At 43.4% G+C, this 43,452-nt stretch carries 38 protein-coding genes and 2 pseudogenes; 13 read left to right on the top strand and 27 right to left on the bottom strand.

Features of this window, described 5'->3' with window-relative positions; translation table 11 throughout:
• The first annotated feature begins 224 nt into the window (after positions 1 to 224).
• The 3 genes from BT142_RS16920 (at position 225) to BT142_RS16910 (ending at position 4,184) form a co-directional block, all read left to right on the top strand.
• Complete coding sequence (locus BT142_RS16920; RefSeq protein ID WP_072419356.1) at positions 225 to 413, top strand: flavodoxin family protein; 189 nt, start codon at positions 225 to 227, stop codon at positions 411 to 413.
• A gap of 208 nt (positions 414 to 621) precedes the next feature.
• On the top strand, positions 622 to 1,947 hold the full coding sequence (locus tag BT142_RS16915; protein ID WP_072419355.1) for a serine hydrolase domain-containing protein: 1,326 nt from the start codon (positions 622 to 624) through the stop codon (positions 1,945 to 1,947).
• 794 nt (positions 1,948 to 2,741) lie between these two features.
• Positions 2,742 to 4,184 (top strand): hypothetical protein, encoded by a 1,443-nt coding sequence (locus tag BT142_RS16910; protein ID WP_072419354.1) that lies wholly within the window; start codon positions 2,742 to 2,744, stop codon positions 4,182 to 4,184.
• Positions 4,185 to 4,300: 116 nt separating this feature from the next.
• Here the strand turns inward: BT142_RS16910 and BT142_RS18560 are convergent, their stop codons facing one another.
• From BT142_RS18560 to BT142_RS16875, 6 genes are all read right to left on the bottom strand, one after another.
• Positions 4,301 to 5,239, bottom strand: coding sequence for an AlbA family DNA-binding domain-containing protein (locus BT142_RS18560; RefSeq protein ID WP_084659539.1), 939 nt, complete (start codon positions 5,237 to 5,239; stop codon positions 4,301 to 4,303).
• Between the two features lie 35 nt (positions 5,240 to 5,274).
• Positions 5,275 to 5,655 carry an immunity protein YezG family protein gene (locus tag BT142_RS16895; protein ID WP_072419353.1) on the bottom strand — a complete coding sequence of 127 codons (381 nt, stop codon included), beginning with the start codon at positions 5,653 to 5,655 and terminating at the stop codon, positions 5,275 to 5,277.
• A complete protein-coding gene (locus tag BT142_RS16890) occupies positions 5,652 to 6,362 on the bottom strand; it encodes a DNA/RNA non-specific endonuclease (RefSeq protein WP_072419352.1) in 711 nt (236 codons plus the stop codon). Before BT142_RS16890 ends, BT142_RS16895 begins: the two co-directional genes overlap by 4 nt.
• Positions 6,362 to 10,015, bottom strand: a complete 3,654-nt coding sequence (locus BT142_RS19770) for a helicase HerA domain-containing protein (protein ID WP_072419351.1) — start codon at positions 10,013 to 10,015, stop codon at positions 6,362 to 6,364. The genes BT142_RS16890 and BT142_RS19770 overlap by 1 nt, the downstream gene beginning before the upstream one ends.
• A gap of 26 nt (positions 10,016 to 10,041) precedes the next feature.
• A complete protein-coding gene (locus tag BT142_RS16880) occupies positions 10,042 to 12,417 on the bottom strand; it encodes a dynamin family protein (RefSeq protein ID WP_072419350.1) in 2,376 nt (791 codons plus the stop codon).
• Positions 12,418 to 12,599: 182 nt separating this feature from the next.
• Positions 12,600 to 13,073: a hypothetical protein gene (locus BT142_RS16875; RefSeq protein ID WP_072419349.1), complete on the bottom strand. Its 474-nt coding sequence runs from the start codon at positions 13,071 to 13,073 to the stop codon at positions 12,600 to 12,602.
• Between the two features lie 174 nt (positions 13,074 to 13,247).
• Here BT142_RS16875 and BT142_RS16870 point away from each other — a divergent pair, with 174 nt between their 5' ends.
• Both BT142_RS16870 and BT142_RS16865 read left to right on the top strand, forming a co-directional pair.
• A complete protein-coding gene (locus BT142_RS16870) occupies positions 13,248 to 13,559 on the top strand; it encodes a helix-turn-helix domain-containing protein (RefSeq protein WP_072419348.1) in 312 nt (103 codons plus the stop codon).
• Positions 13,560 to 13,636: 77 nt separating this feature from the next.
• A complete protein-coding gene (locus tag BT142_RS16865; protein WP_072419347.1) occupies positions 13,637 to 15,142 on the top strand; it encodes a hypothetical protein in 1,506 nt (501 codons plus the stop codon).
• A 50-nt stretch (positions 15,143 to 15,192) separates the two neighbouring features.
• Here BT142_RS16865 and BT142_RS16860 read toward each other — a convergent pair whose 3' ends face one another.
• Positions 15,193 to 15,405: a hypothetical protein gene (locus BT142_RS16860; RefSeq protein ID WP_072419346.1), complete on the bottom strand. Its 213-nt coding sequence runs from the start codon at positions 15,403 to 15,405 to the stop codon at positions 15,193 to 15,195.
• A 190-nt stretch (positions 15,406 to 15,595) separates the two neighbouring features.
• Complete coding sequence (mobC, locus tag BT142_RS16855; protein ID WP_072419345.1) at positions 15,596 to 15,940, bottom strand: plasmid mobilization protein; 345 nt, start codon at positions 15,938 to 15,940, stop codon at positions 15,596 to 15,598.
• Positions 15,941 to 16,465: 525 nt separating this feature from the next.
• On the opposite strand from mobC, the gene BT142_RS16845 reads away from it, so the two are divergent.
• From BT142_RS16845 to BT142_RS16835, 3 genes and pseudogenes are all read left to right on the top strand, one after another.
• Complete coding sequence (locus tag BT142_RS16845; protein ID WP_072419343.1) at positions 16,466 to 16,819, top strand: hypothetical protein; 354 nt, start codon at positions 16,466 to 16,468, stop codon at positions 16,817 to 16,819.
• Between the two features lie 152 nt (positions 16,820 to 16,971).
• Positions 16,972 to 17,160, top strand: coding sequence for a transposon-encoded TnpW family protein (locus tag BT142_RS16840; protein ID WP_072419342.1), 189 nt, complete (start codon positions 16,972 to 16,974; stop codon positions 17,158 to 17,160).
• Between the two features lie 89 nt (positions 17,161 to 17,249).
• Positions 17,250 to 17,495 (top strand): annotated as a pseudogene (locus BT142_RS16835) (recombinase family protein); the annotation flags it as partial.
• 143 nt (positions 17,496 to 17,638) lie between these two features.
• Here BT142_RS16835 and BT142_RS16830 read toward each other — a convergent pair.
• The 15 genes from BT142_RS16830 to BT142_RS16775 form a co-directional block, all read right to left on the bottom strand.
• Positions 17,639 to 19,252: a recombinase family protein gene (locus BT142_RS16830; RefSeq protein ID WP_072419341.1), complete on the bottom strand. Its 1,614-nt coding sequence runs from the start codon at positions 19,250 to 19,252 to the stop codon at positions 17,639 to 17,641.
• On the bottom strand, positions 19,245 to 20,084 hold the full coding sequence (locus tag BT142_RS16825; RefSeq protein ID WP_207647531.1) for a recombinase family protein: 840 nt from the start codon (positions 20,082 to 20,084) through the stop codon (positions 19,245 to 19,247). Before BT142_RS16825 ends, BT142_RS16830 begins: the two co-directional genes overlap by 8 nt.
• 28 nt (positions 20,085 to 20,112) lie before the next feature.
• On the bottom strand, positions 20,113 to 21,660 hold the full coding sequence (locus tag BT142_RS16820; RefSeq protein WP_072419339.1) for a recombinase family protein: 1,548 nt from the start codon (positions 21,658 to 21,660) through the stop codon (positions 20,113 to 20,115).
• A 143-nt stretch (positions 21,661 to 21,803) separates the two neighbouring features.
• A complete protein-coding gene (locus BT142_RS16815) occupies positions 21,804 to 21,908 on the bottom strand; it encodes a DUF3789 domain-containing protein (RefSeq protein WP_072419338.1) in 105 nt (34 codons plus the stop codon).
• A complete protein-coding gene (locus BT142_RS16810) occupies positions 21,902 to 22,084 on the bottom strand; it encodes a hypothetical protein (protein WP_072419337.1) in 183 nt (60 codons plus the stop codon). The genes BT142_RS16815 and BT142_RS16810 overlap by 7 nt, the downstream gene beginning before the upstream one ends.
• Positions 22,084 to 24,039 carry an ATP-dependent DNA helicase gene (locus BT142_RS16805; protein WP_072419336.1) on the bottom strand — a complete coding sequence of 652 codons (1,956 nt, stop codon included), beginning with the start codon at positions 24,037 to 24,039 and terminating at the stop codon, positions 22,084 to 22,086. The genes BT142_RS16810 and BT142_RS16805 overlap by 1 nt, the downstream gene beginning before the upstream one ends.
• Positions 24,040 to 24,042: 3 nt before the next feature.
• Positions 24,043 to 24,405 carry a type II toxin-antitoxin system PemK/MazF family toxin gene (locus BT142_RS16800; RefSeq protein WP_072419335.1) on the bottom strand — a complete coding sequence of 121 codons (363 nt, stop codon included), beginning with the start codon at positions 24,403 to 24,405 and terminating at the stop codon, positions 24,043 to 24,045.
• On the bottom strand, positions 24,393 to 24,536 hold the full coding sequence (locus BT142_RS19290) for a hypothetical protein (RefSeq protein ID WP_175444980.1): 144 nt from the start codon (positions 24,534 to 24,536) through the stop codon (positions 24,393 to 24,395). The genes BT142_RS16800 and BT142_RS19290 overlap by 13 nt, the downstream gene beginning before the upstream one ends.
• 311 nt (positions 24,537 to 24,847) lie before the next feature.
• Positions 24,848 to 24,982 carry a hypothetical protein gene (locus BT142_RS19950; RefSeq protein WP_278277580.1) on the bottom strand — a complete coding sequence of 45 codons (135 nt, stop codon included), beginning with the start codon at positions 24,980 to 24,982 and terminating at the stop codon, positions 24,848 to 24,850.
• Positions 24,983 to 25,084: 102 nt separating this feature from the next.
• Positions 25,085 to 25,522, bottom strand: coding sequence for a sigma factor-like helix-turn-helix DNA-binding protein (locus BT142_RS16795; RefSeq protein ID WP_072419334.1), 438 nt, complete (start codon positions 25,520 to 25,522; stop codon positions 25,085 to 25,087).
• 467 nt (positions 25,523 to 25,989) lie between these two features.
• Positions 25,990 to 26,574, bottom strand: coding sequence for a hypothetical protein (locus tag BT142_RS16790; protein ID WP_072419333.1), 585 nt, complete (start codon positions 26,572 to 26,574; stop codon positions 25,990 to 25,992).
• A gap of 25 nt (positions 26,575 to 26,599) precedes the next feature.
• Positions 26,600 to 26,704, bottom strand: coding sequence for a hypothetical protein (locus BT142_RS19765; protein ID WP_242872026.1), 105 nt, complete (start codon positions 26,702 to 26,704; stop codon positions 26,600 to 26,602).
• Between the two features lie 38 nt (positions 26,705 to 26,742).
• A complete protein-coding gene (locus tag BT142_RS16785) occupies positions 26,743 to 27,636 on the bottom strand; it encodes a recombinase family protein (RefSeq protein WP_072419332.1) in 894 nt (297 codons plus the stop codon).
• Between the two features lie 115 nt (positions 27,637 to 27,751).
• A complete protein-coding gene (locus tag BT142_RS16780; protein ID WP_139182286.1) occupies positions 27,752 to 27,934 on the bottom strand; it encodes a hypothetical protein in 183 nt (60 codons plus the stop codon).
• 154 nt (positions 27,935 to 28,088) lie between these two features.
• Complete coding sequence (locus BT142_RS16775) at positions 28,089 to 28,472, bottom strand: hypothetical protein (RefSeq protein WP_072419330.1); 384 nt, start codon at positions 28,470 to 28,472, stop codon at positions 28,089 to 28,091.
• A gap of 380 nt (positions 28,473 to 28,852) precedes the next feature.
• On the opposite strand from BT142_RS16775, the gene BT142_RS16770 reads away from it, so the two are divergent.
• Both BT142_RS16770 and BT142_RS16765 read left to right on the top strand, forming a co-directional pair.
• Positions 28,853 to 29,746, top strand: a complete 894-nt coding sequence (locus BT142_RS16770) for an SUKH-3 domain-containing protein (protein WP_072419329.1) — start codon at positions 28,853 to 28,855, stop codon at positions 29,744 to 29,746.
• 269 nt (positions 29,747 to 30,015) lie between these two features.
• Complete coding sequence (locus tag BT142_RS16765) at positions 30,016 to 32,223, top strand: family 43 glycosylhydrolase (RefSeq protein WP_072419328.1); 2,208 nt, start codon at positions 30,016 to 30,018, stop codon at positions 32,221 to 32,223.
• Positions 32,224 to 32,265: 42 nt separating this feature from the next.
• Here BT142_RS16765 and BT142_RS16760 read toward each other — a convergent pair whose 3' ends face one another.
• Positions 32,266 to 33,066: a helix-turn-helix domain-containing protein gene (locus tag BT142_RS16760; RefSeq protein WP_072419327.1), complete on the bottom strand. Its 801-nt coding sequence runs from the start codon at positions 33,064 to 33,066 to the stop codon at positions 32,266 to 32,268.
• 157 nt (positions 33,067 to 33,223) lie between these two features.
• Between BT142_RS16760 and BT142_RS16755 the strand changes: the two genes are divergently transcribed.
• The 3 genes from BT142_RS16755 (at position 33,224) to BT142_RS16745 (ending at position 41,745) form a co-directional block, all read left to right on the top strand.
• Positions 33,224 to 35,428 (top strand): substrate-binding domain-containing protein, encoded by a 2,205-nt coding sequence (locus BT142_RS16755; RefSeq protein ID WP_072419326.1) that lies wholly within the window; start codon positions 33,224 to 33,226, stop codon positions 35,426 to 35,428.
• Positions 35,429 to 35,543: 115 nt separating this feature from the next.
• Entirely contained in the window at positions 35,544 to 38,657 is a 3,114-nt protein-coding gene (locus tag BT142_RS16750; RefSeq protein ID WP_072419325.1) for a pectate lyase family protein, read from the top strand.
• Positions 38,658 to 39,075: 418 nt separating this feature from the next.
• Positions 39,076 to 41,745 carry a family 43 glycosylhydrolase gene (locus tag BT142_RS16745; RefSeq protein WP_242872025.1) on the top strand — a complete coding sequence of 890 codons (2,670 nt, stop codon included), beginning with the start codon at positions 39,076 to 39,078 and terminating at the stop codon, positions 41,743 to 41,745.
• A 188-nt stretch (positions 41,746 to 41,933) separates the two neighbouring features.
• Here the strand turns inward: BT142_RS16745 and BT142_RS19760 are convergent.
• The 3 genes and pseudogenes from BT142_RS19760 to BT142_RS16730 all read right to left on the bottom strand — a co-directional run.
• Positions 41,934 to 42,113 (bottom strand): annotated as a pseudogene (locus BT142_RS19760) (transposase); the annotation flags it as partial.
• A 749-nt stretch (positions 42,114 to 42,862) separates the two neighbouring features.
• Positions 42,863 to 43,060: a hypothetical protein gene (locus BT142_RS16735; RefSeq protein ID WP_072419324.1), complete on the bottom strand. Its 198-nt coding sequence runs from the start codon at positions 43,058 to 43,060 to the stop codon at positions 42,863 to 42,865.
• Positions 43,061 to 43,074: 14 nt separating this feature from the next.
• The gene (locus BT142_RS16730; RefSeq protein ID WP_072419073.1) at positions 43,075 to 43,413 is read right to left on the bottom strand and encodes a hypothetical protein; all 339 of its coding nucleotides are present in this window, start codon (positions 43,411 to 43,413) and stop codon (positions 43,075 to 43,077) included.
• Positions 43,414 to 43,452: the final 39 nt, after the last annotated feature.

Genomic DNA, 43,452 nt, shown 5'->3' with positions numbered 1-43,452 from the left:
TACATGAGCTACTGGGCTAACCGGAGAATATGCACCGCTAACGGCGGACTGCCGCCTGCTGTCAAGAGAGCTCTCTACTATGACAGCTTAAGCCTTGCTGCTTAAAACTGTTCGAATAAAATGTGTCAAGTGGGATTGACAAGTTCAGTTGACGGTATGCAGGAGGCGGTTCATAAGGCTATGTCATCTGTGACCGTGTGACGGAAGGCTCAACAAGTATTCTTATGGACAGCTTCAAAAAAGGTGCAGAGGAAAGCGGTCACAATGTCGAAATCATAGATGTCTGTCATGCAAATATTCACCCCTGCACGGGCTGTGTTTCCTGCGGTTATGAGGGTAACTGCGTACAGCGTGACGATATGCTGAATATCAGACAGAAACTCCTAAACGGCGTGCCGAACGCAACACCTTAACAACGATTATTTGGTAAAGCTTGGACGGTTGGTTATACAATAACAGCCGAAAATATAAGGACTTGTCTCTGTTTACTCGGAGATAAGTCCTTATGATTATGCACCTGCAATAATTTAATGTTCGGGTAATACAATTCAATTCTTCATGTAAGGCAGCTATCGTATCATGTATTCATACGATAAACCACTGCCCAAAGGAGAAATCAATATGAAAAGAATTATATCGGCATTATCAGCATTTATTCTTGCAGCAACATCATTCGGAACGGGTGTTACTGCTTCGGCAGAAAACGCGGAAAAAGCTACTCCATCGGGAATCGCTTATAGTGACATCGGCAGCAGGATCGACAGCTACATAAAAGAACGTGAGGCAGGGCTTGCTTCGTGTGCAGTAAGCGTATTTGATGCGGACGGAGTTGTTTATGACGGATATTACGGCTATGCGGACATTGAGAACGATATTGCCGCAAATTCGGATACAGTCTACGAGTGGGGAAGCACCTCAAAAATGCTTGTATGGACTTCGGTCATGCAGCAGTGGGAACGAGGAAATATCGATCTTGAAGCAGACATCCGCGATTATCTCCCCGACGGTTTTCTCACCAAATTGCAGTACCCCGACGAAAAGATAACCATGATAAACCTGATGAGCCACAATGCGGGCTTTCAGGAGAGCTTTTACGAAAATCAGGAAGCAGCGCCCGATGATGTTTATGATACTCTTGAAGACGCTGTAAAAGCCTGCGAATGCTGGCAGGCGTTCCATGTGGGCGAATACACGGTGTATTCCAACTGGAGTACGGCACTGGCGGCTTACATCGTTGAGCAGACAAACGGCGAGGACTATGTTTCCTACGTTCACGAGAACATTTTTGAGCCGCTGGGTATGGAGCATTCCTCGATTGACCCTCAGCAGAAAGACAACGAATGGGTAGCTGAAAAGCGCCCTGAACTGAAATGCTATGGACGCTATGAAGACGAAAAATTCAACGAGGATTACGGCGAGTGCCGCTATGCAGTCCAGCTTTTTCCCGCAGGTTCGTGTATGAGTACGCTTGGAGACCTTTCAAAATTCGGTCAGGCATTTGTGGCAGAGGACTGTCCGCTGTTTGAGAATGACAGCACCCGTGATGAGATGTTCAAAGCCACATCATACTACGGCGATACCGATGTTGAAAAGAACTGCCACGGTCTATGGACGGAACAGCGCAAGGTGCAGACTTTAGGACACGGCGGAAATACGGGCGGATGTACGGCTGCGCTTGAATTTGACCCGATCAGCGGTCTGGGGATCGCGGTGCTTACCAACGAACCGGGTGAAACTGCATTTTGCAGCGGCATTCCCGTTCTGCTCTATATCGAGAGCCTTCACCAGCGTGATTATGTGGAATACTATCTCGATAAGCTGCTGTTTGGCAGTAAGGAAGAAAAGTATGCTCTATACGATTCGGACCGTGACTATCCTTTGAGCATAAAAAATCGGCTGGACAGCCTTGATGCTGTCAGCCGAAAAGCGTATAGGAAGGTCATATGAATAATAGGAGGATAAGAGGATGATAAAGTTTGTTATAGGAATGATGATCGGCGGAATTGTCGGTTTCTTCACCGCTGCGCTGCTCGCAGCTGCCAAGAGGGGTGACACCTAAACGTGAATGTTAAATATGAAACTGGAGTTCGATCAGATTGTATGACTATTATCTATTCTGCAAGAGCGATTAATAACTAGTATCTTGTTCAATTAAATCTCTGTCAAAGAATAGAATAATTTAGAACAATTATAGAATGGATTAACGGAACACGCCATCATCTTGGTACTTATTTGGTCTTTATTGGTCTTTAAAACCCACATAAAGTTAGTTAAAAACGATTGTTCTAAGTTACTATAAAAGCGCGGTATATCGTGCTTTTGCGACAGTTACTGAAGCTTGTTGGAAACAAGAATAACAATTCGAGTCCAACAGGGGGAGCCAATCAATCATAATCCGAACACCTTCATAACCGACAAGGTGTTCGGATTTGTTGTTTATTACTGACCTATCACCCGGCAGTTTCTTTACGAAACTGCCGGTTTTCTGTTGTGTAAAGCCCTCCGAAAACGTTTATAAATTATGTCCGTCTCCGATTTGCTTAACCAATTTTGTTAAAAGAATAAAATATATTGCAAAAGTATTGACAAATTATGTCACGGTATATTATGACAAATTTGTCGAAAAGATTTGAACAAAATGTAATCTTTTTAGTAATATTGTAAGTACTGCGCATCCCGAAAAAAATAATATGCTTTTCGGGGTGTGCTTGAATTTTATTATAAAAAAGGAGGATCATATCATGAGGAGTTCTTGGAAACGAGCAGCAGCCGGTATCATGGCGCTCTCGATGGTGACAGGCTCGGTGCCTTTTGAGCCTATTTCGCAGGCGGTAACGAGCTGGACGGCTTTAGTGGCGAGTGCGGATAATGATGAAAGTACAACGTCGGAGACTATTTCTTTGACTTCAAACTCAAATGTCGGTGACAAAGCAACGATTTCAGGCAATTTTGGCAGCATATCTCAGGCGTCTGGAGTTAAAATCAATGAGGGATATGATAACAGAATTACTATATCTGTTACTGATCCAAGCGTAAAAATCAAACGAATTGAATTTAACGCTATTTGGGCATATGGTTATATTACTCCGAGTAATATCAGGATATATTCGGGCAATGGTACTGTATCCTCTGATACCAGTGCGAGCAACCGAAAGATAGTTATAGAAGATATCACGTCAGAGTGCGTTATAACTGCTGATAACGTAGAATCGGGTAGCATTATTGTCAATTCCGCAGTTATCACTTATGAAGAGGTATCGACCAAAACCACCCTCACCGCCGAAAACACCACCGTCACAATGGCGACCAACAGCGCTGACGTTGCATCGGTAGTTGTCGGCGAGACCACGCTTTCGGCGACCACAGACTACACCGTTTCCTACAAGCAGGGCGATACCCCGCTTGAAGATCCTCCTGCCGAACCCGGCACTTACACCGCCGTTATCACGGGTCAGGGCAATTATGAGGGCGAGGTTCAGCAGACATTCACGCTGGAACCGTATGAAGCTTTCGACACATTTTCTACCACAAATAAAAAAACTACCCAGACCTATTCCGGCACAATTTGTACAGTAGTAGGCTTCATGTTTGATGAAGACGGATTGCGTGTCGGCAAATTGGGAGATAAAGAGGTGGTCGTCAGAGTCGCATCGGGTTACACGATAACCAGGGTCGAATATACAATAGGATATAAACGCGATGGTATAGACAATATAGACTCTTTTGATATCTCTAACGGAAAGCTGTCGTGTGATAATTTTGCAGCCGGCGGTATAATAGTTGCTGACGATATTGAGTATGACGTTGATGAGCTTGTATTATACGATGATATGGAAACAATTACGCAGATCAAAAACGTCAAGGTGTATTATGAAAAAATTGACCAGGATGCTCAGTATGACCTTTCAGACGCTGTTGTTGAGCTGAATGAAAACAATATGGTCTCTTCTGTCACGTTAGAAGGTATTGGAAAAATTAATCTGTCAAAACTGAATATAACCTACGGAACTGATGATGACCATACCTTTACAGCCGCTCCGGATGAACCCGGAAAATGCCATGCTTATGTAACCGGAAAGGATTCGCAGACACGCTATACCGGCATGGCAGTGAGCGATGAGTTCGAGATCCATAAAGTGACATTAGAAGGCGGCAGGCATTCTACTAAGACCGGTGACTATTAGGTCGGTACTAATATAGAAGTTTTCTAAAAACTAATATGAAAGACCTATACAGTGGGCTATGAATTGAACAGGCAGAGTCGAAAATCGGCTCTGCCTGTTTTGAATTTATAGATAGATTATTTTTTACTCGCAGATTGTCTTACCTGTGAATCAATAATATAGAGAAAAGGTGGATTCTCTCCTGCTTCTTTCTTTTTTTCATACAACTCTCTTATTCTTTTTGTTCTTGTTGGATTGCCAAGTTGGATGTATACATAGATTCTATTTTTTGTGTTTTCAGCTCTTGCGTATTCTTCAATTTGAACTTCAAATCCATGCAAGTATTGATCATTTGTAGAAAGTTTAATTTCTATTACTGTCTTGTCATTTCCTCGACTTAGCTTTAAATCCAACGTTCCAGGTCCTTCGTTGGCTTCAAATGACATATCAATATTATTATCTTCACAATAATCTCTTCCCTTTAGATCGATTAGGCGCTGTATATCTTTTTCTTTAGAAGAGTCCGGTAAATTGCGAATTGTTTGCCATCCTTTGTGATTTTCAACCCAGTCTTTAAATGGTTCTAAGATTCTAAATGCTGCTTGATAGCTACTAATTTGAGAACTGTCATCATGCATTAAAAAATTGTAGACACCACTTCTATTGATTCTTTTATAGGCATTAGCTGCTTCACGGCTAACAATTATATCATTAATACGGTAAAATGCAGTTCCTTTATATGTATGAATCTTATTACTTTTATTTACTGAAATGCAAAGGACATTTTTCGAATCAATGCTTATTATCTCAATTTGAAAACTGATTTTAGGGATGATGGCATTTGAACTGCCATTTTCCCTTTGAATTCTTGATTTGATAGCACTAATGTAATTGGCTTCACAACCTATAATTTCGCCATTATCGTATATACCAAGTAACAGATACCCGCCTTTACAGTTAGCAAAAGCACACATTACACGATATATATTGGTGAATTCTTTGCTTTTTCCTGATTTGAACTCTACCGTTGATGATTCGCCCTTGCTAATCAACTTCATTACAGTTTGTTTATTCATAATGCACCTCTCTTAAAAAGGCTCAATTAGTTACTTCATTGATTCAAATACTTCTCCTTCCAACGCTGATAATATCCAATAGAATCTTCGGAAATATCCTCATACTCATAATCTGCCTTGAAATTGCCTTCATCGTCAACTATAAGCGTCATAACATACCATGTATCCTTCTTGCTCAATTCCTTACGAACAGGCATTATCTGACTGTCGATAACAGCAAATGCTTTTATTATATCTTTCTTGGATATGCCTTTGAGCTTAAAGCATTCAGTATATACTCCATCGCCTGAGTCAACAAAGTATTTCATACTGTAGCTATTCTCGCCGTATTGTGCGTAGAATACTACCTTATGCCAATCATCGGGCAATACCTCCTGCAATGTATTGAATATGCTCTGATATGGTATATCTATCATTTTAATTCACCTCTTGGAGTGTTAAAAATTGTCGTTGTAAATTCTTCTCCGTTAATTGAATAACTTATTAAAAAGCTATCGGGACGGTATGAATTGCCAGGATAATCTAAGTCAACACGCATATAAACATCTTTTCCATCGCTTACTTCTTTAGCAAGCTGCTTTTCTAATTTCCAATAATCTCCTGATTGATTTTCAAAACGATCTTGCGGTACTAAGTTGCCAACTCCTCCTGCACCATTGAATTGATCGCCTATAATGTGACCTCTGTCATCTGTGGCTTTCTCATCGCCCTTTCCAATTTCAGCTTTTGAAACCTTTATTTCACCTCTGCCCTCATGATCCTTGATTTGAAGTTTACCTTCAGCAGATATTTTTCTACCAATATCGTCTGTTTCATATTTATAACCGTTAAGTTCATAAGTATTGTTAGGTATAAGATCATTATTGACACAGTATACTTCGCCGTTATCATCGGTATAGTGCTTTTCACCGTCAACTTCAAAAACAGTATTAGGCTGTAAATCGTTATTTTCTCCGATTTCTTGTGGTATATCCTGTGCCTTAGCAGAGTTCTCACCGATTTCTTTTGGAGCATCGGTATAACTGTTCTTATTTTCGCCTATCTCTTTCGGAACTTCAACTGGCTTGATTTCTGAAACCTTTGCAGGATTAACATCAGATGATACATCTTTCATGTTCATCATTACATGATACCCCCATTCATTCCGAAATATTGGTATCTGCGAGCAATATCCGCACAAGTTTCCTCACGGTTAATAGCAATGCAGATATACTGCTGAACTGTATCTATCAGCTTATCATCGCTGTCAAGCGAGAATACACTTCCAATAGACCGACGTACACGGATGAGACCGACTTCGTTGTTTTCAGCGTTTCTGAGAAGCATTGCGGTTCTATGTCCGCCGAATACATTATAAGCAACAATTAGCTTTTCTTCCTCGGTAAGCGATTCATCTGCAAGTCCTTTACGGAGGATACGCTTTGTGTTATCGCCGTTTTCAAGCCTGTTTATCCAATCAAGCACTTCTGCCTTTTCTTCGTCAGCCAAAGCTATTTTTTCGGAAATGCCGTAAATATTCAGCATAAGATGATAAGCAGATATATTGCTCTCTTTCTTGTTGAAAGCATATTTACGCTCTTTATCGTATTTTTCAGACTTGCATAATACTGCTTCTATCCAATCGTTCTGATGAATAACTGCAACGAATGCAGGCAGTTTCGCAAGCTCCTTGATTTGAACATCAGTCAGGGCTATAGACTTTCCGACAAGCTCACAATCATGTTCATCGGGAAGTCGGAAAATGATCTTGGTATTTGTGTTGCGGATAACTGCCTCATCAAGCATATCGGGAGCTTGGTCTGCAATGATAAAGCCTTCACCGTATGTACGCATCTCTGCAATCGCATTTGTGAGCATCTCAACAGACTTGCCCTGTAGATTTGATGATTCCTGTGCCTGAGCAAAGGAAGTTCGTCTGAGTAGATTGTGAGCTTCCTCCAATACAGTAATATGCTGTAAGCTCTCATTCATCTTATCGGGCTGCATACGGTATTCCTGCAACTTCATGATAAGAATACCCATAATAAGCGATTTGGTCTCAACAGAACCGACTCTGCTTATATCAACAATGACATTCCTGTCAAAGAGAGCTTCGTTGCCTATCTCCTTAGTAGAGCAGAATATCTCACCGTTGATACCGTTCGTCAGGGATTTTACTCTTGTTATCAAAGCTCCCGAATAGTCGCTCTTGGTGTCTGCGGAATACAGAGACTCACTCATAATTTCGGGCAATACCTTTATCAAATCAGCGAATGTCGGGAAATCATCACTGTAATACGCAGGATTTGAGAATATCCAGCCTTTATCCTTGTATACTCTCTCTATAGCATCTTTCAAAACGGCTGGCATAGCTGCATACATGGGCCAGCAGGCATTGAAGATCTCAACAAGGCGGTCAATATGCTCCAGAACATTGATATGCTTCGGGAATGAGAACGGATTTATATGCAGGAGCTCGGTGTACATAGGATTGGTTCCGTATACGCTGACATCATCAAATCCACCGAGAACATTCTTGTATTCGCCCTTTGCAGGCTCGATAACAAGAAAATGCTTGTCTTCCTCATATATCTGTTCAAGCAAATTATATATAAAATTTGACTTACCTGTTCCTGTTGAGCCTGTTATGAATGTATGAGCGCAAAGGCTGTCCATATCGAGCTTGACACGGATATTCTTATCCTCTTTACGCATATGATATACATTGCCTGCGATAAGTGTTTTAGGGGATTTATCACTTGGCGGTGTAAACTTCTGCACTTCTCTGCCAAATGCAACACTTTCAAGTACAGGAAGCCCACTTACCGACTTTTTAGGCAGATTAAGCGAATATGCAAGTTCTCTGCCAGTAAGCGATACTGTAGCATTAACATGAGGCGGATACATCAGCCAATCCGGATCGAACGACGGATCATCAGGAGTTATATCAAGTTCAAATTCCGGATGCTGTAATCTCCTGATAAAACCCATGATGTTAGCTATATCGTCTTTCCGTTCCTCACGGTATTCCCAGAGATTAACAGCAGACTGTGACAGATATGAATTCTCGCCCTGTGTTAAGGCAAGATACATATGAGCAGTATTGTTGGCAATTATAGGGCTTTCAGACATAAAGTAGGCAGAGAAATCCCACATACCGAGTGCTGTACTCTGTTCCACACGCTTTATCTGCTTTTCTATAAGCTCCAGCGTATTCTTTACATCATAGTTTACGAAATTCTGTGTCAGGGCATCATTTTTGCCCATAAGAACGGTAACGTTGGACGAGCGGGAGAAGTTTACGCCAAAGTTCATACCTATATTTGTGGCTATACTATGGGCATTAGATGCCATTCTGCCTATCGTATCGGTAATAGACTTGCCCTTTGTGACCGTATCAGCAAGACCTTTCGCTGCGGTTTCAGCGTGAGACAGTCCCTGTGCAGCAGTTTGAGTTATTGTATGACCCGTTCCGCTTGTATTAGTAGTTGATGTCCCTGTACCTGTCGTATTAGTGGTACTACTGCTTTTTCCACCTGTGGTACTAAGCGACTCACTTGCTCCAAGTGTAATAGTTTCACCAACTGTAGCTGAAGCACCAACGCCCATTGGAGCTGCTGATGCTGTTGCAGAAACATTTGTAGCAGATGATTGATTTAATGTTATTCCACCTGTTGTTGAACTGTTTTCGCCTGTCATGTTCGCAGTGCTTGTATTAGTGCTTGTTCCTTGACTTGTCGACTGATTTGTGCTATCACTTGTGCCAGATGAGGTACTGCTGTTCGTACCGTCTGTTGTGCTATCAGTAGATGAATCCGTATGTGCTGTACTATCGCTGGCAGTCGTGCCTCTTGAACTATTTGTACCAGCGGTAGTAGTATCTCCTATCTGTCTGCCTGCTGAACCGCCGAGATTTGCTCCGAATGTTGCCGATGAACCTACCGCTGTGGTCTCTGAAAGCGTGAATGTAGTTGACCACGTTGAGAATGGCGCTAACTTTGAATACAGCTCGCTGAGAGCATTTTTCCTTTCAAGCTGCTCTTTTACGGGTGTTGCAAGAAGAACAATAGTATATTCTTCAAGTTCACTGCTCGGAACAATACCGTCAATGAGCTTTTCCATACTTTGACTTATAAACTTTTCTGACTTCTCGGACGCTATATTGGACACGATAGCGACTGAGGACTTTTTTATGTCCTTTAAAACAGGAATAACGCCTGCATTCAGCTTGTCATGCGGCAACTTCATGATCTCTGCGCCGGGAAAGTTACCCAACAAGGACGATTCAAGTCGCTTTCCGAACATATCAGCGATATGAGGAGTATCCTTTTCGCTATTGTTGACAACTGCGAAATAAACCGTAGTACCGCTAACTCGGCGATTAAAAATGAGTGCGATATTGCAGTTTTCCTCTGAAAGAACATGATACATATTCGTGAGCTTATCAAGATTATCCTCAGTCGGATCAGTGACCCACTTTGTTACCTCAAAATAGCGGATACGGTTATCAAGACTTCTCTCATCATCAGCTTCACCGATAAACATCGGTTTGTAAAGCTCTGAAAGCTGAGGGAGATACGCTTCATAGGCTTCAATGGCATACGAGCCTAACAGTCTTTCGATGCTTTCGGGATCGGTCTCAGGCTTTTCCATGAGATAAGCATTACGCTTTTCCTCTATCTTTTCAAGCTGTGCAGAGCTTAGTCCCGAAGCCTTTGCGACAATATTACCGCCTTTGTTTGCGACTTTTCCTGCTATTTTACCTGCTCCGCTTTTGATAGTTGCCAATATAGCCATAGTGTACCCCCATTTCTATGAACCGCTTACTCTGCCTGTATTTCTAACAGACGGCAAACATAGTCTTTCGTATCTTCAAGTAATTTAAGATGCTTTTTCTTTCCTTCGATGATCTGGTTAAGCTCTCCGATCTTTACTTCCCAATCATGAAGATCGGTATTGAATGTACAGAGCTTTGTCTTGATGCTTGCAACAAGCGCTTTGCTCCATTCTTCAAAATATCTGCTGTTATTACTGCTTACACGCTCGATTTCCTGCATAACAACATCATCAAGTGTCTGAACCAGGTTTTTACAGCAAGTTCCGTTATCATATTTATCCTTGCCGAAGAATGTGCGCTTTACTGCGTGGATAGAGCGCAGATCGAATTCAACAACAGCTCTTGTCATGTTCTCCATGTTAAGCAATATAGAGTTCATAATAGCCTTCTGCTCATCATTAAGAACATCACTGTCGGTAATAATCCCCTTACAATCAGCCTTGAATGTCTCGGTAGCATTTTCCCAGAATGATCCGATAAGAGCGTTGGCGATAGAAGAAAATGCGTTAAGAAGTGCATTATATCTGTATCTAACCTTGCTTTCCATTCTGCGAAGTGCTTCATCCATATCGAAGCCCTGTTGTTCTTTCAATGCGGAAATATTCTTCCATTCCTGCTCAAACTCTGAATAAATGCTGAGCTTGCGGATTTGCAGGAAGTTTTTATATACAAGACCGTTCTGAGCCTTAAAGCTATCAAAGCTCTGACCGATACTCTGCCTGAATTCTACTGATTTATTGCTCGCTGTCAAGCTCTGCTTACTATCAAGAGATTCAGCAAGTGTACGCTGCTTCTCATCGAATAGTGTCTGTGTAGAGATGAGCTCATCATCACGTTTACGCTCTATTTCACGGACGTTGTCTTCACAAAGCTGAATGGCTCTTTGCAGATACTCAGTAGCACGGCTGCACTTGTTACAGAGTGCGTATCTAAGGGCATAGTCTGATATTTCATGCTCAATGCTTGCAAGACCGCTGTTGATGAAAAGAGTGGTATCGGATACAGCACCTTCTTCAACAACAGGAGCGACTTCCTTGCTTTTATCAATGATATTATATTTGTACAGCACCTTATCGCCACGAGCGAATTTACGGCACCTGTCATCATAAGCGTCAAAAGCGTCTTCATCAATCCATGATGTTTTATCATCTGGATCGTCCTTTTTACTTGCAAGTGCAATTACAGACGAAAGGAAAAATATCCTCGTAGACTTCCATTTGGTAATCTTTAAGCTCTGATAGCGTTCACGTTTTTCAGACAATGAACTTGGTGTAAGTATATCTCCCTTATTTACAACAATGATCGCATTTGATGTATCTAAGGATTCGCCTGTCTCCTGAATGAGGTCAAGAAGATTATTGTTATCGGTATAGTCCATTGTGTCGGGAGTAGTCAAGAGAATAAGCAAGGCGTTAGTCTGCTTGCTGAGTGACTCCCTAAGAATATCAAAATGCTTCTTGTTGCTATCTGAATTAGAACCGGGAGTGTCATAGATAACAAACTGATAATGGCTATCGAAGTATGTTACCTGTCTGAAAGGTATGCTTATATCTATCCTGCCTATTTCTGTAAGGAGTTTGCCCTTGTTAAGCCAGTCAAGGAAACGATGCATATTCTTAACTTCGTTATCTGCCTTCTCATCAGTGAAAACTGCTCCGATTTCTTCATTGACCTCAGACGGACAGTTATTGGAAATAGTATACATATCATTGCTGAATGATACGGTTATATCTTGCCCAGATGCCTCAAACGATATGGAGTATGTATCGCTGCAAGTAATCTTGAACATCTTTGCTGTTGTCGGATCAGACGAGCTGGGCAGTATCTCATAACCAATAAGGCTATTGATAAACGCTGATTTGCCTGCGCTGCAAAGACCTGTAACGCAGATAGCAATAGATTCGTCTATAGTATCCCTATACTTGCTTATCTCCGCAGCAATCTCGTCTTTGATATACTCACTGTCTTCAAGCGTAGTGATAACATCGTCGAAACGGGTTTCTATCTGTTGCATAACATAAGGAGCTTCATTGAAATACTGCTGATTCTTTTCGCTTACAATATTACAATCAGCGAAATATGTGGATATGACACTTTCTAAAGCATCATAATCGTCCTTGTTTCCGATGAAATCAATGTGAAGTCCTTTGTTGCCTGGATTAAAATGCTTGTTCAGAAGCTCGACAATCTCATATGCACGATTCTGGAATGATGTTTTTGTAAATTTATCATTTATCAGTTCTGAGCTGTATTCAGTGGAAAGCTCGCTGATATTGATAAAACGGTCATTTTCATAGCATTCGTAGATAATCTCTTTGGTATAGGGATTACAAGTGATCCTCATCTTATATGCGTTTTCCATATTTACCCCCTGAACACATAAGTATAGTATCGCAATTCATAATCTGCAAATGTAACAAATTACAATTATTCATAATATATTATACCACAAATTTGGTGAAAAAGCAATCCGTTTCAACGAAATTCTACAATATAAAAATGGATTCCACCGATGATTTGTCAACAACTTTGCTCCCACCGGAATCAAAGTTTGCTGTCAGATAGATTTCTGACCTGTTTCCCTTGTTTCAAGGCGTATTGTACGGTTTTATACGCTCCACCGCTTTTATGCTGAATACAGCACACGACCAGGTCTGAACGGTCAACCATACACCTGTTACGAACTTGTATCGCAGACTTATAGTGTACTTCGGACGAGTCGGTGCATATCTCAACTTCGTCATAGTAGTTCAGATAGCTCTGCTCATTGTCACGGTACTCAGCTTTCATATACGGCAGCACAAGAATCAGCGATGTGTTGCCGCAGCCGTATTGCTTGACAGCTCGCCTGATCGCTGATGCCACCAGGAGATCAAATTCTCCGTCCCGACCGACCAGAAATTCTACATACTGTTTTTGTGTGATGAGATCATGCAAGAGTTGGTCCAGCTTACTTTCGATCTCTGCCGCGCCTTCTACTTCACGATGCCCAAAGAAACTGACTGTGTATATGTCCATAGCTTACACCTAAAAATGTTGTTGTTCGTATTACTAATGATACCACCGCAAGAATAATCTAATATATCTTGATTATAACATATATTAGAAGATTATTCAAGATAAAACAACATATTTCCTTTGAGTATAGCTGATTTCTTTTGCTGTATTATAGTAGTAAGAGGTGATTTAGCTATGACAGACGATTTTGTAAGAAACAGGATAACTCAGCTCCGGCTGCAAAAGGGTGTATCGGAGTACCAGATGAGCTATGATCTCGGTCATAGCCGTGGATATATTTATAACATTTCATCGGGAAAGTCCCTTCCACCGCTGTCGGAGCTGTTTGCAATATGCGACTACTTCGGCATCACACCTGCGGAGTTCTTCGATGACAGCATTTCAAATCCTGAGCTGATACGGAAAGCGGTTGAAGGCATGAAGCAGCTCGATGATGGGGATCAGTTGATGATACTGAATCATATCAATAGACTACTGAAAAAGTAATCTTTTGTCCTCTTGAATTTATTGTCTCGTATTGACTTATATCAATGATAACTGTATAATTAAGTAGGTGATGATATATGGATAACCCAATTCTTGATTTTAAAAGAATACCTACTGTTTTAAAACGCTGTTCGTTTGAAAGCAAAATGAATACTGCACAGTTTTACTCTCGACAGTTGATGATTTATAGTGGCGCGCAAGGATACAGATTCCAAATCCCGTTACCATGGGAAATAGAAGCATTTGTTTTATATTCAGTCTACTCAAAAGAATGGAAATATGATAAAATAAGCAGTAAGAATTTTTGGAGAATAATGAACAGTATACGGAATTATATTCCGCCCAAATTAGAAAAATATAAGGGGACAACACAATTTTTAACTTGGTTTAAAATCACTGCTGCCAGCACTCAGTTTTATTCGCAACAGAATTATATGTTCCTTTTTTATAGGTACAATTACTATTTTTCATTCCATAATGATGTAATTGATATGAATGACATTTTCGTAAAAAAATTCCAACATGAACACTATGATTATCTACTGATGGCTCAATCTTTATGGCTTGCATTGATGTCCGAACCTGAAACGGTATTTTCAGCGATAATGCCTTTAATTCATGACTGCTATAGAGATCATATTAGTAAGTTAGCGATCAGTAGAAGCGAGTATATTAAACAAATGGATAATTATAGCGGTTCATTTGAAGATTTTCTTTACTCATTTCGCCCTTCATACTCTTACCCATTCATAGAGTATGAGAATAATTATTATTTACCCACACCTCACTTACTTTTTCAATCAGTTTGTGGCTCTATGATGTATAGGCTTACGGAAGATAATGAAGATTTAAGAAGAACAATAGGAAAAGAAGTATTTGAATCATATTTGCTTAAAATAATTATTGACTCCAATGAATTTGATCAGACTTTGCCGGAGCATGATTATGAATTTAAGGGAGGACAAAAGAAAACAGTAGATGTTATGGCAATAAAAAACGCTACTATTGTTCTTTTGGACAGAAAGTCATATGTCCCCAAATCCAAACTGAGACTTATTTCAGAGGAGGCTCTTAATGATGACATTGGTCGTATTGCAAAAGCAATAGTTCAAGTATACAAGCACACAAGAAATAGGGTAGGAAAGGAATACTATTATTTTGAAAAGAAGAAAGAGTATATAGACTTTGAAAATGACATATTTGGTGTAGTTATTATTGAAGAGGATGGCTATCTGCCAGAAGAAGAAATGTACAATTCTGCTGCTCTAAAACTCAAATTAGATGCATCTGAGACAGAATGGTTAAGGAAACATATTTTTGTATTGTCGTTGTACGATCTCGAAAGAATTCTTTTTGCTAATCAGAGCCTTATATCTTTTTTACGAAAGAAAGCGGAAAATCCAGATTTCATTATTGATTATCCTTGTAATATTGAATGTGAAGCCATAAACAGTTTTAGAAAAAACTTTTGTGATGAAATGCAAAAGCGAACATGGAACTTAGTTAAAGATATAGATGATAAAAAAGTGTTAGCTGAATTTTACAGCAAGATGAAAAGTATTGAATCAAGAAGATGTATATAGATTAAAACCCAAAAGAGCGAGCTGCCGTTTTCGACAACTCGCTCTTGTACTTATTCGTCTTCGTCTGAACACTCTGAAAGTCCGTGCAAAAGCTGAATATAAATGCACTCCGCACGGTCATGCTCCTCTCCGTCCGTTGAAATCATAAGTTCAAGGAAATAGGCTTTCGCTTCTTCGTAGTCCGTCCAGACCTCACGCCTGCCATTGCAGACAGTAGTAATCTTGCGTGTTCTCGGCATTGCCAATTCAGGTGTTTTCAACATAACTGTTACCTCCAAATCAATATTGTAGATACAGTATATACCATAATAGCACCAGAGTCCAGCATATCGGAATAATTGTAACCATTATTGTGAAAGGCGCAGCAATTTCAAAAGCCAGTCCGGTACATAGCGCACATATCGTATTTCATCGCCGTCGGGAATTATCCTGACGGCGATTTTCATATTCTGCTCAATGCTTTAGCTGAACCACCTTTGTTTGCAGAAACATCAGCGGACGCCAGAGCTTATCGCCAAGCTCCTTGATCTCCTCAATATCTTCCTTGTAAACCTTGTTCGTGACATTTGCACGACGGGCAATTTGGTTGATATTGTTTGCGATATTATTCGCAAGTACAGTGAGCCGTTTTAGCTCGTTTTCGTCGATATGGACGATGTAACCCTCGAAGATCATGGCTCTCACAAATGTACTGAGACTGCTCATCCCGCTGTTCTCAAACTTCTTCTTGATAGCCGTCATTTCTTCGGGGCTGACACGGACTTTCAGATACAATGTACGCTTCTTTTCGTCTTTCATTTCTCTTGTTCTCCTTTTTTATTTTTCTCAATTCGGGGTCGTAGGGGCAGCGCCCTCTGCCAAGCCTTGTGAAGTGTGTGTAGTCGCATTTTGCGCCCACACTTCACCGTGCTTGCTGGTAGAGTTTCGCCCCTGTGGGGCGAATGTCATTTCCGAGCATTTCAGCTCGGTCTTTTTTCTCGATTCCGAGAATTGGAGCTGTGCGACTTTCTCTATTTCGTCGCTCCCCATAATCAATATAGCGCACTTTCCCGATCACGTCAATAATAAATTTCAGATTTTTTATATTCGCTCAAAATCGCTTTGTCAAAATGCCCGGATAGTGTAAATGGCGAAATAGCGTGATTTCAGTTTTTTGAATCTCAAAATTCCCCGGATATTTGTTGACAAAGTATGAACAAAAGTTTGTGCGCAATGCGGCTTGTATTTCAAATGTAGAGCGCGCTATAATTGGATCATGGCAGGTGAGCTATGGTCACTCGGCTCGGTCTGCTAATAACACAAAAGAAAGGTTGTGATTTTTCTATGGGCATCTATACAGAAAAGAGAGATCAGCTCATTGAGAAGATCAAAGGTTTGGAAAAGCGTATCGCCAGCAATACTGCGAAAAAGAAAACGCTGGAGGACAAGCTGAAAGAAGTTTCTCGTCTGGCTATGGCAGAGGAGTACAATTGCAAGCCTCGTGAGCTTGATGAGATCATCACCTCGGAGCATTCGCTGTTGCAGAAACTCCGTGCAAGCGGTCTATCCGATGACGAGCTGCTGAAACTGGTCGGGAGTGAAAATGCTGAGAATGAGAAAAGCAATACCACCGATCTCGTCGCTGACTTCGGACAGCAAATGAGCTTTTCGGATAAAGCGAATCCATACGAGGATTAAAACTATCCGATAATAAAAATAGCTATGCAAAGGGACGGCATCTGCCGTTCCGCACAGCTATCATAAGACAACAATCATGAGGGTAAGAGAGATAAAGCGATACCCTCACTCTAAATGCATAGAGATAGACAAGCTAAAGGAGAAAGATCGCTATGAATACAAACACTACTTTTAATGTAACGTCCGAATACAAGATCGGACATACCCTTTACATGGTGACTACCGTGTTCAACCCTGCTTCAAAGGAAAGCCTTTCAGATATTCTGAAAAGGCTTATCATCCGTGAGAGCGAAAAATTCCTCGGTGAATCCGGACAAGAACCTGAGAAGCAGGCTGTGTAACTTTGGAATATCGGCGCATTGAATCGTTCGTCAATGTGCGCTATAATGATAACATAGCTTGCTGTATCTGTCGGAAAGAGAGGTAAATTATGACAGACAAGATTACAGCATTATATTGTCGCCTGAGTCAGGACGATATGTTGCAGGGCGAGAGTAATAGTATCACCAACCAGAAGGCTATCCTCAAGAAGTACGCAGAGGATAATGGTTTCAGTAATCCCGTGTTTTATGTAGATGACGGAGTTTCGGGAACGACATTTGAGCGTGATGGCTTCAAGGCTATGATGGCAGATGTTGAAGCCGGAAAGGTTGGAATTGTTATCACTAAGGACATCATTTCCCTCAATTAGATGACACCCACCAAACCACACTATTACTCACTTTTTCGGCATCAGGAAGAATTACGATTTTAATTCTCAAAATAAAAACGAGTACCTACCCCTTTTTTTGAGATAAGCACTCGTTATCATTTTTATCATTATTTTTCGATTTCAACTTTCATCTCATATCCCCCTCGGAATATGATGATTATCTCAGTTTTGCTCATGACCTTTATGCACTCTATCGCCTTTCGTATCAGAATATCATCGAACTCGGTCAGCTTGCAGCAGTCGAGGTTTATTTTCTCTACCAGCATATTTATTTTTTCTTGTTGGCATGAATTTCGGCTCTGATTGTGAAGTGATTCCAGCTTTGCACTAAGCTCTGTTTCCTCAGTGAATATTTTTTCAAGCTCGCTGTCAAATGAATCTTCATCGACCGCACCACCTGCTATCAGACCAATCATTTTGTTTCTTGCATCATCAATTTCTTTCAGACGTTGTTCTATGCGGACAGATTCATCATCGCCGAGATCAGACAACACTTTTTCGGCATTGAACTGAATGGCTTTCCTGACATCGACTTCGGAATTGTAATAATCATTCAGTGCATTCATGATCGCTGCGTGAAGTTTTTCTTCATGAAGCGAGGGCGAGCGGTGACAGTATTTCGACCCGTGATCGAGCCGGTTAATACACCTCCATACTGGCTGTTTTTTGCCCCTGACAGTCCAGATTACCCGGCGGTATGGTGTCCCACATTCGCCGCAGATCAGTATTTCGGTCAGTGCATATTTGCTCGAATAACGTCCCTGCTCGGTCACGCATTTGTCGCTGACCTTGCGTTTTGAGCTGCGTCTTGCAAGCTCCTGCTGAACCCGGTTGTAGGTCTCCCTGTCGATAATTGGCTCATGGGCGTTGGTCACAAGATATTTGTTTCTCTCGCCATTGTTCTTGACCTGTTTGTGAGTCAGGCAATCGAGCGTGTAAGACTTTTGCATTATCGCATCGCCGGAATATTTTTCATTCTTGATGATATATCTTATCCGGCTGACCTCCCACTTTCCCTTGTTGTGACAGGTCGGAATGTTCTGCTCGTTCAGCTTCTCGGCGATTTTTCTTATGCTCATACCGTCAAGGAACATTTTGAAGATACTCCGTATCACCTCGGCTTCATCGGGAACGATCTCAGGTTTCCCGTCAGCACCCCGGCGGTATCCGTAGAAGTTGTTGAAGCAGTACCTCACCTTGCCTTCTCGGAATGCTTTCTCAATTCCCCATGACACGTTTTTGCTTATGGATTCCGATTCTGCCTGTGCGAAAGATCCGTACATCGCCATCATAAACTCGCTGGTCATTGTCAGCGTGTTTATGTTTTCTTTCTCGAAAATCACGCCTATCCCCAGACATTTCAGCTCACGGACGCTTTCGAGACAATCGACCGTATTTCGTGCAAATCTGCTTATCGACTTGCAAAGCACAAGGTCGATCTTCTTCTGCCGGCACATTCTCATCATGCGGTTGAATTGAGTTCGCTTCTTCATCTGCGTTCCGCTTATGCCCTCGTCTGCGAATATGCTGACCAACGACCAGTCTTTGTTGCTGTTAATCAGCTCGGTGTAGTAGTCAATCTGAACGTGGTAGCTGTTGATCTGCTCAGTTTCGTCAGTAGAGACCCTACAATAAGCAGCGACCTTCAACTGATGATATTTCTCTCGGTTTTCAGCCGTTATCTTTTTCGCCGGGATAACAGTTACAGTTCTCTCACTCATTTTTCTTCGTCCTTTCTATGTAAGATTTCAACGCTGTTCCGTCTATCAGCTCTACGATAAATTCATGCTTATTGTTGATGATTATTCTGCTGACGCATTCCCGTATAAACTCGGCTCGCTTTTCGATGTCAGATTCATAATTTGCAATCAAATCTGTAATTCTTTCAGCCTGTTTGTCTGAACATTTATAAACAATACTCTCATATTTCAGACTCGCAAGCTTTACGATTTCTTCTTTTATACGGTCATAATCTGCCTTGTCGCTGTCGAGCATTTGGTTTATCTGATTCTGCTGATATATAATCTTGCTATTCGGCTCATATCCGATATTCTGTACTATCTTATGTTCAGATGATATAATCGTTCTGTCCAGTGCATAAGTCATCATATCATCGGTTATGCTAAATCCGAGTTTTGTGCAGTCATCGTTAATGCATCGCCAGTAGAATCTGCTGACCCCTTTATATCTGGAACCGAACCTTTCAAGCCGATGACCGCACTCGCCGCATATCGTTATTTTCTTCATCGCAGCAAGGTCAGCAGTCGGACCGCCTATTGCCCGTCGGCGTTCTTTTGAAAGCCTCTGTGCTGTGTAGTATTCCTCATCTGATATGATTCTCGGATAGGCATTTTTGCCGATATAATGCTCTCTGGCGATCAGCTTTTTGACAGTTCCGAGCTTCCATATCTCACAGCCCTCGCTGTATATTATTCCTTTGGCATTTAGTTTATCAGCAAGTTTTTTGTAGCTGAGACCGCCAATATATTCTTTGAAAATATACTTTACAATTTCAGATTCTTCGGGTTCAATTATTATGTTGCCGTTTTTCATTCGGTATCCGTAGGGTATGGTTCTCATGTTATTCACCGCCGATCTTTTCAGCAAATCTCATGCCGCCTATAAGCCTAAATTCAATTTTCTTATTCTCCACTATAACCATATTTTCGGTTATCATGGAGAATAATTCTTCATCGAACGTTTCCTTATCCTCGGTCATATTTTCAAAGCAGTCAATCAGAATATCGAGCTGGCTTATGATGCCGTCCTCATCGCTGCTCTTTGTGTGTCTGCGGAGTTCACCGTTCAGTTTCATGAGCCTTATGTCAAGTGCCGCAGACTGTGCTTGATATTTTTCTTCGGTCATGAAGTTTTTTCTTCGCATTACAGTTAGGACGTGCTGTTGCTCTTTAAGGTCGGCGATCTGTTTGTAGATGTCAATAAGACTGCTGTCACCGCCCAGCTTCCGCAGCTTTATTTCATTCAAGGATTTTCTTGCTGGTATCAGAATATCCTTATATGTTCGCCGCAGTTTGTTACACATCACGGTGAATGTATTTTCAATCACCGACTGCGGCAGACCGATGCCCTCGCAGCTTCCGGGATAATTTGATCTTTGGATACACTCCCACTTGCTACGATATTTTCTATTGTGGAAGCTGTAAAGTCCGCCGCAGCAGCCGCAGACTATTTTCTTCGAGAACACTCTTTCTTGCGGCGATGTCCTCGGTATCCTTCGGCTACTGATTATCTCCTGAACTTTGTCGAAAGTGATGTGGTCGATTATAGGATCATGATCGCCCTCGACATAGAACATATCACGCTCGCCAGTATTTTTAGTTCGCTTTGCCGGTACACCTGCGGAGTACCATTTCTGCCATATGCTATCGCCGATATATGTTGGATTTGACAACATTTCGCCTATCCTATTTTGCCGCCACATTTGCCCCGCAGGCGGTTTTACACCTTGCTGATTCAATTCTTCGGCTATGCTTCGACAGCCCATGCCGCCAAGATACATCTCAAAAATCTTCCGAACCACCGCCGCTGTTTCTTCATTGATTTCAATGTCTCCGGTTTCATGATTCTTTTTGTAGCCGTAAGGAGCGTTGGCATATTTCATCGTGCCGTCACGCATTTTCTTGCGTATGCCCCATGCCACATTCTGACCTATGGAAGTTGATTCTTCTTGAGCCAGACCGCCCATTATGGTTATCATCAGCTCATCGGTGATATTTGCCGTGTCGATGTTCTCTTTTTCAAAAAACACCGATATACCGAGATTTTTCAGCTCACGGATATTTTTCAGACAGTCCCTTGTGTTTCGAGAAAAACGGCTTATAGATTTTGTGTAAATGCGGTCGATCTTACCCTTTCGGCAGTCGGCGATCATACGCTTGAATTCTACACGCTTGTCCTCGCTTGTGGCTGATATACCCTCGTCGGCATATATCCCGATGAGCATTTCGGTCTCTGAATTCTCGAACTTGGTGCTGTAATGATTTACCTGTGCCGAATATGAGTTTTTCTGACCGCCGATCTCGGTAGATATCCTGCAATAAGCAGCACACCGCAACTTCGGTCTGCTGTTCTGACTGCCGACCGCTTCAATTATCGTTACTTGTGCCATTCGCACACCCTCCTTTCAGCACAACAGAATACCACAATTTCGGACGAATTGGAATCACCAACACCAATAAAATTGATGACCAAAATCTGTGCAAACCGCACTCTGTCCTAATATGTGTAAGGGCGATATTACGCCCTGTTTGATTATCGGTCTATGTGTTTGTCGCTCTGTCCTGCGACTACGCACAGACACATCGTTACAACTCCGACCACACCGCCGACCATTGTTCCTATAATGAATTTCAGCATACTGCTACCTCCCAATCTCTGAGTGACGGATACAGTGCAAAGGCTGTCTCCGTGTTCTTCTTTTTGAGCTTGTCCTTTTCTTCTTCGGTGATCTCGGTATCTACCAAAACACGTTCAACTATCGCTCTCATGAGAGCGTCCATGTATTCTGCCTGTGCGTATTTGATATTTTCCATTATACCGCCTCCTTGATTTTTTTCAGCTTGTTCCAAAATTCCGTCAGTTCGTCAATATCCTCTGTGCTGTGCTTTTCGCTCAGAGCGTTCAAGATAGTATTTCTGTATGGCTTGTTCTCTCTTGTGCTTGCCCTCGGGTCGAGTATGGACACGATGCCCTTATCACTTGATGAACGTATCAGTCTGCCTGCCCCCTGCTTGAGCTTGATTATCATTTCGGGAACAGCCACATCTCTGACCCTGTTTTCGACTTTTGACATTTTGTAGTCGATTATCGGGTCGGGAACGGGGAACGGCAGCTTGAAGATGATGACCTGTGATAAACTCTCGCCCTCAATGTTGATACCCTCCCAATAAGTTCCCGTGCCGAGCAGAACAGAGTTTGTGTCACTCCTGAATTTACCAAGCTGACGTGACTGCGATGAACCTTTTCCTTGCAACAATATCTTGTAAGGCAAATGCTTGTTGCTGAGTTTCTTATAGACATACTCCATATCTTCTTTTGCGGTAAAAAGGATAAGCGTTTTTCCGCAGGTGATATTAAGCAACCTAACGATTTCCGCTATCGACTGTTCTCTATACAGTTGTCTGTTTTCAATGTTCGGATACGTCAGCTTATCCGAGCAGTAGAGCATCGTATTTTCATCGTAATTGAACGGCGAACGCTTCGGCTCGGACACAAAACCAACAGTAGGAAACGCAATATTGTGTAGAAAGTAACGGCACTTTTCTGTCGGACTGCCATCATTCTTATCGGATATAGTCGCTGAAGTCAGTATGGTCGTGCGACCCGATGAAAAGAGCATTTTATTTATCATCATGCGAATTTCCTTGCGGCAGACGCATATTTTCAGCCTGCTTTCCATTTCAAGCCAGACGATATGGTCATTGCAGACATTCAAGACATTCTTCAGAAATTCTTTTGCATATACAAGGTTCGCATTTGAGTGATTCTCAATCCAGACAAATCTGTTGTAGATCACCCGGAGCAGTTCTTTGGTATATTTGTCTTTTTGCAAATAATATGTCGAAGTATCCGCTTCGTTCATTTTCCGCTGCTCACTGACCTGACGGACAAGCCATCTGTAGAGCTGTTCGATATATTCTATCGTGTCATCAGCGAATTTCTCTAACTCTGCCTTTCGATTTTTCGGTATTTTGGAGACACTGTGTCTGACAGCGTTTTGAAGTTCATAGCAGTCAAAAGCGGTGGTGAACGCTTCACGGAACTTGCTTTCAAGATTGTGAGCCTCGTCAACTATGACCATACTGTTGTTTGAATTGAACAGACCTTTTCCGCCAGTGCTGACATTCTGTAAATGTGCCACCAGCATATTCTGATTGCAAATAACAATACCGTTTCCATTGTGAAGCTGTTCCCTTAATGCGTAGTAATCACAGCCATTTTTCATCATGCAGCTATGGCATTTTTCGCCGTAGCTTTGAACATTCACAAGCTCCCATATCTTGTCGGGAATGTTAATGCCGATTGCTGCTCGGTCAGTGCCTTTTATTCTCATCAAAGACGAAATATCTCTGAATATCGCATTGTTCTTCTGGCTTTTAATAGCATTCTCCAATCGTCTTGGGCAAAGATAATTTCTCATACCTTTTGCGACCGTTACATCAATGTGTACACCAGTCATTTCCAGAACATTCGCAGCATCTTTTGCGAGCTGTTCCTGCAAAGCAATTGTCGAGGTCGCAATGATGATCTGCCTATGCGATTTCATATACTCCATGACCGCTGGCACAAGATATGCGTAGGATTTCCCGATTCCGACCTCTGCTTCTACCGCAATGGGCTTATGTTCCTGTATAGCTTCGCATACCTCCAACGCCATTTCAAGCTGTCCTGGGCGAAGCTCCAAACCGTCATTTGCTGCTTCTTCAAAAAATTCTCTCGTTCCATTTTCTATCGGATATGACAACCATTTTTCTGATAACACTGCCATTTTTCAAGTCTCCTTTATGTCAAGACTGACACATATCGCCCTGTCTATCTTCTCCATTTCGGCTTTGTTAAGTGTGCCAATGTACTTTTCAAGCCTGTCTTTCGACACTGTTCTGATCTGTTCCAGCATTACGGTCGAGGAAAAGAACAGCATTTTTGTATGCAGACGGACGTGGGTCGGTAGGTACTTTTTCGGCTTTGTGGTGATAAATGCAACGATAGTTGTAGGCGAATACTTGTTGCCCACGTCGTTCTGAATTACCACTGCCGGTCTGCTGCCCGATTGCTCGGAACCCACCGCCTGTCCTATGTCCTCTATGTTGGTGTAGTAAATATCGCCACGCCTTATTCTTTTTATATTCTCCATACGGCGACAATCCTTTCTCCGCAGTGAACAACGGCTTCATCGCAGGCTTTTTCTGACGAGTCAGCCAGTACGGTAATTCTGCGAATGTCTCCGAATCTGATACTTTCGATCTCAATTGTGTAATAATTCACTTTCAAATCCTCCTGTTTTTTATGTATCAGCGGATACAGCTTTCACCGTATCCGCTTTTTCGTTTTGCCTTTTCGGTCTCTTTTGAAGACCGACAGAGCATATCACTATGCCCTCTGTCACCTTATGGGGTGACCTCACTGCCGTAAACACGGCAGCGCTTTCCTTCGACAGATTATCTGCTCCGAAGGTGCATGAAATTATCTAACAGAAAACTGCCCCCTCATGCAAAAGGAACACTCCGGCGAGCCTGACGTCCTAATCAGGCTCCGTAGGACTTTCACCTCCCGGGCTGCAAAACCCGAGCCATTTTTTACGGATGTACCCATATCCCAACTTTCATCGCCTGCGAGGTGGCTGCCTCGCTGACCTGTCTGTATTGTTCGCTCGCCGTTTTCACGGGTCGTGGCGTACAGCGGTCACGGCTGACGAGTTCATCGCCCGCCATCGGGATCTGACGTACCGGAGTGTTGGATATTCAGTTGTCAAAATGCTGTGAGATTCATTTCTCGCTTGTATAGGGGAAGAAGTCGGGCTTTTTACAACCTTTTTATTTTCCATCTTCCATAAGTTTGTAGAGATTAGACAAAATTCGTTTTTTCTTTTTGTGTATATTTTGCTGAGTAGTGCCAAGCAGATCAGCACACTCCTGCTCGGTATATTCGCTGAAATATATCATGTGTATGAGTTCTCTGTCAGCTTTTTTCAGCCTTGCTACCGCCGCCATTACCTCATCGAATGCAGCCTTTGAAAGAGCATAGTCGGCGGTCGGGTCATCATCTGTTATGAACTCATGGAAGTTCTCAAAAGCTCCGTCATCGCCGCCTATGAGCATTGAAAACTGTATCTCATGCTCATAAAAGGATTCGTTGTTATCGTGAATGTTCCATTCCGTTCTCATGTAGGCATCATATACCTCCTGTGATACCTCGACATCGACCATTTTCCCTGTGATAGTGTCATAAACCTTGACTATTTTATTGTTCATTTTTAGACCTCCGTTTTGAATTTTGATTTTGAAAAGACAAAACGAAGATCATGGGTATTTTGCTGTATAACACAGCCATTTTGCTTGTGAAAACATATTGCGTCCTTCCCCGAAGACACAAAAAAAGAGACTGCGTACACACTTGCACACAGCCTCTGCTTGCCGAAAAATAGGCGCACTAAAGAAAGGGTACAAGTTACAGTAATTTCAGATATTCTGAAATCCTCTGTTTTGTATCCTCAGCCTTAATGCATATCGGCGTTGAATATATTATTTTGAAAACAAAAAAGGAGCCGAAGTATTCGCAATGTTGATCTTGCTGCTTCAACCGGGCAGAGTGACGCTTAACATTTCATGTAAGTTCACTCCGACCTGTGTCGGCAGTTTGATCGACATTTAACGATATACTTCGGCTCCAATCAGCCCTTCGTACAGCCCGATCGCTGTACGGTTTTTACGATAAATATCTATCTCTGTATTCTGTTGTTATCGACTGGCTGTGAGCTTAGCAGCAGCCCTGTGCCGGAAGGTATCCAAGTTGATTCCTTTGAGCCGGAGGACTTCACATCGGAAGTCTTAGACTCGAATTTTGTTCTTCGGATAGTTCTCTTTTTCAATTCTATTATATCAAGATGATCTCTTTTCCACTTCAGCTCAACATCATTTCCGCAGATGAAGCTCTCGCATATAAGATCGAGCTGTTCCTCGTTGATGTAGCACGTCCCGAATGCGTTGGTCTGATGCTCTGTCAATATTTTTTCAAGTGTAAGTTCGGGATCATGGAAACTATCATCATATAGCTCCGGCGGTATGTCAGTGCATCTGCCGCTTGTGACCACCAGCCTTCTCATAGCTTTTACGACAGGTTCGCATTTTACTTCCGACCACGGCATTATTATCCGTAAGTCGTCCGCCGCAAAAGCGTAAAAACTAAATCCGCAGGAGCAGACAACTTTATCATCGAATATTGCTCCTTCAAAAATATGCTTTTTGTTACATCTTGGGCAAGAGATAGTGTACCTTTTGTCCCTTGCCTTTTTGGGTTCTGTCATTCTTTTTATTTCTCCATATTTTGTTTTAACTCAGGTTATTGATCTTAATGACCTTCACAGCAACACCCTGTATTGTCATAGAGTTTGCATCTACATATATGTCGTCCATCTCGCTGTTTTCGGGGTGCAGTCTTATACGTCGCTCTTTGGGTTCGGGGAAGAAGCGTTTTAGTACTGCTTGTCATGCCGACCCCTCGCACTCTCGCCGACCATTGGCGAGCCGCACTCCGCACAGAGCAACTTGGTAGTGAGGATATATCTGTCATCCGACTTGTAGCTTGCAGGCGCACGCCGATTCCGTTCAAGCCTGTCCTGCGCCATTTGGAACACATCTTCGCTCACTATCGCAGGAACGCCGCCCTGGACAACCACATCGCGGTATTTGTACTCCCCGATATACTTCCGATTTTGGAGCATGGCACTCACGGTTGTCTTAGTGACATTCTTCTTGTACGAAGACTTGACATTGTAATCGTTGAGGAAATTCACAATCTCTTTTATCTGCTTGCCGTCAACGTACATCTGAAACGCCTGCGCAACAAAGGGCGCAGTCAGCTCATCAATCTGATAATGCTTGTTCTCATTGACAGTGTACCCTATCGGGATAAGACCGCCGTTGTACTGACATTTCAAGGCATTTTCAGTCATGCCGCGAATGACTTTCTCACTCAACTCTGCCGAGTAATATTCCGCAAATCCTTCCAAAACCGATTCGAGAATAATTCCCTCAGCGCCTTCCGAGATAACTTCCGTAGCCGACACAACCTTGACCCCATTCTTGCGGAGTTGCGCTTTATAATGTGCCGAATCGTACCTGTTTCGGGCAAACCTGTCCAACTCCCAAACAATAACCGCATCGAACAACTGCTTTGAGTTGTCCTTTATCATTTGCTGAAACTGCGGACGATTGTCAGTTTTGGCTGACATCGCCCTGTCGAAGTAGCTGCCGATTATCGTTATATTGTTTTTCTCGGCGTATTCCTTGCATTCCCTCAATTGACCTTCAATGCTTTCTTCACGCTGGTGGTCACAAGAATATCTCGCGTAAATAACTGCCTTCATCTATTACCTCCTTTGCGTCATGTGGTACAAGCCCACCGCTGTCCCGTACCTTTCGTACTTCCATTATACCACACGTTTAGATTTGTGTCAACACTTTAAATCGCGAAATCATTTTTTATGCAGCGCTGTTATCGTTATGAGAGGTATCCCCGTTTTCGGCTGACTTGGCGTTTTCAGCCTTTTCATCGAGATACTTCTGATATTCAGCTTTCCCCTGTTCGCTTTCAAAGTAAGCTCTGATTGCAGGATAGAAGCTCGCTGCAAGTGTGTTGATCTCTTGTTTTGTAAGTCTCTGCATAGAATGCAGCACGGTTTTGACGTTGCAAGCGCAGGAAGGGGTCAGGCTCACCCCTTTTGTCGTGTGCTGACCGCAAAAACTGATTGGCGAACTCTTCTGCGGTCAGCCGATAGTTTCACATCGGACTCACCTGTCCTTTATCACACAGTTTTATTCATGCCGATATGCAGTCTGCATCCGAGCAGGCAGTCTCGTCCTCAAGTACGTCATTAGCAGCCTTCTCATTTTCAGCTTTCATTCTCTGCTTCTCCCTTTCGGACTTAACGTAGTCCGTGACCTCATCAAGCGTAAATATGCAATCAACAATCTCGGCGTATTCATCAAGGCTAAATCCCTCGCCGATCTTGCCGGCGGTGTGCTTTCCGAGCTCCTGCATATTGACGATATATGCTTTCTCCAGTTCCTCGGCAATCTCCGCATCGAGCTTGCGTTTAGCCTCACGCATATCTTTAAGCCGATTTTGTGTTTTCTCCATGTTCTCGGCATACAGCTTAGACTTGGCGATCTTTTCCTCTGTTGTCAGCTTTTTATTACTCAATAGCATTCTCCTTTCCTTGAGGCGCAATCCTGCGCCTGCTGCATACGCAGCTATTCGCATACGCAAAGGTTTAGCGGGGGTAGTCCATTTCGTCGCATTGGGCGTGTACTCGTTTTGAGCTATCTACCCCCGGAGGGCGCACTTATACAAACTCTAACCGAGTTTGTTGTGCGCCAAGAGGGAGCGCCCTCTTGGAACTCCCCGAATCAATGCGGATAAACCGCTAAGGTAGCATGCGGCACGGTTGGGTTTACGGCTATAATCTCGGCTTTGGAATTTCTGAATTTATTTGATTGACTTTTTTTAGTGATGATGTATAATTATTGATATGTAATCAAAATATTTATATAAACAGGAATTTCATTTTTAAGGTGGGAATAATGAGTCTTATTGGATTTGATGAAATAAAAAAACATCCGGGGTTCTCCGGCTATTACGAATACAAAGATAAACACATAAAAAAATGTGAGGAACAAATCATTGAGCAAGGTATTTCGACGGGCGATCAGATCATGGAGCTTGTCAAAAAATATGGTTACTTTCATATCGACAGATATGAAGCCGTTTCAGGTGACAGACTGCGATTCTTTTTCATGCCGTTTTCCAATCCATGCCCTTACTGGGATGAATTTGGTCAGAAGGCTGTTTTTATCGGAACGATAGTAAATTCCGATTGCGGCAATTTCAAAGATAAAAACACGATCGAAAGCGCATATCTGCTTGATGACGGCTGTTATTATAATCAATCTAAAAAGAAGATCGCAGACAGCATCGAGGAACTTTTTGACTATTTTATGAGGGTCGAATACGATCATCATGCTCCTATTTCACCCAAAACTTACGAACGTCTTAAAAGCGGTGGCTGGTATGAAGGCAGGAAAGTTGATATTTCCGGTTTGATTGCAGAGTGTGAAGAAAACGGCATTACTTTAACTGATTGTCAGAAAGCATTCCTTGAAGAATTTTCAGGGGTCTGTTGTGCTGACTATTCAGGAGATGTACTAAAGATGGAAAGGTTGTTTATCTTCAATGAAGAGATAAACCAGTTCAGTGAATACACATACATCGATGATTTTGATAAAAAATGGATATATGATCATTACGACAAAAGTGCTGTATGCGTCGGTAAATGTTATGACTGCGAGGGAGTAATTTGGCTCACGGGTGACGGACAGCTCTTATTACAAAATATATCGACTATACTTTATGATGAAAACTGGGTAGCTCCTATCGGCAGAACCATCATGAATGGATTTAATGTGATTTTAGGGTAATAGTACCCGCTTGATCTTGTGACCATTTTGACATTAAAGTGATATATTGCGGGTATCAGTCCTCCTTTTTATATGAACTTTCAGATATTAATGTGCGCACATAATATCGTTGTATACACTATATTACTCGTAAACCACGTTGTCAATAGGTTCTTAAAATGATAAAAAAAGCATTGTTTTTGATAAATTCATTCATTTACAAATCTTTGATCGTCTGATACCATAAAAACAGATGATTCTGAGGAATTCCGGTGAATGGAGGATTTGTTATGATACTTAACGGTGTTTTCAAAAAAGTTGTGGCAGGATTGTCGGCGGTCATGCTTTGTATGGGAAGCTTTTCGCCTGTAATGACGGATCATGTTGCATTAAAGGGAGAAGCGGCGGGTTTAAATACAATATATAATGATACATTCTGGAAAGACAGCTCCGGCAGGAATATCTACTCACAGGGCGGTGGAGTATTCAAATTCGGTGATACTTATTACTGGTATGGTGTTCACTACAAGGGTGCAGAGACCTATGCTGCAAATCCTTCAAAAAAGAACAGTGATACCGGATTTGTATCTGTTACCTGCTATTCATCTAAAGATCTGGTCAACTGGAAATTTGAAAATGATGTTCTGACATCGAATACTAAGGGGTTCGGATATGCATACTGGTTTGGAAGGCTCGGAGTAGCATACTGCCCGAGATCAAAGAGATATGTTCTTGTGGCTCAGTACAATGAAAGTGTGATGTTTGCTTCATGTGACAGTCCGACAGGAAATTTCAAAGTCGAAAATGTTCAGGATCAGATAACTAACGTACTGAAACAGGGTACAGGCGATCAGACCGTTTTTGTAGATGATGACGGACAGGCATATCTGATATGCTCGAACAAAGGGGGCAGAAATCATCAGTATGTTTCAAAACTGCGCTCTTCTGATTTCCTTTATGCAGAACCGGCTGTTGAGGTAGCTAAGGGAAGCGGACGCGAAGGCGATTGTATGTTCAAATACAAGGGTAAGTATTACTTCTGTGCTTCTGATCTTCACGGCTGGAATTCTTCTCACAGCTATTATATGGTTGCAGATAACATAAACGGTCCGTATTCGGGCTGGAAGGTCATGGGTGGAACAGACAATGATTTCTCTCATGTCACACAGACCGGCTTTTTCTATACAGTTAAAGGCACAAAGCAGGAGACGGTCCTCTTTTGCGGAGACCGCTGGAGCGACTTTGCAGGCAATGGTATCGGATATAATCAGTGGGTGCCGCTGACGGTAAACGGTAATGATGTTCAGTTCAATTCATTGAGCGAATGGAAACTCGATGCCGTGACAGGAGAATGGTGCGTTGGTGAAGGGAACAATTATATACTGAATCCCAGCTTTGAAGCTGACAGAGTTTCGCAGACCACAATGGCAGGCTGGAAGGCATCAGGCACAGGAAACAGTAACAAAAACAGTGCTCATACAGGCAATTGGAGTGCACAGCACTGGAGCGACTCAGCATATAAAGCGACCTTATCACAGGATATTACAGTACCGAACGGGACCTATGATCTGAAGGTCTGGGTGCGTTCAAGCGGAGGACAGAATCAGAGCTATGTTTATATAAAGAATTACGGCGGTGCTGACAGACAGATCACACTCAACAAAAAGATAGACAGCTGGAAGGAAGTAACGCTCAGTGACATTAAAGTGACAAACGGAAAAATACAGGTAGGTTTTTATTCAGATGCTAATGCCGGCAACTGGGCATTCGTTGATGATTTTTCTCTCGTTGCCAAAAAGACCGTTCCCGAACCGATCGCTGACGGAAAGTATATCAAGTCACTTGAAGTCTATGATACTGCAAACCGCAGCAAGTGGTCTGTTCAGAGCTATTTAGACAACGGCATGGAGGTCTTTGGTGACAGAAGCTTTAAATTCACATTTGTTCCCGAACAGCTGAAAGGTGCAGAATGGATAAGAACGTCATGTGACTCAAAGAAATTCCAAAGTGATGAAGCATCCTTTAAAGCCGGTGCTGATATTACAGCTTTTGTCGCGGTCGATACAAGAGCAGAGGGAAATCTGATGCCGTGGCTTTCAGGTTCAGGTTGGACAAAAACAGACCTTGCACTCGTTGATGATGGAGATCCTATAGTTACATACAATGTATATAAAAAGGATGTCAGAAACGGCGAGGAAGTAAGGCTTAGTGCAGTGAACATGAGTTCTGCGGTAAACTATGTGGTCATGGCAAAGCCTTATGACCCGAATGAGACCTATATGAACCAGCCGGACTATATCCGTGGTGACGTAAACCTTGACGAAAAGGTTGATATTTTCGATCTGATACTTTTGAGACAAGCTATCGGCAAGCCTGATTCATATACATATCATATCTCGGCTGCCGATATGAACGGTGATGGCAGGGTAGATATGTCCGATGCTGAGATACTGCAAAAGTATATTGCAGAGAAAAAAATCTTCTACGATATAAGATAAGCTTTCATAATAATCCTCTCTGATAAATGAAGCCGGCAGATTCTATTCTGTCGGTTTCTTGTTTTCTTTTCTGTATGCTGCGGGAGTTATGCCTGTTTTTTCACGGAACAGCTTTACAAAATGCGAAACGCTGTTGTATCCGCACATTTCGGCTATCTCCTCGACCTTTGCATCCGTTGTGGTAAGCAGTTCGCAGCCGCGGAGTATGCGGCTGTCGATTATATCCTGTATCATGGTAGAGCCGAATGCGTCTGTATAAAGGTGCTGAAAGCGTGAACGGCTTATCCCAAGCTCATCTGCGAAAAAATCGGCATTCCATTTCTGCTCCGGCCAACGGAAGATAGACTCCCTTATCCAGAGCAGATCTGACATATATTTTGTTTCAGTAAGATGGGTTTCTTTGTATCTGAACCGCTCCTGTTCGTTCAGCTTGCAGAGCATTATCCTGAAATAGAGCGATACTGTCAGGTGCCTGTTAGTATGCGCGGAATAGTACTCAAAGCATATGTTTCTCATTATGGTCGAAATGGCATATACGTTGCCTACATAGACCGGTTTATTCAGAGGTATGGAAAGCTCGCTGATAAGACGCATATCTTCATCATCCGGAAAGAAGTGCAGCCAGTCGTCAATATATTCGCCCTTGTCCGCTGAGTAATACAGCGGAGTGCCGAGGGAATAAATGATATACGAGCCGGCTTTTGCGTGTATTTCCTCGCCGTTAATTCGAAATACCGCTGGAGTTTTGATTATAAGCATCAGCCAGTCACCGGAACCGTCCGGTCGGTCGATGACAAATCTTTCATCGTGTCTGTGATGATAGCCGGCACATAAACATTTCATACATCTCACCTCTGTATTATTGTATCATAAATATAGTTCTTTTGTCAATTAAAATATCGCAATTATGCCGAAAATGCAGCACAGAACCGCATTGACAGATATTTGTTTGTAAGTTACAATTAAATAAAATGAAACTGAGAACGAGGAGGCGAGCAGTATGGATGCGATCGGAAGATTCGGTATTATAATGCCTGAGATAAACAGCCCTCTTGACCATGAATTCATAGAGGGTGCTTACGCACAGGCTCAGATACTGGGCTATGACATCGTTATTTATACCGGAGTGTTCAATTCTATACGTGAGCTGCGATATGATTCCTATGTATCCGGACTTGAAAACATTTACACGCTTATCGACACTCAGCGGCTTGACGGCATTATTTTTACGGCTGAACGTTTTCACAATCAGGATGTCATAAAGAAGATAAAAGGCTATATCGCACAGACGGATACTCCATGTCTCGTTCTTGGCGGAGAATGTGCAAAGGCTGTATCTATGGAGGCTGACGAATACTCCAGTATGTATCGTATCACACGGCACATGACAGATGAACACAGCTGCAAAAAGCTGTATTGTCTTGCAGGTATCCCCGGACACAGATCGTCTGAGGAACGGCTTCGCGGATTTAAGGATGCCTGCAGAGACAGCGGCATAAGCATTTCCGAAAATGATATAGTCTATGGACTTTTCTGGAAGGGTATTCCCGGACAGCTTGGCAGGGATATTGCAAACGGAAGTGTGGAACGTCCGGATGCTGTGGTATGTTGCAGTGATGTTATGGCAGTCGAGCTGATAGCTGCTCTTTCCGAAAACGGCATAAGAGTTCCCGAGGATGTTAAGGTGACAGGCTTTGACGGCGGATGGGACAGCCTTATGTGTCAGACGCCGATAACGACTGTGACCGGACGTGACAAGCAGTTCGGGGCTGATGCGGTTTGCAGGCTTTATGAAATGACTAAAGGCACTATGCCGAAGCAGGAGCTTTTCTCTCAGACTATCCGCTATGGAAGAAGCTGCGGATGCTGTAAGGATATACCTATGGAGCCGCATCTTATTGATATGATACTTCGTCACAGAGAAAAACGCACGTTCATTGCCACCGACTTTATCCACCGTATGTCAGAGGCTTCGGCAATAACTGAACTGAGCGAACGCATCGATGAAGTCGGACACATTTTCAGAGGTATAGAATGGCTGGATATATGCCTTTGCGATGACTGGAAGGGTGACAGCAATAATCCTGACGTTTTCAGGCAGTACGGCTATCCGGAGGAAATGTATCTTCTTCTTTCAAAAAGGATCGGCGATAATAATAAAGCTCACTGTAAATTCCGCACCGCCGATATACTGCCTGCACTTAGTATCCCGCATGAACCTCACCTTATCATAATGATCTCACTGCATTGTTCCGGACAGATATACGGTTATACAGCGGCAGGCTATACCGACAGCCGGCGTGTGTCAGTTGATGAATACCTTGTAAGCTGGTGTGATTCTATATCAAACGGCGTGAGATCATTGCAGAAAAAGCTCTATTTACAGCATTTTACCAGTCAGCTCGAAAAGCTATCGGAAAGCGACCCTGTGACCGGAATGCTCAACAGGCGTGGATTTATGGTGAACGCTCCTGAAATTCTAAACGGATACAGGAATGATAACAGAAAAAGCTGGCTTCTTATGATGACCTATTATCCTGACAAAATAGGCTCAGTCTCTCCTGACAGTATGATAGGGAATATTATAATGGAGATATGCTCCCACAGGCTATGTGCAAAGATAAGTGAGAGTGTATATTCCATAATACTACCCGGCGTTGATGAACAGGCGATCATGAATACATCAGAAAACCTTGTTGCAGCAATTGAGTCGGGTCTGCGTGAACGCCTCGGAGATCTAAGGCTTCCGGAATTTCTGACCGCTGTTTCAGCTCTTGATTCTGTAGATATAGCTGACATTGAAAAAAACATTTCTGATATGATACAGCAGGTCACGGATAAAAAAGAGGCAGTCAAAAACAATTATACGGACTATAAGGAACAGATATACCGCCTGAGAAGGAACATCATTTCAGAGCCGCAAAAGGAATGGGACGTTGACGAGATCGCTCATTCGATAGGTATAAGCCGCAGCCACCTGCAAAGGCTTTATAAGCAGCTCTTTTCGTTCAGTGTTAAGGACGATGTTATCAATGCAAGGATACGGCGTGCTATGCAGCTTCTTACGCACACGTCAATGAGGATACAGGAGATATCGGAAATGTGCGGATATAACAACCATAATCATTTTATGCGGCAGTTCAAGGAAAAAACGGGCATAACCGCAGCACAGTACAGAAAGGATAATACTCAAAGGCAGGCGTAGTCTTTTTGACCGAAAAAGCCACTTTTTGGATTGAATATTGCATTGAGAACATAGCAGATTTGTTGTATAATCAAAAATGAGGAGAATGACACCCAATCATCACAGGAGGTACAATATGAAAAAAGTATTGAGTCTGAAGATACTGGCAGTAGTCTGTGTTATTGTAAGTATCGTAACTATGCTTTGTGCAAATACGATGCTTCCGGCAGGGGCAGCCGGTATTTCCACGGACTATCCGGCGGTGCTTCTGCGGATAAGCACCTACGACAACGCACGGCATATCAACATTTCCGGCTACGATGACAAATCGGCTGCGGTGGCTTCCGAACTGAAAAACACCCTTAACGAAAGCTGGCGTTTTGATTACACAGGAACTGACAGCAAGGGCAGCTTTTACCGCATAACCAATATGGGTACGGGCAGAGTGCTTACACCTGACGGATATAATGTATCCGAGGGAAATCCGGCTATTATCTTCGGAAATGAGAATGAAAAGTCGCAGTATTGGTATGTTATCCCCGTCGATAAGGACAGCTATGGTACCGACCTGCACTTTAAGATAGTGAATTATGAGAATACATCTCTTGCGCTTACAAACAGCAGTAACAAGATAGTTCTTTCTTCATACAGCGGTAAGAACGAGCAGAAATGGCTTCTGAATGCTGTCGGCGAGCAGGGATTTTCGGGTTATTGTAAGGATTCAAACGGTAATGTCAAGGCTTGCAACATCGGCGGAACACTTGGCAAGACCGTTGAGGTCAGAAACTTTGACGAACTCAAAGCCGCCTGCACAAGCACGGACCCCTGCACGATAGTCATAACTCAAAATATCAGCAAGACAGGCAGTTATACAAAGGACAGCAACGGTCGATACCGTTTCAATGATGCAAAAATATATATGCAGCCGAACAAGACCGTGACCGGCAGCTATGCGGCACATTCGCTGTATAATGTCTATTTCAACACCTATAATAATAATTACGGACCGGGACATGATCTCATTTTCCGTAATATCCAGATCTCACATGACAAGGAACTTAATAACGACAATATCTGGGAGTTTTCATACGGATATAATTTCTGGATAGACCATGTTGATTTTGTTGGTCATGACAAGGTGAACGGTGCGTCAACAAATACTGACGACTGGGATAAATTCCTTAATTTCAAGGGCAATACCGACAATGACAACACCGATTTCATCACCATTTCCGACTGCAAATTCGGTCTGCATGAATACGGCGTTCTGCTCGGTTATCCGGTAGATACGCAGGAAGCCTACAACGCATTTGAGGGTACGCCTCATGTGACAATTGCGGATAACTTCTACAACAAATGCGTGACCCGTGCGCCTGCGCTCATGCGTTACGGCTACTTCCATTCGTTCAATAACTACGTCGTGAATTTTGATATGGGCTATACCATTTACACTGCTTCAAAGCTTTATGCTGAAAACAATTACTACAACGGCGGAACAGGAAAAGGCTCGGTGGTGAACGATTCCGTTTCAAGCAGTGATATTTCATCAAAGTACCCCGGACAGTATACTGAGGAAGGCTCTACACTTACAGGCTCGAATTATTCGCTTACGGCAAAGACTGCAACAGCTTGCTCGTGGAGACCGAATACAAATTACAGCTATACCGCAAAGTCCGCAGCAGATGCAAAATCATACTGCGAGAAGTACAGCGGTCCGCAGTCGTCGGCTTCGACTATGACCTATGCGACACTGAACAAGAGCGGGTATCCCACATCAACATACATCGTTGCACCGTCCGTGTCTATGAGTGACCCGGTAGTAACTCCTGCCATTAGCGGAAACCTGGTCCTGGACCTGAAAACAGAAAACGAAGCAGAATGGAGCATAAAGAGTAACTTTGCAGAGGGTGACAAGGTGTTCACTGACAGAGATTTCACCTACTATTCTGTTCCCGATTTCCTGAAAGGTGCTGAGCTTATACAGACAAACTGCGATGGAAAAAATGTCGAGGGAAGTCAGGCTGTGTTTACTGCCGCCGGAAATATGACAGTGTATGTCGCACTCGATTCAAGAGTTGAAAATATCCCAAATTGGCTGAAAGACTGGCAAAAGACCCCGATGCAGATGTCAGCAAGCAACTCTGTTATCTTTAATGTTTACAGCCGTTGTGTACGTCAGGGCGAGACAGTTACGCTCGGTACTAATGGACAGTCCGCATCCTGTATAAATTATACCGTTTTAGCAGCACGTCACATCGGAGACGTAAACAAGGACGGGAAGTTCAATGAGGACGACCTTAATAATCTTCACCGTTATCTTGTAGGGGCAGACACTCTTGTGGATGAGCTTTCTGCCGACATAAACTTTGATACCTGTCTGAACATATCAGACCTTGTCGATATGCGCCGTCAGCTTGACAGCATCAACAACTCAGCAGCACCCACGATGCCCGGAAATGAAACCACACCACCGGCTGAAACACAGTGCGAATATGAACCCGACGGATTTGTGTTCTCGGGCAATGTTTACCTTGTGGGAGATTCCACCGTCTGCAATTATGAAGACAATTACAGCACTTCCTACGATCGTTACGGCTGGGGAATGAAGCTCGCAGAGCAGTTCAGCGGTGTGAATGTTCACAATCTTGCACTGTCCGGCAGAAGCTCACGCAGCTTTCTTACCGAGCAGAATTATCAGACTCTGAAGAATTCTATCGGCAAAGGCGATTATCTGTTCATTCAGTTCGGACACAACGATGAAAAGACCGATGAGAGCCAGTATCCCGGGCTCGGCACATACACAGGTCTTGACTGGAGTAACCTCGACAATAACGGCAAGGACAGTCAAGGAAGATATTCCTATGAGTATATACTTATGGCATACTACGTAAACCTTGCCAAAAACAAGGGTGCAGTCCCTGTTCTGGTAACGCCGATAACACGACGTGCTTCTGACGGTCAGGCAAATTATCAGCAGCACACCCCTTATCAGCAGGCAATGATACAGCTTGGCGAGACCTTTGATGTTGCCGTTATCGACATGACTACACTTACTACACAGCTTTATACAAATCTGTACAATGCAGGCGGTGCTTCGGAAACTGCAAAACTGCACTGCTACACCGATACAGCACATACTGTTATCGACAATACTCATCTGAGCAATGCGGGAGCTTCAAAGATAGCCTCCATGATAGCAGAGCAGACTAAAGAGATCGGACTCAGCATATCAAAAAAACTTAAAAGCTGATACATAAGCAAATCAAGGCGGAACGGAAATGAACTGTTTCGCCTTGTTTGATTTTTAGCTTTAGCGTAGATTCCCCCCGCTTCTGCCGGAGAAATTAAAAAGCTTTAGCATGAGCGCACCCGAAGGGAAACAACTGGCGAAGCCATGAAGCAAACTATGATCCTTGGCTGAAAGAAGTATAGACCGTTTATGGGTAGTAGTGCAAGCAATGCTATATAATGATTCAATACCCACTTTTTAGGGGCAGAGCAGACCACCACTTCAGTGGTGGTCATGGTTTTTACAGTTCATTTTTGCGATAAAAGGTCAGAAAAATGATAAATTACGTCATTTCCAAACAGTATATCAATATGATATAATAACTTCAATAGGATATTCGTACATCAGTATGCTCAACATTACAACAGGAGGAATCACTATGAAGAAACAAAGGATCGGCGCGGCGCTGCTCGCAATTGGTCTCGGTATCTCGAGCATCGGCATCAACAGTATCAGCGCCGACGCAGCAGGGCGGAGGGTATCCGTCCATGACCCGTCTATCATCAAGACAAACGGTATGTACTACGTATTCGGCTCGCATATCGACGCGGCGCAGTCTAGTAATCTCATTGACTGGGATCGCTTTACAAACGGTTACGCAAGGACCAACAATGTAGAGTTCGGAAATCTATCGGATAATCTCAAAAAAGCATTTGCATGGTCGGGCGAGGATCTCGAAGACTGTGCAGGCGGATTTGCTGTATGGGCTCCCGATGTAATATGGAACCCTGATTTCCAGTGCAAGGACGGCACAAAGGGTGCATATGTTATGTACTTCTGCACCAGCTCGACCTACAAGCGCTCGGTAATATGCTACGCGTGGTCAAAGACCGTAAAGGGGCCTTACACCTTCGGTGATACGCTTATCTACTCAGGCTTCTATGACAATGACAGCTATGTTACCAGCAACACAAAGCGTGTAAACCGCAAATACACGACCACCAACATCGATGAGCTGATCTCAAAGGGCGAGGTCACTTACAACAACAACTGGTTCAGCAATCACGATTTCAATAACTATCTGTTCCCGAACGCCATAGATCCTACTATCTATTACGGCACAGACGGAAAGATGTACATGACCTACGGCTCATGGTCGGGCGGTATATTCACTCTTGAGATCAACCCCAAGACAGGACGTGTTATCCACCCCAAGACGGGTACTACATCTGACGGAAGAATGGTAGACAGCTATTTCGGCACAAAGATCGCAGGCGGCTACTACAAATCAGGCGAGGGTCCGTTCATAGAATACAATGCCGACACAGGCTACTACTACCTCTGGACGACCTATGGCGGACTTACCTCGACAGGCGGATACAATATGCGCGTATCCCGCTCGAAGTCACCTCTCGGACCTTTTGTAGATCCCGCAGGCAATCAGGCTGTGCTGAATGCAAACACCAATCTCGATTCCGTAGGACTCAAAGTCATGGGCAACTACAAGTTCTCTACCCTCGACCGCGCATATATGGCTTGCGGACATAATTCCGTTCTCCGCGACGATGACGGACAGTGGTACCTCTTCTACCACGCAAGATTCGATGACGGCGGCGAAGGCCATCAGGTGCGTGTACATCAGATGTATTTCAATGCAGACGGCTGGCCTGTTGTTACACCTTTTGAGTATGCGGGCGACAAGCTTTCAAAGGGCGGCTACAATGAGAGCGATATCGTCGGAAAGTATGAGTATATCAATCACGGCAATTCTACCGACGGAAAGATCATCAACTACAAGACCATATATCTGAATTCCGATGGTTCCATCTCCGGCGATGCGTCCGGAAGCTGGAAGCAGTCTTCTTCATCATCCGATGCGACTCTCGTTATCGGCGGCAAGACCTACAAGGGTCACTTCTACGCAGGCAAGAACGAAAAGGGTACAAAGGTCATGAGCTTCACCGCGGTCGGCAGCAACAACCAGTCCGTATGGGGTGCGAAAAATGACAAGTTCACTGGCAGCGACCGTGATTACACAGGTGATTATACCAACGCAGAGTACGACCTCGTGTTCGACTGGGATACCGTCAGGAACGAAGCCCCCGGCGCATCTCTGAAGATCAGCGGCACGAACCTTCTCTCGGGCGTAAGCTATTTCATCGCCAACAAGAACAGCGGTCTTTCACTTGACCTTCCCGAAGGCAAGACTGCGAGCGGTACCAATATACAGCAGTGGGAGGCTAACGGCTGCTTCGCACAGCAGTTCCGTATAATCGCCGAGAACGACGGCTGGTGCCGTATAGCATCTGTCGGCGACGAAACAAAGGTTATCACCGTGACTTCCTCTGCTGATGGTGCAAACGCCGAGCTGGCGACCTATACGGGTGCTGATACACAGCTGTTCAAGGTAGTCGAGAACAACGGCTATTACGCTTTCCTTACAAAGTGCTCGGGCGGCAAGAGCTCGCTGGATGTGTTCGAGTGGTCAACGGAAAACGGCGGCAACATCGCACAGTATCCCTACAATACCTACGACTGCCAGCTGTTCACGGTAACGCCGGTACACCCCGCGATCAATGACGGTTTATACAGCTTCCGCCGCGTAACCGACGGCAAGTTGACGGGAAATCGCACAGTAAAGCGCCTGGATGACGGCAGATACAGTCTCACCGAAGAGGACGGCAAGACAGGCACTTACACAATAAAGTGCAACGCAGACGGCAGCTACGCTCTCGTAAAATCAGACGGAAGCGAATCGAGCTACGTGTTAGAGCCTGTATACAAAAAGGCCACAGAGCCCGATCCTCAGCCGGATCCCCAGCCCAATGGCGAAACATATCCCAAGAATATAAATGTAGTGACAAATTCCACCTCTCATCAGATAAGATTCACATGGGACAAAGTTGAGGGCGCTGACAGATACGGTATAGCGGCATACATTGCAGGCAAGTGGAAGATCCAGACCCAGAGCCTGACCGACACAACCTTCACCACTCCCAAGAACATGACCCCGGGCAAGACCTACAAGGTAGCCATCGCCGCAAGAGTAAACGGCACCTGGGACGTTGCAAACGCTATCAAGAATGCGGTTACTGTCGTTGTCATGTGATATGACAAGAACAGTATGACTGAATATCAGTAAAGACAAAGAGGCTGTTGCAACCGCAGCACCCTCTAACCATATCCGAACATCAGAGTAAAAAAATATATTAACTGGTGAAATAAGCTGTTTCAGTGCGCACACCCCCAAGCCCTCTTCAAAAAAGAGGACTCGGGGGTGTTATGTTCTGCTGGTTTTTATGCCGTTTTCAGTTCAAAAAGAGAAATTCCAAGTCGGTTTTCTGAGATCTTAGCAAAAAACTTCTTTATGTTGTATGCAAGTCCCAGCAAAAGGAACTCAGTTCTGATGTTGTTTTTGCCCCTGCACAGGAATCTTCTGAAGCCATGATCCTGTTTCAGCACTCCGAATACGCCTTCCGGCATCGTGGAAAGGTCGCCTTGTTCGGTAAAAGTCAGCGTATCGTAAGCATTTCCAAACGTCTTGCTGTCTGAAATATAATTCAGATAGCCAATCATCATACCTGCATTATCACAGTAGCGCAGCTGCTTTTCTGTATCCTTCTGACCGGTAAAACCTGCCTTGTAACCCCAACCCGACACATACGCATTGTTCGCCCACGCCGCCAAATCAGCAGCGTTCTTAGTCGTGGGGTCACTGAACATATACGGATTTATCGTGTTGTTCATCACAAAAGTGTAGGTGTGCATGAAGTAATCGTAACTTATTTCCAGACCATAGTTCTGGTTTATGCTGTCGATGAGGGCGGCATCGTCAGGCGCAGTCTTGAACAGATTTGCATAACTGTTGGCATTAAAATCATCCACGTTATCAAAAAAAGACACATAGATAAGCTGTGCCTTGATCGTCTGGTCGGCTATCCCGAGCGCAGCCATCTCCGCTTCGATACTGCCTCCGGCGGACTTCAGTGCGTCAAGTTCTGCCGCCTGCTCGCTGTCGAGACTCGCTATGAAATTGTCCTCAGTGAGCTGTGACAGGTCAATATCCGCAGTTCCAAGATTGACCGAGCCGAGATTTGAAAACACAATGACCGGCAGGCAGAGCAGATAAATAAACCCGAACGCAATACTCAGCACAAGAATTATTAGCTTCTTCCTCAGCTTTTCGTCAGAGAGTATCATGACGAGGATCTTAATCAGCTTCGCACTCATTCCGGCACCTCTATCTGTCTCACCTCGAACTCTATATTATCATTGCAGACCTTCATTTCCTCTCCATGCTTGTATTCAAGTGCCGCATACTCCGTAGAAAACAAAACGGGTACGCCGTTCTGACGCACCCAATCCTCAAATACCAATGCCACATTCTGCGTGTAGCGAGTTTTCCATATTCCGTATTTTGTCAAGCTATCATGCCTCCTTACTCCATTTTCATACCTGTCTCAAAATCCGAATCGAGATCATGCTTGTCATAAATCTCACGGAGCATTTCGCTGAATGTTTCTCTTGCCGCTATATCCATCGGGTCGTAGCGGCTGGCAAGAGTGCCCATCAGCACCTCCAGCGGATTCTTGAAACTGAGCAGATAGTCAGCCGCATCATCGAGAATACAGGATTCAATATTCGTTCTGATGAACTTGACGGCTGCTATCTGTTCGGCGTTCTCAATCAGCTCATCGGCTGTCATGTCCCACCAGATTTCACGCATGGATTCGTATTCAAGGTTTATCTTTTTCAGCAGCTTATCGATCGCAGTCATGCTCTCACCTCACTATCTTCCCCCAGCCGCTCCGAACAG

This window comes from Ruminococcus sp. YE71 (genome assembly GCF_900119155.1).
In the GTDB taxonomy this organism is placed as follows: domain Bacteria; phylum Bacillota; class Clostridia; order Oscillospirales; family Ruminococcaceae; genus YE71.
This window is presented reverse-complemented; position numbering and strand designations above follow the sequence as displayed.

Bases quoted from the DNA above. Each gene is read 5' to 3' on its own strand.
- BT142_RS16920 (WP_072419356.1), top strand. From the start codon at position 225: ATGGACAGCTTCAAAAAAGGTGCAGAGGAAAGCGGTCACAATGTCGAA.
- BT142_RS16915 (WP_072419355.1), top strand. From the start codon at position 622: ATGAAAAGAATTATATCGGCATTATCAGCATTTATTCTTGCAGCAACA.
- BT142_RS16910 (WP_072419354.1), top strand. From the start codon at position 2,742: ATGAGGAGTTCTTGGAAACGAGCAGCAGCCGGTATCATGGCGCTCTCG.
- BT142_RS18560 (WP_084659539.1), bottom strand. From the start codon at position 5,239: ATGAATAAACAAACTGTAATGAAGTTGATTAGCAAGGGCGAATCATCA.
- BT142_RS16895 (WP_072419353.1), bottom strand. From the start codon at position 5,655: ATGATAGATATACCATATCAGAGCATATTCAATACATTGCAGGAGGTA.
- BT142_RS16890 (WP_072419352.1), bottom strand. From the start codon at position 6,362: ATGATGAACATGAAAGATGTATCATCTGATGTTAATCCTGCAAAGGTT.
- BT142_RS19770 (WP_072419351.1), bottom strand. From the start codon at position 10,015: ATGGCTATATTGGCAACTATCAAAAGCGGAGCAGGTAAAATAGCAGGA.
- BT142_RS16880 (WP_072419350.1), bottom strand. From the start codon at position 12,417: ATGGAAAACGCATATAAGATGAGGATCACTTGTAATCCCTATACCAAA.
- BT142_RS16875 (WP_072419349.1), bottom strand. From the start codon at position 13,073: ATGGACATATACACAGTCAGTTTCTTTGGGCATCGTGAAGTAGAAGGC.
- BT142_RS16870 (WP_072419348.1), top strand. From the start codon at position 13,248: ATGACAGACGATTTTGTAAGAAACAGGATAACTCAGCTCCGGCTGCAA.
- BT142_RS16865 (WP_072419347.1), top strand. From the start codon at position 13,637: ATGGATAACCCAATTCTTGATTTTAAAAGAATACCTACTGTTTTAAAA.
- BT142_RS16860 (WP_072419346.1), bottom strand. From the start codon at position 15,405: ATGTTGAAAACACCTGAATTGGCAATGCCGAGAACACGCAAGATTACT.
- mobC (WP_072419345.1), bottom strand. From the start codon at position 15,940: ATGAAAGACGAAAAGAAGCGTACATTGTATCTGAAAGTCCGTGTCAGC.
- BT142_RS16845 (WP_072419343.1), top strand. From the start codon at position 16,466: ATGGGCATCTATACAGAAAAGAGAGATCAGCTCATTGAGAAGATCAAA.
- BT142_RS16840 (WP_072419342.1), top strand. From the start codon at position 16,972: ATGAATACAAACACTACTTTTAATGTAACGTCCGAATACAAGATCGGA.
- BT142_RS16830 (WP_072419341.1), bottom strand. From the start codon at position 19,252: ATGAGTGAGAGAACTGTAACTGTTATCCCGGCGAAAAAGATAACGGCT.
- BT142_RS16825 (WP_207647531.1), bottom strand. From the start codon at position 20,084: ATGAAAAACGGCAACATAATAATTGAACCCGAAGAATCTGAAATTGTA.
- BT142_RS16820 (WP_072419339.1), bottom strand. From the start codon at position 21,660: ATGGCACAAGTAACGATAATTGAAGCGGTCGGCAGTCAGAACAGCAGA.
- BT142_RS16815 (WP_072419338.1), bottom strand. From the start codon at position 21,908: ATGCTGAAATTCATTATAGGAACAATGGTCGGCGGTGTGGTCGGAGTT.
- BT142_RS16810 (WP_072419337.1), bottom strand. From the start codon at position 22,084: ATGGAAAATATCAAATACGCACAGGCAGAATACATGGACGCTCTCATG.
- BT142_RS16805 (WP_072419336.1), bottom strand. From the start codon at position 24,039: ATGGCAGTGTTATCAGAAAAATGGTTGTCATATCCGATAGAAAATGGA.
- BT142_RS16800 (WP_072419335.1), bottom strand. From the start codon at position 24,405: ATGGAGAATATAAAAAGAATAAGGCGTGGCGATATTTACTACACCAAC.
- BT142_RS19950 (WP_278277580.1), bottom strand. From the start codon at position 24,982: ATGGCGGGCGATGAACTCGTCAGCCGTGACCGCTGTACGCCACGACCC.
- BT142_RS16795 (WP_072419334.1), bottom strand. From the start codon at position 25,522: ATGAACAATAAAATAGTCAAGGTTTATGACACTATCACAGGGAAAATG.
- BT142_RS16790 (WP_072419333.1), bottom strand. From the start codon at position 26,574: ATGACAGAACCCAAAAAGGCAAGGGACAAAAGGTACACTATCTCTTGC.
- BT142_RS16785 (WP_072419332.1), bottom strand. From the start codon at position 27,636: ATGAAGGCAGTTATTTACGCGAGATATTCTTGTGACCACCAGCGTGAA.
- BT142_RS16780 (WP_139182286.1), bottom strand. From the start codon at position 27,934: ATGCAGAGACTTACAAAACAAGAGATCAACACACTTGCAGCGAGCTTC.
- BT142_RS16770 (WP_072419329.1), top strand. From the start codon at position 28,853: ATGAGTCTTATTGGATTTGATGAAATAAAAAAACATCCGGGGTTCTCC.
- BT142_RS16765 (WP_072419328.1), top strand. From the start codon at position 30,016: ATGATACTTAACGGTGTTTTCAAAAAAGTTGTGGCAGGATTGTCGGCG.
- BT142_RS16760 (WP_072419327.1), bottom strand. From the start codon at position 33,066: ATGAAATGTTTATGTGCCGGCTATCATCACAGACACGATGAAAGATTT.
- BT142_RS16755 (WP_072419326.1), top strand. From the start codon at position 33,224: ATGGATGCGATCGGAAGATTCGGTATTATAATGCCTGAGATAAACAGC.
- BT142_RS16750 (WP_072419325.1), top strand. From the start codon at position 35,544: ATGAAAAAAGTATTGAGTCTGAAGATACTGGCAGTAGTCTGTGTTATT.
- BT142_RS16745 (WP_242872025.1), top strand. From the start codon at position 39,076: ATGAAGAAACAAAGGATCGGCGCGGCGCTGCTCGCAATTGGTCTCGGT.
- BT142_RS16730 (WP_072419073.1), bottom strand. From the start codon at position 43,413: ATGACTGCGATCGATAAGCTGCTGAAAAAGATAAACCTTGAATACGAA.